The 57671-nt window shown below is 71.2% G+C and carries 46 protein-coding genes and 1 pseudogene (2 of these 47 running past the window's edge); 28 read left to right on the top strand and 19 right to left on the bottom strand.

The genetic code is table 11. The features are described 5' to 3' along the window. Nucleotides 1-1210: the 3' portion of a glycosyltransferase family 2 protein gene (locus ACFY10_RS28625; RefSeq protein ID WP_390668076.1), read on the top strand. Its footprint begins 749 nt before the window's first position; the window shows 1210 of its 1959 coding nt (coding positions 750-1959); its start codon lies off the left edge, out of view; its stop codon occupies nucleotides 1208-1210. A 4-nt stretch (nucleotides 1211-1214) separates the two neighbouring features. Next, a complete protein-coding gene (locus ACFY10_RS28620; protein WP_390668075.1) occupies nucleotides 1215-1823 on the top strand; it encodes a dTDP-4-dehydrorhamnose 3,5-epimerase family protein in 609 nt (202 codons plus the stop codon). Here ACFY10_RS28620 and ACFY10_RS28615 read toward each other — a convergent pair. From ACFY10_RS28615 to ACFY10_RS28595, 5 genes are all read right to left on the bottom strand, one after another. After that, a complete protein-coding gene (locus ACFY10_RS28615) occupies nucleotides 1813-2616 on the bottom strand; it encodes a class I SAM-dependent methyltransferase (RefSeq protein ID WP_390668074.1) in 804 nt (267 codons plus the stop codon). The genes ACFY10_RS28620 and ACFY10_RS28615 overlap by 11 nt on opposite strands. Next, nucleotides 2613-3485 carry a dTDP-4-dehydrorhamnose reductase gene (gene rfbD / locus ACFY10_RS28610; protein WP_390668073.1) on the bottom strand — a complete coding sequence of 291 codons (873 nt, stop codon included), beginning with the start codon at nucleotides 3483-3485 and terminating at the stop codon, nucleotides 2613-2615. Before rfbD ends, ACFY10_RS28615 begins: the two co-directional genes overlap by 4 nt. Beyond that, nucleotides 3482-4450 (bottom strand): dTDP-glucose 4,6-dehydratase, encoded by a 969-nt coding sequence (gene rfbB / locus ACFY10_RS28605; RefSeq protein ID WP_390668072.1) that lies wholly within the window; start codon nucleotides 4448-4450, stop codon nucleotides 3482-3484. The genes rfbD and rfbB overlap by 4 nt, the downstream gene beginning before the upstream one ends. Next, nucleotides 4447-5514, bottom strand: a complete 1068-nt coding sequence (locus ACFY10_RS28600; protein WP_390668071.1) for a glucose-1-phosphate thymidylyltransferase — start codon at nucleotides 5512-5514, stop codon at nucleotides 4447-4449. The genes rfbB and ACFY10_RS28600 overlap by 4 nt, the downstream gene beginning before the upstream one ends. A gap of 314 nt (nucleotides 5515-5828) precedes the next feature. Further along, nucleotides 5829-6797, bottom strand: a complete 969-nt coding sequence (locus tag ACFY10_RS28595; protein ID WP_390668070.1) for an alpha/beta hydrolase — start codon at nucleotides 6795-6797, stop codon at nucleotides 5829-5831. 173 nt (nucleotides 6798-6970) lie between these two features. Between ACFY10_RS28595 and ACFY10_RS28590 the strand changes: the two genes are divergently transcribed. Next, nucleotides 6971-7423 carry a MarR family winged helix-turn-helix transcriptional regulator gene (locus tag ACFY10_RS28590; RefSeq protein WP_390668069.1) on the top strand — a complete coding sequence of 151 codons (453 nt, stop codon included), beginning with the start codon at nucleotides 6971-6973 and terminating at the stop codon, nucleotides 7421-7423. Here ACFY10_RS28590 and ACFY10_RS28585 read toward each other — a convergent pair. Continuing rightward, complete coding sequence (locus tag ACFY10_RS28585) at nucleotides 7413-9863, bottom strand: SpoIIE family protein phosphatase (protein ID WP_390668068.1); 2451 nt, start codon at nucleotides 9861-9863, stop codon at nucleotides 7413-7415. The genes ACFY10_RS28590 and ACFY10_RS28585 overlap by 11 nt on opposite strands. A gap of 196 nt (nucleotides 9864-10059) precedes the next feature. Between ACFY10_RS28585 and lanKC the strand changes: the two genes are divergently transcribed. From lanKC to ACFY10_RS28565, 4 genes and pseudogenes are all read left to right on the top strand, one after another. Further along, a complete protein-coding gene (gene lanKC, locus ACFY10_RS28580) occupies nucleotides 10060-12624 on the top strand; it encodes a class III lanthionine synthetase LanKC (protein ID WP_390668067.1) in 2565 nt (854 codons plus the stop codon). A 76-nt stretch (nucleotides 12625-12700) separates the two neighbouring features. Further along, complete coding sequence (locus tag ACFY10_RS28575; RefSeq protein ID WP_275780652.1) at nucleotides 12701-12820, top strand: SapB/AmfS family lanthipeptide; 120 nt, start codon at nucleotides 12701-12703, stop codon at nucleotides 12818-12820. A gap of 99 nt (nucleotides 12821-12919) precedes the next feature. Then, a complete protein-coding gene (locus ACFY10_RS28570) occupies nucleotides 12920-14626 on the top strand; it encodes an ABC transporter ATP-binding protein (RefSeq protein WP_390668066.1) in 1707 nt (568 codons plus the stop codon). Between the two features lie 416 nt (nucleotides 14627-15042). After that, nucleotides 15043-16212 (top strand): annotated as a pseudogene (locus ACFY10_RS28565) (ATP-binding cassette domain-containing protein); the annotation flags it as partial. A gap of 231 nt (nucleotides 16213-16443) precedes the next feature. On the opposite strand, the gene ACFY10_RS28560 reads toward ACFY10_RS28565, so the two are convergent. Then, nucleotides 16444-17052, bottom strand: a complete 609-nt coding sequence (locus tag ACFY10_RS28560; protein ID WP_390668065.1) for a LuxR C-terminal-related transcriptional regulator — start codon at nucleotides 17050-17052, stop codon at nucleotides 16444-16446. Between the two features lie 327 nt (nucleotides 17053-17379). On the opposite strand from ACFY10_RS28560, the gene ACFY10_RS28555 reads away from it, so the two are divergent. Next, nucleotides 17380-19533 (top strand): PP2C family protein-serine/threonine phosphatase, encoded by a 2154-nt coding sequence (locus ACFY10_RS28555; protein ID WP_390668064.1) that lies wholly within the window; start codon nucleotides 17380-17382, stop codon nucleotides 19531-19533. A 162-nt stretch (nucleotides 19534-19695) separates the two neighbouring features. On the opposite strand, the gene ACFY10_RS28550 is transcribed toward ACFY10_RS28555, so the two are convergent. Further along, the gene (locus ACFY10_RS28550) at nucleotides 19696-21144 is read right to left on the bottom strand and encodes a S1 family peptidase (protein ID WP_390668063.1); all 1449 of its coding nucleotides are present in this window, start codon (nucleotides 21142-21144) and stop codon (nucleotides 19696-19698) included. A 190-nt stretch (nucleotides 21145-21334) separates the two neighbouring features. Between ACFY10_RS28550 and ACFY10_RS28545 the strand changes: the two genes are divergently transcribed. The 5 genes from ACFY10_RS28545 (at nucleotide 21335) to ACFY10_RS28525 (ending at nucleotide 28402) form a co-directional block, all read left to right on the top strand. Beyond that, nucleotides 21335-21748, top strand: a complete 414-nt coding sequence (locus ACFY10_RS28545) for a PaaI family thioesterase (protein ID WP_390668062.1) — start codon at nucleotides 21335-21337, stop codon at nucleotides 21746-21748. 470 nt (nucleotides 21749-22218) lie between these two features. After that, nucleotides 22219-22434: a type A2 lantipeptide gene (locus ACFY10_RS28540; protein WP_390668061.1), complete on the top strand. Its 216-nt coding sequence runs from the start codon at nucleotides 22219-22221 to the stop codon at nucleotides 22432-22434. Nucleotides 22435-22555: 121 nt separating this feature from the next. After that, entirely contained in the window at nucleotides 22556-23362 is an 807-nt protein-coding gene (locus ACFY10_RS28535) for an HlyD family efflux transporter periplasmic adaptor subunit (protein ID WP_390668060.1), read from the top strand. Next, nucleotides 23359-25581: an NHLP family bacteriocin export ABC transporter peptidase/permease/ATPase subunit gene (locus ACFY10_RS28530; RefSeq protein ID WP_390668059.1), complete on the top strand. Its 2223-nt coding sequence runs from the start codon at nucleotides 23359-23361 to the stop codon at nucleotides 25579-25581. The genes ACFY10_RS28535 and ACFY10_RS28530 overlap by 4 nt, the downstream gene beginning before the upstream one ends. A gap of 1 nt (nucleotide 25582) precedes the next feature. Further along, on the top strand, nucleotides 25583-28402 hold the full coding sequence (locus ACFY10_RS28525; RefSeq protein ID WP_390668058.1) for an NHLP bacteriocin export ABC transporter permease/ATPase subunit: 2820 nt from the start codon (nucleotides 25583-25585) through the stop codon (nucleotides 28400-28402). 4 nt (nucleotides 28403-28406) lie between these two features. Here ACFY10_RS28525 and ACFY10_RS28520 read toward each other — a convergent pair whose 3' ends face one another. Further along, nucleotides 28407-28934, bottom strand: coding sequence for an SRPBCC family protein (locus ACFY10_RS28520; RefSeq protein ID WP_390668057.1), 528 nt, complete (start codon nucleotides 28932-28934; stop codon nucleotides 28407-28409). Between the two features lie 6 nt (nucleotides 28935-28940). Then, the gene (locus ACFY10_RS28515; protein ID WP_390668056.1) at nucleotides 28941-29285 is read right to left on the bottom strand and encodes an ArsR/SmtB family transcription factor; all 345 of its coding nucleotides are present in this window, start codon (nucleotides 29283-29285) and stop codon (nucleotides 28941-28943) included. Nucleotides 29286-29446: 161 nt separating this feature from the next. Between ACFY10_RS28515 and ACFY10_RS28510 the strand changes: the two genes are divergently transcribed. From ACFY10_RS28510 to ACFY10_RS28495, 4 genes are all read left to right on the top strand, one after another. Beyond that, nucleotides 29447-30949, top strand: a complete 1503-nt coding sequence (locus tag ACFY10_RS28510) for an MFS transporter (RefSeq protein ID WP_390668055.1) — start codon at nucleotides 29447-29449, stop codon at nucleotides 30947-30949. 82 nt (nucleotides 30950-31031) lie between these two features. Then, on the top strand, nucleotides 31032-31526 hold the full coding sequence (locus ACFY10_RS28505) for a methyltransferase family protein (RefSeq protein ID WP_390668054.1): 495 nt from the start codon (nucleotides 31032-31034) through the stop codon (nucleotides 31524-31526). A gap of 39 nt (nucleotides 31527-31565) precedes the next feature. After that, nucleotides 31566-32573: a Ppx/GppA family phosphatase gene (locus ACFY10_RS28500; RefSeq protein ID WP_390668053.1), complete on the top strand. Its 1008-nt coding sequence runs from the start codon at nucleotides 31566-31568 to the stop codon at nucleotides 32571-32573. A 168-nt stretch (nucleotides 32574-32741) separates the two neighbouring features. Beyond that, a complete protein-coding gene (locus ACFY10_RS28495; RefSeq protein ID WP_390668052.1) occupies nucleotides 32742-33119 on the top strand; it encodes an STAS domain-containing protein in 378 nt (125 codons plus the stop codon). A 139-nt stretch (nucleotides 33120-33258) separates the two neighbouring features. Here the strand turns inward: ACFY10_RS28495 and ACFY10_RS28490 are convergent, their stop codons facing one another. Then, complete coding sequence (locus ACFY10_RS28490; RefSeq protein ID WP_390668051.1) at nucleotides 33259-33693, bottom strand: protease inhibitor; 435 nt, start codon at nucleotides 33691-33693, stop codon at nucleotides 33259-33261. A 325-nt stretch (nucleotides 33694-34018) separates the two neighbouring features. On the opposite strand from ACFY10_RS28490, the gene ACFY10_RS28485 reads away from it, so the two are divergent. The 5 genes from ACFY10_RS28485 (at nucleotide 34019) to ACFY10_RS28465 (ending at nucleotide 39281) form a co-directional block, all read left to right on the top strand. Beyond that, a complete protein-coding gene (locus ACFY10_RS28485; protein WP_390668050.1) occupies nucleotides 34019-34597 on the top strand; it encodes a hypothetical protein in 579 nt (192 codons plus the stop codon). A gap of 194 nt (nucleotides 34598-34791) precedes the next feature. Further along, nucleotides 34792-36369, top strand: a complete 1578-nt coding sequence (locus tag ACFY10_RS28480; protein ID WP_390668049.1) for a purine-cytosine permease family protein — start codon at nucleotides 34792-34794, stop codon at nucleotides 36367-36369. Further along, nucleotides 36366-37061, top strand: coding sequence for an alpha/beta fold hydrolase (locus tag ACFY10_RS28475; RefSeq protein WP_390668048.1), 696 nt, complete (start codon nucleotides 36366-36368; stop codon nucleotides 37059-37061). The genes ACFY10_RS28480 and ACFY10_RS28475 overlap by 4 nt, the downstream gene beginning before the upstream one ends. A 73-nt stretch (nucleotides 37062-37134) precedes the next feature. After that, nucleotides 37135-38304, top strand: coding sequence for a lactate 2-monooxygenase (locus ACFY10_RS28470; RefSeq protein ID WP_390668244.1), 1170 nt, complete (start codon nucleotides 37135-37137; stop codon nucleotides 38302-38304). Next, a complete protein-coding gene (locus ACFY10_RS28465; RefSeq protein WP_390668047.1) occupies nucleotides 38301-39281 on the top strand; it encodes a 2-hydroxyacid dehydrogenase in 981 nt (326 codons plus the stop codon). The genes ACFY10_RS28470 and ACFY10_RS28465 overlap by 4 nt, the downstream gene beginning before the upstream one ends. Nucleotides 39282-39331: 50 nt before the next feature. Here ACFY10_RS28465 and ACFY10_RS28460 read toward each other — a convergent pair whose 3' ends face one another. From ACFY10_RS28460 to ACFY10_RS28450, 3 genes are all read right to left on the bottom strand, one after another. Then, nucleotides 39332-40939, bottom strand: a complete 1608-nt coding sequence (locus ACFY10_RS28460) for an RICIN domain-containing protein (protein ID WP_390668046.1) — start codon at nucleotides 40937-40939, stop codon at nucleotides 39332-39334. 446 nt (nucleotides 40940-41385) lie between these two features. Further along, on the bottom strand, nucleotides 41386-41763 hold the full coding sequence (locus tag ACFY10_RS28455; protein WP_390668045.1) for a toxin Doc: 378 nt from the start codon (nucleotides 41761-41763) through the stop codon (nucleotides 41386-41388). A 3-nt stretch (nucleotides 41764-41766) separates the two neighbouring features. After that, nucleotides 41767-42012, bottom strand: coding sequence for a hypothetical protein (locus tag ACFY10_RS28450; protein ID WP_030937710.1), 246 nt, complete (start codon nucleotides 42010-42012; stop codon nucleotides 41767-41769). Nucleotides 42013-42158: 146 nt separating this feature from the next. Between ACFY10_RS28450 and ACFY10_RS28445 the strand changes: the two genes are divergently transcribed. Further along, nucleotides 42159-42650, top strand: a complete 492-nt coding sequence (locus ACFY10_RS28445; protein WP_390668044.1) for a methylated-DNA--[protein]-cysteine S-methyltransferase — start codon at nucleotides 42159-42161, stop codon at nucleotides 42648-42650. A gap of 14 nt (nucleotides 42651-42664) precedes the next feature. Further along, complete coding sequence (locus ACFY10_RS28440) at nucleotides 42665-43384, top strand: 2OG-Fe(II) oxygenase (protein WP_390668043.1); 720 nt, start codon at nucleotides 42665-42667, stop codon at nucleotides 43382-43384. Nucleotides 43385-43518: 134 nt separating this feature from the next. On the opposite strand, the gene ACFY10_RS28435 is transcribed toward ACFY10_RS28440, so the two are convergent. Both ACFY10_RS28435 and ACFY10_RS28430 read right to left on the bottom strand, forming a co-directional pair. Continuing rightward, on the bottom strand, nucleotides 43519-44130 hold the full coding sequence (locus ACFY10_RS28435; RefSeq protein ID WP_390668042.1) for a hemerythrin domain-containing protein: 612 nt from the start codon (nucleotides 44128-44130) through the stop codon (nucleotides 43519-43521). Then, complete coding sequence (locus tag ACFY10_RS28430) at nucleotides 44127-45740, bottom strand: DHA2 family efflux MFS transporter permease subunit (protein WP_390668041.1); 1614 nt, start codon at nucleotides 45738-45740, stop codon at nucleotides 44127-44129. Before ACFY10_RS28430 ends, ACFY10_RS28435 begins: the two co-directional genes overlap by 4 nt. A 191-nt stretch (nucleotides 45741-45931) precedes the next feature. Here ACFY10_RS28430 and sigJ point away from each other — a divergent pair, with 191 nt between their 5' ends. Continuing rightward, nucleotides 45932-46861, top strand: a complete 930-nt coding sequence (gene sigJ / locus ACFY10_RS28425) for an RNA polymerase sigma factor SigJ (RefSeq protein ID WP_390668040.1) — start codon at nucleotides 45932-45934, stop codon at nucleotides 46859-46861. Next, on the top strand, nucleotides 46858-48330 hold the full coding sequence (locus tag ACFY10_RS28420) for a cytochrome bc complex cytochrome b subunit (protein ID WP_390668039.1): 1473 nt from the start codon (nucleotides 46858-46860) through the stop codon (nucleotides 48328-48330). Before sigJ ends, ACFY10_RS28420 begins: the two co-directional genes overlap by 4 nt. Here ACFY10_RS28420 and ACFY10_RS28415 read toward each other — a convergent pair. Beyond that, nucleotides 48321-50564: a glycoside hydrolase family 9 protein gene (locus tag ACFY10_RS28415; RefSeq protein WP_390668038.1), complete on the bottom strand. Its 2244-nt coding sequence runs from the start codon at nucleotides 50562-50564 to the stop codon at nucleotides 48321-48323. The genes ACFY10_RS28420 and ACFY10_RS28415 overlap by 10 nt on opposite strands. 157 nt (nucleotides 50565-50721) lie before the next feature. Next, complete coding sequence (locus ACFY10_RS28410; protein ID WP_390668037.1) at nucleotides 50722-53817, bottom strand: glycoside hydrolase family 2 TIM barrel-domain containing protein; 3096 nt, start codon at nucleotides 53815-53817, stop codon at nucleotides 50722-50724. 256 nt (nucleotides 53818-54073) lie between these two features. Here ACFY10_RS28410 and ACFY10_RS28405 point away from each other — a divergent pair, with 256 nt between their 5' ends. Further along, complete coding sequence (locus ACFY10_RS28405) at nucleotides 54074-56446, top strand: SpoIIE family protein phosphatase (RefSeq protein WP_390668036.1); 2373 nt, start codon at nucleotides 54074-54076, stop codon at nucleotides 56444-56446. Between the two features lie 105 nt (nucleotides 56447-56551). Here the strand turns inward: ACFY10_RS28405 and ACFY10_RS28400 are convergent, their stop codons facing one another. Continuing rightward, nucleotides 56552-57121 carry an RNA polymerase sigma factor gene (locus ACFY10_RS28400; RefSeq protein ID WP_390668035.1) on the bottom strand — a complete coding sequence of 190 codons (570 nt, stop codon included), beginning with the start codon at nucleotides 57119-57121 and terminating at the stop codon, nucleotides 56552-56554. Nucleotides 57122-57140: 19 nt separating this feature from the next. Between ACFY10_RS28400 and ACFY10_RS28395 the strand changes: the two genes are divergently transcribed. Beyond that, nucleotides 57141-57671: the 5' end (the start) of a serine/threonine-protein kinase gene (locus tag ACFY10_RS28395; protein WP_390668034.1), read on the top strand. It continues 834 nt past the right edge of the window; the window shows 531 of its 1365 coding nt (coding positions 1-531); it begins with the start codon at nucleotides 57141-57143; the stop codon falls past the right edge of the window.

Below are 57671 nucleotides of genomic sequence, written 5' to 3'. Positions count from 1 at the left end.
CTGGCTGCGCGTGGAGATGGTGGAGCGGCTGCGCGGTCGGCGCTTCCTCGCCAAACCGGACGACTACCGGCGCAAGCAGTTCGAGGAGATCCACCAGGTCGTCGCCGAACGCTTCGGCCCCGGTGTCGCCGCCGGGCTGCAGCCGACGCAGCAGGTCGTGGCCGCACTGGTCACCGCCGACCGGTACGACGACGTGGTGGCCTTCGCCGAGTGGGAGGCCGGGCTCGCCCTGTCGGCCCGGCCGGAAGCCGTCGAGTGGCGGGACGGCAGGGTGCGGGTCGACATCGTCGCCGAGTTCATGGCGGGCGGCACGCCGCTGACGTTCCCCGGCGGCGGGGTCCGCACCCCGCTGGACGGCCCGCCCGGGGACATCGCCGAGGCGGTCGCCTGGGTGGGCGCCGACACCGTCGCCCGGTTCGGACAGGCCACCCTGGACCTGCTGGTACGCGAACGCTCCAGCGCCGCCCAGTACTTCCAGCCCGTCGAGGTCACCCGGGAGATCGTGCCGGTCGAGGACAGCGGACAGGTACGGCTGGTGCTGCGTGCGACGGCCGCCGTCGACCCCGCCGGCGCGGTGGACGGCACACCGCTGCGCGCCGGGCTGTGGGACACATACGCCCGCATCAGGCTGGGCGGCTGGAGCAAGGAGTCCCGCATCGGCCCGGGCCCGCGCAAGGCGCGCGCCGCCACGTCGGCGGGCGTCGTGGGCGGGCGGGTGGTCCTGCCGTACTGGACCGACCAGCACGGCAATCTCTCCCTGGACGTCGACCGGGCGAGCAAGCGCCTGGGCCTCGACCGCCTCGACCCCCAGGCCGTGAGCGTCTCCGGGAACCGGCTGCGCGCGCCCCTGCCGCTGCACGTCCCGGCCGAGACTGCCGTACTGCTGCGGCTGACCTCGTCCGACAGGTCGGTGGAAGTGCCCGGCACGCTGTCCCCGGCCGGGGACGGAGCTCTCCTGGAGGCCGCCCTCGCCGTCGCCGACCTCAGCGGCGCGACCTGGCGGACGGCCCTGTGCGCGGCCCCCGACGCCAAGGAGCCGCGCTTCCTCCCGCTGCCGTTCACGCTGCGCGCGGACCCGAACTCGATCAAGGTGGTACGGACTCCGAGGCCCTCGGCGGCACGGCGGCTGGCCCGCAGGGCGAAGCGTGCGCTCGCCGCGGTCCTCAAACGCCGTACGGCATCCCGGGCGGCCAAGGCCGGAAAGGTGTGAAAGCGTGCGATCTCTGGGCATAGCGGGCGCGTGGGCGCTGGAACCGAAGATCTTCCCCGACGAGCGGGGCAGCTTCCACGAGTGGTACCGCGGCGAGGAGTTCCGCGAGGCCACCGGGTACGACCTGTCGCTCGCGCAGGCCAACTGCTCGGTCTCCCGCTGGGGTGTGCTGCGCGGCGTGCACTTCGCGGATGTGCCGCCCGGGCAGGCCAAGTACATCACCTGTGTGCGCGGCGCGATCCTCGACGTGGTGGTCGATCTGCGCGTCGGCTCGCCCACCTTCGCGGAGTGGGAGGCGGTGCGCCTCGACGAGGACACCCGGCACGCCGTGTTCCTCTCGGAGGGCCTCGGGCACGCCTTCATGGCACTGACCGACGACGCCACCGTGGTCTACCTGTGCTCGACGGGGTACGCGCCCGGGCGTGAGCACGGCGTGCACCCCCTGGACCCGGATCTGGGCATCGCCTGGCCCGAAGGCATCACTCCGGTGCTGTCACCGAAGGACGCGCAGGCGCCGTCGCTGGCAGAGGCCCGGCGGACCGGGCTGCTGCCGTCGTACGAAGCCTGCACCGCCCGTTACGAGGAGTTGCGCGGCCGGCCGTTCAGCGGCTGACCGCGAGGCCTTCCAGGGCCGAGCGCAGCGGTTCCCAGCCGCGGGAGCGGCTGAGGCTGCGGCCCCGCGCGCGGACCAGCGGGCGCCAGAAGTCGGCTTCCAGCAGGGTCTCCGGCTTGACCGCCTTCACCCGCTCCAGGACCGCCTCGGGCACCTTCTGCGGGTCGGGCACCTTGAACTCGGCGATGATCTCGTCGTACTTGTCCTTCAGCACGGTGTTCTTGTGGTCGGCGCCGAAGACGACGAGCTGGCCGGTGGGCTGGGTGTCGACGAGGACGGTCACGAGATCGGGCCGGTAGCGGCCCAGGATCTCGATGATCTTGTAGACGTCGCCGGTCCAGGCGTTGGTGTGCCGGTCGCGGGCCGCCTCGTCGATGCTGCGCGGCAGCATGTCGTCGAAGACGATCACGCTCGACCAGTCGGAGTGCTTCTCGATGTTGATGAAGTCCCGCAGCGCGTACTCGAACAGGTGCATGCCGTCGATGAACGCCAGGTCGAGGGTGGTGCGCCGCCAGTAGCCGAACGGCGCGCGGCCCCGGCGCAGGTTGCGCAGGGGGTGGCGGCCGCCCTTGAGGTGGGCGAGGGGGTTGTCGCGGGCGAAGAAGTCGTCGCTGGTGGCCTTCACCAGGTGGACGTCGCACCGGATCTCCGTGACCACCTTGAACGCGGGGTCGACCGCGATGCTGGGGACGCGGGACAGCTTGAGACTGCGGCCGTCGTTGACTCCGATCTCCAGGTAGTTGCGGTTGGCGGTGGCCTTGTGCAGACCCCGCAGGAACTCATGGCGTTTCACGAAGGGGACTCCTTGCGGATCAGGGGAAGTGCTTCGTGCAGGGCGGATCGCCAGTCGCGCAGCGGCGGCAGATCCAGCTCCTGCCAACGACCGTGGGCGAGGGCACTGTACGCGGGGCGGGGCGCGGGCCGCGGGAAGGCCTCGCTGCCGACGGGCCGCACCCGGTCGGGGTCCGCGCCGAGGCCGGTGAAGACCTCTCGGGCCAGCTCGTACCAGGAGGCCTCGCCGGAGCTGGTGGCATGGAAGACACCGCTCGCGCCCCGGACCAGGTGCGGGCCGAGGTCGGCGAGACGTGCGGCGACGTCCGCGCTCCACGTGGGCTGCCCGCGCTGGTCGTCGACGACGTCGAGTGTGTCGCGGCGGGACTCCAGGTCGATCATCGTGCGGACGAAACTACGCCCGTGGACGCCGTAGAGCCAAGCCGTTCGCACGATTGCGCTCGATGTGGGAAGCTCCCGCGCCACGGCACGCTCGCCCGCGAGCTTGGTGCGGCCGTAGGCGGTGTGCGGGGCGGGGGGATGGTCCTCCGGATACGGGGTACGGGTGTCGCCTGCGAAGACGTAGTCGGTGGAGAGGTGGATCAGGCGTGCGCCGTGTGTCGCGCAGGCGCGGGCGAGGTGGCGGGGCCCGTCGCCGTTGATCCGCAGGGCCCGCTCCTCGTCGGTCTCGGCGTCGTCGACGGCTGTGTACGCGGCACAGTTCACGACCAGGTCGGGGCGGTGGTCCGCCAACGCCCCCTGGACGGCTTCCTGTTGGGTGATGTCGAGGGACGTGTGGTCCAGCCCCACCACGTCCGCGCCGCGCCGCGCCAGTTCATCGACGGTGTCCCGGCCGAGCATGCCTCCGGCCCCTGTGATCAGCCACCTCATGCCGACCGCCGCTTGAGGGGCTCCCACCAGGCGCGGTTGTCCCGATACCAGGCGACGGTGTCGGCGAGGCCGGTGGTGAAGTCGTGGCGCGGCCGGTAGCCGAGCTCGTCGCGAGCCTTGCTCCAGTCGACCGAGTAGCGCAGGTCGTGGCCCTTGCGGTCCTCGACGTACTCGACCCTGTCCCAGTCGGCCCCGCAGGCCTGAAGCAGCAGGCCGGTGAGATCCTTGTTGCTCAGCTCGGTGCCGCCGCCGATGTTGTACACCTCCCCCGGGCGGCCCTGGGTGCGTACGAGGTCGATGCCCTGGCAGTGGTCCTCGACGTGCAACCAGTCGCGGACGTTGAGGCCCTCGCCGTAGAGCGGGACCTTCTTGCCGTCCAGGAGGTTGGTGACGAACAGCGGGATGACCTTCTCGGGGTACTGGTGCGGGCCGTAGTTGTTGGAGCAGCGGGTGACGCGGACGTCCAGGCCGTGGGTGCGGTGGTAGGCGAGGGCGAGCAGGTCGGAGGAGGCCTTGGAGGCGGAGTACGGCGAGTTGGGCTGCAGCGGGTGGTCCTCGGGCCAGGAGCCGGACTCGATGGAGCCGTAGACCTCGTCGGTGGAGACGTGCACGAAGGGCTCCACCCGGAAGCGCAGGGCGGCGTCGAGGAGGGTCTGGGTGCCCACCACATTGGTCAGGACGAAGTCCGACGCCCCCGTGATCGAACGGTCCACGTGGGACTCGGCGGCGAAGTGCAGCACCTGGTCCGCCTCGGTCATGAGCTTGTCGACGAGCTCGACGTCACGGATGTCGCCCTGGACGAACTCCAGCCGGGGATGGTCGAGATCGAGGTTGTCGAGATTGCCGGCGTAGGTGAGCTTGTCCAGCACGGTGACCCGGAGCGCGTCGGACGCGTCGGAGGCCAGCAGGGTGCGGACGTAGCAGGAGCCGATGAATCCGGCGGCGCCGGTGACAAGAAGGTTCATGTATGGATCTGCACCTTGCTGTGGTCTCCGAGGACGAGGCGGTGGGCGCTGGGGACATTCGGGGCCGGCGTCACCTCGACGTGCCGGCCGATCAGGGAGCTCTCGATCCGGCCCACCCCGAGGATCGAGGAGTCGCGCAGCACGATGGAGAACTCGAGTTCGCTGTCGATGATCCGGCAGTTCTCCGCGACGGAGGTGAACGGGCCCACGTAGGAGTCCTCGACGACGGTGCCGGCGCCGATCACGACGGGGCCGACGATGCGCGAGTTCACGACGCGCGCGCCCTCCTCCACGACCACGCGCCCGATCGTCTCGGAGCCCTCGTCCACCTCGCCGTCGATCCGGCGGTCGAGGACCTCCAGGACGGTCCGGTTGACCTCCAGCATGTCGACGACGTTCCCGGTGTCCTTCCAGTAGCCCTTGATGACGGTGCAGCGCACGTCGGCGCGGCTGTCGATCAGGTGCTGGATGGCGTGGGTGATCTCCAGTTCGCCGCGCCAGGACGGCCGGATCGCGCGCACCGCCTCGTGGATCAGGGGCGTGAACAGGTAGACACCCACCAGGGCGAGGTCGCTCTTGGGGTTCTCCGGTTTCTCCTCCAGGCCCACGACCTGGCCGGAGGCGTCGAGTTCGGCGACGCCGAAGGCGCGGGGGTCCGCCACCTTGGTGAGCAGGATCTGGGCGTCGGGGCGGTGGGTGCGGAACTCGTCGACGAGGGTGCTGATGCCCCCGACGATGAAGTTGTCGCCCAGGTACATCACGAAGTCGTCGTCGCCGAGCCAGTCCCGCGCGATCAGCACCGCGTGGGCCAGCCCGAGGGGCCGCTCCTGGGGAATATAGGTGATCTCCAGACCGAACTTGGATCCGTCGCCGACCGCTTCCTGGATTTCGGGAGCGGTGTCTCCGACGATGACGCCGACCTCGGTGATGCCGGCCGCTGCAATGGATTCCAACCCGTAGAAGAGGACCGGCTTGTTGGCCACGGGAACGAGCTGTTTGGCCGATGTGTGCGTGATCGGCCTCAGTCGGGTACCGGCGCCGCCGGACAGCACGAGAGCCTTCATCTGCTTCACCCTAGCGTCGATCACCGTAAAGCGACCGTTGGCATGGTGGCTTCTTGGTTACGACCGTACTGCCTCTTGGGGTCGGCCGAGCGGCCTGGAGGTCCTCGCCCCGCGCGGTGTTCCGCTCCAGGCGCGCTGCTCCGCATGGGTGATCCTCCCGTCCAGGACGACCGGCATGCGGGTGCTGCCGCGCCGAAAGACGACGTCCGACCATCAGGTGATCGGACGCCGTAGCTGCTCACGGAGTTGTGCCGGTTGAACTGACCCGCCTCGGGCGGCAGTTCGTACGCCGGGGCGGGTCGGGGAGGCGGCTGTCAGGCGGTGCCCAGCGCCCCGCGAAGAGTGCGGATCGCCTGGCTGATGGCGGCCTCCGCGGCATGGGTCTCGCGCAGGGCGTTGAGCATCACGAAGTCGTGGATGATGCCCTGGTAGCGGACCGCGGTGACCGGGACGCCCGCCTCGCGCAGCTTGTTCGCGTAGGCCTCGCCCTCGTCGCGCAGGACGTCGGCCTCGCCGGTGATGACGAGGGCCGGCGGCAGACCGGCGAGCTGCTCGGTGGAGGCTCGCAGCGGGGACGCGGTGATCTGGGCGCGCTCGGCCTCGTCGGTCGTGTACTGGTCCCAGAACCACTGCATGGCGTCCCGGCGCAGGAAGTACCCTTCGGCGAACTGGTGGTAGGAGCCGGTGTCGAAGGCGGCGTCGGTGACCGGGTAGAAGAGCACCTGCGCCGCGAGCGGGATGCCGCCGCGCTGCTTGGCCATCAGGGTCAGGGCGGCGGTCATGTTGCCGCCGACGGAGTCGCCCGCCACCGCGATGCGGGAGCCGTCCAGGTCCTTGGCCGCGCCCTGCTCGACGACCCACTTCGCCACCGTGAAGTTCTGCTCGATGGCGACCGGGTAGCGGGCCTCGGGCGAGAGGTCGTACTCGGGGAAGACGACGGCGGCGCCGGTGCCGACGGCCAGTTCGCGCACCAGCCGGTCGTGGGTGTGGGCGTTGCCGAAGACCCAGCCCGCGCCGTGGATGTAGACGATCACCGGGAGCGTGCCGGTGGCACCGGCCGGGCGGACGATGCGGGCGCGGACCTGGCCGGTGGGGCCGCCGGGCACGGTGATCCACTCCTCGTCGACCGCGGGCCCCGTGATCCCGCCGGACTGCACCTCGTCGACGGCCTTGCGGCCCTCGGCCGGGCCGAGGTCGAACAGGTAGGGCGGGTTGGCGGTGGCCTCGGCGAAGGCCTGGGCGGCGGGTTCGAGGACGGGGCGGGGTGCGGTGCTGCCGGTCATGACGGCCTCCTCGGATCGGGTGCCGCCGAGTGCGGCACACCATGGACAGTAGCGCGCTATTAAGTCGTGCACAACTAATGCGTGCAGTATTTATTGGAGCTCGATAGAATCGAACGGACCCGAACGATAGGCTGGTGATGGTCGTGAACAGGACAGCAACCGGGAGCCACACCGTGAGCCCAGCCGCAGCGGAACCGAGCGAGGGGTCGCTTCTCCTCGACGACCAGCTCTGCTTCGCCCTGTACGCCGCCTCCCGCGCCGTCACCGCGCGCTACCGCCCGCTGCTGGACGAACTCGGCCTGACCTACCCGCAGTACCTGGTCATGCTCGTGCTCTGGGAGCAGGACTCGATCTCCGTACGGGACCTGGGGACCGCGCTCCAACTGGAGTCCAGCACCCTGTCTCCGCTGCTGAAGCGGCTGGAGGCGAACGGGCTGCTGCGCCGCGAACGCCGCGTCGAGGACGAGCGGTCGGTCGCCCTCCGCCTCACCGAGACCGGCGCCCAACTCCGGGAACGGGCGGGCCGGGTGCCCCTCGCCATCGGCGACGCCATGGGCCTGACCCCCGAGCAGGACGCCCTGGCCAAACAGCTCCTCCGCCTGATCACGGCCAACGTCACGGACTGAGACTGAGCACCAGCTCCGCCCACACCTGTTTGCCGCCGCTGACCGGCACGGTCCCCCACGCCTCCGACATGGCCTCCACGAGGAGGATGCCGCGGCCGCCGGTCGCCTCCCAGCCGATGCTGGTCGGCTTCACGGGAGTGCGGGGCGAGGAGTCGGCGACCGAGACACGCAGCCGGTTGTCCAGGAGGGTGAGGTCGAGGCGGACCCGGCCGTCGGTGTGCACCAGGGCGTTGGTGACGAGTTCGGAGACGACGAGGAGTACGGCGTCCGTGTCGTCCCGGGGCACGCCCCACGAGCGCAGGGTGCGCCGGGTGAAGCGGCGGGTGTGTCCGACGGCCTCGGGGACCCGCCAGACCGTCCAGCTCTCGCGCAGCGGACGCAGCGCCATGCCGTCGTAGCGCAGCAGGAGCAGGGCGACGTCGTCGCTGCGCCGGGCGTTGCCGAGGAGGGCGTCGGCGACCTGGCCGAGGTGGGCGGGGTCGGCGAGGGACAGTTCGTCGGCGAACCGCTGCATGCCGTCGTCGATGTCGGCCTCGGCGGACTCCACCAGGCCGTCCGTGGTGAGTGCGACGACCGTGCCGGGCTGCAGGCGGAGCGCGCTCATCGGGAAGTCGGCCTGCGCGACCACGCCGAGCGGCGGTCCGCCGTCCGTGTCCGGCACCTCCGTGCTGCCGTCCGGCCGGCGCAGCACCGGTGGCAGGTGTCCGGCGCGGACGTACCAGGCGGAGCCCTCCTCCATGTCGACGTCGACGTAGCAGCAGGTGGCGAAGAGGTCGCTCTCCATGTCCACCAGGAGCCGGTTGGCGTGGGAGACGACCACGTCCGGCGGGTGACCCTCGACGGCGTAGGCGCGCAGGGCGGTGCGCATCTGGCCCATGAGGGTGGCGGCGCTCGCGTTGTGGCCCTGGACGTCGCCGATGACGAGGGCGACGTGGTTGTCGGGCAGCGGGATCACGTCGTACCAGTCGCCGCCGACCTCCAGGCCGGCCGTGGTGGGCAGGTAGCGGGCGACGGCGACCGCGCCGGGCAGTTTGGGCAGGCGGCGCGGCAGCAGCTGGCGCTGGAGCATGCCGACGAGTTCGTGTTCGGCGTCGAAGGCGTGGGCGCGCATCAGGGCCTGGCCCGCGAGTCCTGCGGAGGCGGTGAGCAGGGCACGTTCGTCGGGGCCGAAGTCGTGCGGGGTGTCCCAGCCGATCAGGCAGGCGCCGGCCATGCGGTTGCCGGCGGGCAGCGGCAGGACGGCGAGTCCGCCGGGGCCGACCTCGGCGAGGGCAGGTTCCAGGGGGGTGCCGGCGGGCCAGATGTGCGCGCGGCCCTCGCGCAGGGCGGCGGCCAGGGTGGGCATGGCGCGCACCGGGGCGTCGGGCCACTCGCTGCGCCACTCCAGGCGCCACAGCTCGGGCCAGGACTCCGGTTCGGGCGGGTCGAGGACCGTGACGACGAGCCGGTCGCCCTCCAGTTCGGCGAGCGCGATCCGGTCGGCCTGCAGCGGCTTGCGCAGGGCGGAGACCACGGCCTGGCTGACGTCGCGGACGGTGCCGGCGGTGGCGAGCATGGCGGCGAGGCGCTGGACGCGCGCCACGTCGGTGACCTCGGAGCGCAGCTTGGAGGCGTCGCCGACCGTGCCGACGAGCGTGGCGGGCCGGCCCTCGCCGCCGGACAGCAGACGCCCGCGCAGCCGGAGCCACTTGGGCGGGCCGGAGGGCTGCAGGACCCGGAACTCCAGCTCGCGGTCGCCGATGGACATGTGGTCGGCCTCGACCACGGACATCAGCGAGGGCAGGTCCTCCGGCACCGTCAGGCCCAGCAGGGTCTCGACCTTGCCGTCGAACTCGGCGCGGGTGAGGGCGAACAGCTTCAGGATGTCGTCGCCGACCTCGACGCGGCCGCTGTCCATGGCGAGGCTGAACGCGTTGGCCGGCAGCTCGCGGCCCTCGGTGGAGCGGGCGGGGGCCGGGCAGCCGACGGCGTCGGCGATCAGCTCCAGGCACTTGCGGTCCTCGGTGCCGAAGCCGTCGGGCCGCTCGCTGACGGCCAGCAGACTCCCGCCGCCGTCCCCGCGCGCGGGGAGCACAGCCAGGTGGAAGTCCCGCGGAGGCGTCCGCCGCGCCTCGGCGTTCGCTGACAGCTCCTCGGGCCCGAGCCACACGGGGCTCCCGGAGCGGTGGCTGTCGGCCACGGGCGAGCTGCCGGAGCGCGGATAGCTGTCGCGCAGTCCGAACAGCGTCCTCGGTACACCCGCCGACTCGACCAGGCACAGCAGGTCCCCGTCCTCCTCCGGCGTGTACACAGCGACGAAGGCCGCCCCGGCGAAAACGAGCGCCTGCTCCAGGACCCGACGCACCCGTTCCGGTGAGGCCGGACCGGACGTGAGCGCTTTCAGGGCACCTTCGGCGCGCAGAGTTCTCGTTCTGCGTGCCTCGGCGCCCTCACTGACCACGTCCGCAATTACAGCGCGTATCGGTCGCCCGCGCAGCCCCTGTGAGCATTCCGTGGAGGTCATCGCGGGTGCCAAGTCGAAACTCGCCGAACATGTCTTAACGCGTGCGTATCGCACGGTGATCTCGTGACAGGCGTGACTGTCCGGGCCCCTCGGCCGGCTGGAAGTGTCGGTGCCGGGCCACGGAGGGGGATCCATGGACAAGCGGTACGAGGTGTACGCACTGGCGGACAGACACTTCTACGAGACGCCCGACCGGCTCTCCGCTGCCGGACAGCAGACGGCGCCGCTCTTCGAGACCGCCCGTCGTGAGGTGCCCGAGGGCTGGGATGCGGCGCGGATCGGCGACTGGCTGACGCTGACGCCGCTCGACGCGGACGGCAGCGCGTTACCGGGCCCGGCACAGGGCTGGAAGGTCCACGCCTCGGCCATCCGGGCGAACGCGGAACGGATCGCGGCGATCGTGTGGGACTACTGCGTACCGCGCCGGATCCCGTTCAAGTTCGTGCCGGGACCGCATCTGCTGCACCTGCGCAACACCAAGTACGCGGCCCGCGACACCAGCGGCAAGTTCGTCACCGTCTACCCGGCCGACGAGGAGCAGCTCCACCAGGTGCTGCGCGAACTGGGCCGGTTGCTGGAGGGTTTCGAGGGGCCGTACATCCTCACCGATCTGCGCTGGCACGACGGTCCGCTCTACGTCCGCTACGGCGCTTTCGCGCGCATGTTCGTCGTCGACGAGCGAGGCTCGCTCGTGCCGGCGGTGCGGGACGGCGCGGGGACGCTGGTGCCGGACCGGCGTGCGCCGTCCTTCCAGGTGCCGGAGTGGGTGCCGCTGCCCGCGTTCCTGGAGCCGCATCTGGCGGCCCGTAACACCACGACGGTGGGCGAGTTGCCGTATCGCATCGAGAAGGCGCTGCACTTCTCCAACGGCGGCGGGGTGTACGCGGGCACCGACACCCGCAACGGGCGCAAGGTCGTCCTCAAGGAGGGGCGGCCGCACGCGGGCCTGGCTTCCGACGGTGCGGACGCGATCGCCCGGCTGGAGCGCGAGAAGCAGGCGCTGGAGCAGGTGGCGGGGACCGGTGTGGTGCCGGAGGTGCGGGACTGGTTCACGCTGGGCGACCACCGGTTCCTGGTCATGGACTTCCTGGAGGGGCGCCCGCTCAACTCCTTCTTCGCCGAACGGCATCCGCTGCTCACCCCGGACCCGGATCCGGAGGCCGTCGCGCGCTACACGGCGTGGGCGGTGCGCATCCACGGGGCAGTGGAGCGTGCGGTTCGGGCGGTTCACACGCGCGGGATCGTCTTCAACGACCTGCACGTCTTCAACATCATGGTCGCGCCTGACGAGGAGTCGGTGTTCCTTCTCGACTTCGAGGCGGCGGCACCGGTGGCTACGAGCGGCCGTCAGGTCGTCGCGCACCCCGGCTTCTTCGCCCCGCCCGACCGCAGGGGCACCGATGTGGACCGCTATGCGCTGGCGTGCCTCAGACTCGCCCTGTTCCTGCCCGTGACCACGATGTTCGTCGTCGACCGGGGCAAGGCGGCGCATCTGGCCGAGGTGATCGCCGAGCAATTCCCGGAAGTACCGCGGGAGTTCCTGGACGAGGCGGTCGCGGAGATCACGCGGGATTCCGGTCTGGGCGCCCCGGCCCTGGTGCGGCCCGGCGACTGGCCGCACAGCCGTGACTCGATGGTCAAGGCGATCCTCGCCTCGGCCACCCCGGAGCGGGACGACAGGCTCTTCCCCGGCGACATCGCCCAGTTCTCCGACGGCGGCGGGCTCGGGCTCGCCCACGGCGCGGCCGGCGTGCTGTACGCGCTGGCCGAGACCGGCGCCGAACGGTACGAGGAGGGCGAACGCTGGCTCCTCGACCGTACGACCCCGCCGCCCGCCGGCACACCGCTCGGCCTCTACGACGGACTCGCGGGCGTCGCCCACGTCCTGGACCGGCTCGGCCACCGGCAGCGGGCCCTGGACCTGGTCGAGGGCATCCTCGCCGAGAAGTGGCAGAACCTCTCCTCCACCCTGCACGGCGGCCTGGCCGGTCTCGGCCTGGTCCTCGGCCAACTGGCAAGCGCCACCGGCGAGTCGGAGCTGCGCGAGCGGGCCGCCGAGGCCGCGGACATCCTCGTACGACGACTCGCCGAGCCGCGCCCCGACACGCCCCGGCGGCGGGCCGGGCTGCTGCGGGGTGCGAGCGGGCCCGCGCTGTTCCTGCTGCGGCAGTACGAGTGGACCGGCGACGCGGGGCTGTTGGAGGCGGCCGCGGTGGCGCTGCGCCGGGACCTGGAGTGCTGCGTCGTCCAGAAGAGCGGCGGCAGCCTGGAGGTCGACGAGGGCTGGCGGACCCTGCCCTACCTGGGCGACGGCAGTGCGGGCCTGGGCATGGTCCTCGACGACTATCTCGCGCATGCCGCCGACGCGGAGTTCGACAAGGCGCGCTCCGGCATCCTCACCGCCGCCACCTCCCGTTTCTACGCGCAGCCCGGCCTCTTCCAGGGCCGCGCCGGGATGATCCTGCACCTCGGCCGCACCACGGAGCCGGGCGCGACGGACCGTCACCTGGCCGAGCAGATCGCCGGGCTCGGCTGGTATGCGATGGCGTACGAGGGCCAACTGGCCTTCCCCGGGCACCAGATGATGCGGCTGTCCATGGACCTCGCCACCGGAACGGCAGGGTGTCTGCTCGCGCTCGCGGCGGCCACCGGTGGCAGCGCTCACCTGCCGTTCCTCCCGCCGCTGCGGCGGCCCTGAAGACGCGGCTCCGCGACCTGACGGAGTCGTGACCAAACCCCGTCCCCACGGGTGGACATCGATGAAAGGACACGAGATGGCACTGCTCGACCTGCAGACGATGGAGTCCGAGGAACACACCGACGGCGGCGGTGGCGCAAGCACCGTGAGCCTGCTCTCCTGCATCAGCGCGGCGAGCATTCTGCTCTGTCTCTGACGGCACCGTGCACCCACGGCTCCGGGCGGTCCGCTCCCGCGAGGGAGGGGCCGCCCGGGGTCCTGCGCCCCCCGACCCCGGATGCGAGGCCGCAGCCGTATGACGACTCGTGCCGACGCCGCACACCCCGCTGCGTTGCTGAACTCCGCCACCCGGCACAGCGGAGCGCGCTGCATCGCCCTCTGCCTGATGAGCACGGCGTCCACCGGTGCCGGGCTCCTCCTGCCGGCCGCGCTCGGCCGCACCCTCGACCTCCTCCTGGCCCACTCCCCTGCGACCCGCTGGGTGCTGTACTGCGCGGGAATCGTGCTGCTGCTCGCCCTGCTCGAGGCCTGCGAGACCGTGCTGGGCGGCACCGTCGACGCCCGGACGACGGCGTGGCTGCGGCGGCGGCTGACGGGGCATGTGCTGGCCGTCGGCCCGCGTGCCGCCGCCCGCTTCGGGCCCGGCGATCTCGTCGCCCGCGTCGTCGGCAACGCGGCCCAGGCGGGCACGGCTCCGGCCGCCCGCGCCGCACTGCTCGCCGCGCTGGCCGGTCCCGTCGGGGGCATCGTGGCGCTCGGCCTGATCGACCCGTGGCTGGCCGCCGTGTTCCTGGCCGGAGGCCCCCTTCTGACACTCCTGTTGCGCGCCTTCGCCCGTCACACGACACGCTGTGTGGCGGACTACCAGAAGGTGCAGGGGCGGATCGCGGGCGCGCTGGCGGAGGCGGTGGCGGGCCGTCGCACCATCGACGCGGCGGGTACGGCGGACAAGGAGGCGGCGCGGATCCTGCGGCCCCTGCCCGAACTCTCCCGCGCGGGCCACCGCATGTGGCGGGTGCAGGGGCGGGCTGCGGCGCAGGCGAGTGCCGTGGCGCCGCTGCTGCAGCTGGGCGTCGTCGCCGTGGCCGGACTTCTTCTCACCCGGCACCGGCTGTCGGTCGGCGAGGTGCTCGCGGCCTCCCGGTACGCGGTCCTCGCGACCGGCGTCGGCGTGCTGGTCGGCCAGTTCGCGAGCCTGGCCCGGGCCAAGGCTGCGGCCGGGCGCCTCGACGAGGTCCTGACAGAACCGGCCGCTGGCTACGGCGATCGCCAACTGCCGCCCGGCCCCGGCCACTTGGAGCTGCGCGGTGTGACGGCCCGGCGCGGCGAACGCACCGTCCTCGACGGCGTCGACCTCGTCGTCCCCGGCGGCTCGACGCTCGCCGTGGTCGGCCGTTCCGGCACGGGCAAGTCGCTGCTCGCCGCACTCGCCGGGCGCCTGGCCGACCCGGACGCCGGAGAAATCCTGCTCGACGGCGTCCCCCTCCGCGGCCTGACCCACAGCGCCCTGCGCCGATCCGTCGGCTACGCCTTCGAACGCCCCGCCCTCCTGGGCACCACGATCGAGGACGCGCTGATGCTCGGCCTGCAGCCCCCCTCCCCCGCACGTATCCGCGAGGCGACCCGCCTGGCGCGTGCCGACGACTTCGTACGCCGCCTGCCGAAGGGCTACGCCACCCCTTGCGCCGAGGCGCCCCGCTCCGGCGGAGAGTCCCAACGCCTGGGCCTGGCCAGGGCCTTCGCCCACGACGGCCGTCTGCTCATCCTCGACGACGCCCTCTCCAGCCTCGACACGGTGACGGAAGCACAGATCACAGAGTCCCTGCTGGCCCACGGCTCTGACACCACCCGAGTCCTCATCGCCCACCGGGCGGCCACGGCGGCCCGGGCGGATGCGGTGGCGTGGCTGGACGGGGGGCGGGTGCGGGCGGTGGGGACGCATGCGGAGTTGTGGCGGATGCCCGGGTATCGGGCCGTGTTCGGGGATGGGGGGCAGGCGTGAACGGCCCGGTCGGCGTGAGCCGAGGCCCGGTCACGGCCGGGGGGATCCCTGTCCGTGGCCTGCGTTTCCTGCGGGACCGTTGGCGGGTCGTGGTTCGGCTCGGGGGGTGGTCCGTGCTGGAGACGGGTCAGACCTTCGTCACCGGGTACGCCCCGGCGCGGGCGCTCGACGCGGGGTTCCTGGCCGGGCGGGCCGAGGTCGGGCTCGCCTGGCTCGGTGTGGCCGGGCTCGGAGTCGTCGTGGGCGCGTACGGGACCGGGCGGGTCTACGCGGCCGTCGCCGCGCTGGTCGAACCCCTCCGGGACCGGCTCGTCGAGGGCGTGGTCGGGCGCGGGGTGCGGGAGGCCGACGGCGGGGCGCTGTCGGGGCTCACCCAGCAGGTGGAGATCGCACGGGACACCTTCGCCGGGCTCGTGATGGTGTCGCGGTCGTTCGTGTTCACCGCGGTGGGAGCGTTTTTCGGGCTGTTCTCGCTCGCCCCGCTGCTCCTGCTGGTCGTGGGGCCGCCGCTGGTGGCCGGGGTGGCCCTGTTCGCGGCGTCGCTGCGGCCGTTGGCCCGCCGGCAGGAGGCGTTCCTCGTCGCCGACGAGGCCCTGGCCGAGCGCCTGGGTGCCGTCTGCCCGGGGCTGCGGGACATCACGGCCACCGGAGCCGAGGAGCGGATCGCCGCCGACACGGGGGAACTCGTCGACGCCGAACTTCGGGCCGCCCGCTCCCTCGCCCGCTGGGGCGTCCTCCGCGTCGCGTCGCTGGTGATCGGCGGCCAGCTCCCGGTCGTGCTGCTGCTCGCCGCCGCTCCCTGGCTGCTGTCCCGGGGCGTCACCACGGGCTCCCTCGTCGGCGCCCTCTCCTACATCACCCAGTCCCTCCTTCCGGCCCTCCGCAACCTGGTCCACGGCCTGGGCACGAGCGGCTCACGCCTGAGGGTGGTTCTGCGGCGGCTGACCCGGCCCCACAGGCCCACCAGCGACCGACCACGGCCGAAACCGACCGCGGCATGCAGTCGAGGCGGACACCCGGCACTGCCCCAGCCGCGGCTGACACCCGACGACACCCTCAATTCCCCAGCGGTCCCAAGGCAGTCGGCGCCTGCCGACACTCCCAACACCCCGGTCCTCTCCCTCACCTCCGTCACCTTCGCCTACAGCCCCACCGCCACCCCCGTCATCGAGGACCTCGACCTGACGCTTGCGCCCGGCTCCCACCTGGCCGTCGTCGGCCCCAGCGGCATCGGGAAGTCCACGCTCACCGCGCTCGTCGCGGGACTGTTGGAGCCGCGTCGCGGGGCGATCCGGGTGGGTGGGGAATCGGTGCCCTCGGCCGCAGCCGCTCGGCAGCGTGTGCTCATTCCCCAGGAGGCGTACGTCTTCACCGGCACCGTCGCCGACAACCTCACCCACTTCCGGCGGGACCCCGTGCCCGAGGCGGAACTGCTCGCGGCGGCCGCCGCCGTCGGGCTCGGTCCGCTGGTCGACGCGCTCGGCGGGCCCGGCGCCCGGATCGACCCCGCGGCGCTCTCCGCGGGCGAACGGCAGCTGATCGCGCTGGCCCGGGCCTATCTGTCGCACGCCCCGCTCGCCCTGCTCGACGAGGCGACCTGTCATCTCGATCCGCGGGCCGAGGAACGCGCCGAGCGTGCCTTCGCACAGCGGCCGGGCGGCACCCTCGTCGTCGTCGCGCACCGCATCAGCTCGGCCAGGCGCGCCGATCGTGTGCTGGTCATGGACGGGCGGGGCACGGCGTGCGGGACCCACCACGAGCTGCTGGAGACCTCGCCGCTGTACCGGGAGCTCGTCGGCGGCTGGACGCCCGTGCCGTCACAGCCAGCCCTCCCCCTGCGAGATACGGATCGCGTCGATGCGGTTGCGGGCCCCGGTCTTGCGGGTGATGGCCGCCATGTAGTTGCGCACGGTCCCGTGGGACAGGTGGAGGCTCCCGGCGATCTCCGCGACGGAGGCGCCCTCGGCGGCCAGGGATAACACGCTCAGCTCCCGCCGGGTCAGCGGCATCTCGGCGGCCTTGAGGAAGCCGAAGCCCAGCGAATCGTTGACGAAACGTTCCCCCTCCGCGACCCGTCGGATCCCGCGCACGAGATGGTCCGGCGAGGCCTCCTTGTCGACGTAGCCGAGCGCCCCCGCCTCGAGCGCCCGTTTCAGCAGGCCGGGCCTGTTCGCACTGGCAAGCACGAGAAGTCTCGGCGGTGCCACGCCCGGGCCCCTGGGGCACAGCTCGCCGAGCGGCGGGATGCCGTACGCGTCCGCGCACTCCAGGTCCGCCGCGCAGACATCGGGCCGCAGGGACCTCACCCGGCCGGGTGCGCCGCGCCACGGCGTGTCCTCCACTGCGAGGTCGGGTTCCCGGCGCAGCCAGTCCGCCAGCACCGATCGCACCAGACATTCGTCATGCACCAGAAGTACCCGGATCACTGCCGCCCCTCAGTTTTCCGTCTGCGGTCGCATTGGTGTTGAACCGCGTGCCCATTGTTGGCGCCTGTGACCGTTCATGGGCGCGAAGAACCGGCCAACAGGGGGCGCGGGGGCGCACGGATGGCGCCCGCACGCTGCCTCGCGCATCAACTGAGGGGGCATGCTCCGGGGGCGATGGGGTACGCGGGGATTCTTCACCTTGCCGGGGGCCGTCGTGTGCCCGTACGTGGGGCGGGCGGCGCCGTCCCGGCCGCCGCTCGCCGTGCGCGACCGGCCGCCAAGGGGCAGATTTAGTCCCTGGGACCCGTCGCCCGGCCGTGCGAGGAGGTGGTCGGCGTGTCCGACGGGCAGACGTCCGCACAGGCGCCGGCGGCCGCGAGGACGCGGGTGGGCCGGCCGCTGCTGTCCCTGGCACTGGCGTCGATGATGGACGAGGTCCACGCGCACTCGGGCGCGGTGTATCTGCTGTCGCCCGCCGAGCCCGTGCTGGAGATGGCCGTGATGGCAGGCCTGCCCCGGGCCTTCGCCGCGCCCTGGGAGCGGGTGGGGCTGAGCGCGCCGATCCCGGTCGCCGAGGCGGTGCGTGAGCGGCGGCTGGTCTGGGTGGGCGGCGAGGAGGAGATGGCGGCCCGCTATCCGCGCATCGCCGTGGTGCTGCCCTATCCCTTCGCGCTGGCGGCGGTACCGGTGGCGACCGGCTCGACGGCGTACGGCGCGGTCTTCGTGACCTGGCCCGGCTCGCATCCGCCTGAGCTGTCGGACCGGGAGCGGGACCATCTGACCGCGGCCTGCGACCGGCTCGCGAAGCGGCTGGAGCGTGCCCACGAGGAGAGCCGTCCGCTGCTGCCCGAGCCCGATCTGCTCGGCGTTCCTCCGGTGGGCGGCGCGGCCGGCACGCTCGGCACGGTGGAGGCGGCGCGGATGGTGGCACGGCTGCCGTACGGCCTGTGCTCGCTGGATCTGCACGGCCGGATCGCCTTCGCGAACGCGGCGGCGGCCGAGCTGATCGGGCTTCCGGTCAGCAGGCTGCTGGGCACCCAGCTGTGGGCGTCGGTGCCCTGGCTCAACGACCCCGTGTACGAGGACCGCTACCGGGCCGCGCTGATGAGCCAGCACACCACCTCGTTCGTGGCGCTGCGCCCGCCCGGGGACTGGCTGTCGTTCCGGATGTATCCCAGTACGACCGGGCTCAGTGTCCGCGTCACCCGGGCGCGGGCGGTGGCGGAGATGAACCGGGCAGGGCCGCAGCCCGGCGACGCCCCGTCCCGGCTGGTCACCATCTCCCAGGTGCTCACGCTGGCCGGTGCGCTGACCGAGGCGGTGGGGGTGCAGGACGTGGTGCAGCTGGTCGCGGACGAGATCGCACCGGCCGTGGGCAGCCAGGCACTGGTGGTCCTCGGTTCCCGGGCGGGCCGGCTGCATGTGCTGGGGCACCGCGGGTATCCGGACGCACACGTCGTGGAGCGGTTCGACGGGCTGCCGCTGGCGGAGCCGACGCCGGGCACGCATGCCCTCAACACCGGGGTTCCGGCGTTCTTCGAGTCCCGGGAGCAGCTGGAGCGCCTCTATCCGTCGCGGCACGCCACCCCGGACGGCTTCGCGGCCTGGGCCTATCTGCCGTTGATCGCCTCGGGACGCCCGGTGGGCACCTGTGTGCTCGCCTACGCCGAACCCCATCCGTTCCCCGCGGACGAGCGGGCGGTGCTGACGAGCCTGGGCGGACTGATCGCGCAGGCCCTGGAGCGCGCCCTGCTCTACGACGCCAAGCACCAGCTGGCGCACGGCCTGCAGGCGGCCCTGCTGCCGCACTCGCTGCCGCGGCTGCCCGGCTTCGACGCGGCCTCCCGCTATCTGCCCGCCACGCACGGCATGGAGATCGGTGGCGACTTCTACGACCTGGTGCCGACGCGGGGCGGGGCGGCGGCGGTGATCGGGGACGTGCAGGGCCACAATGTGACCGCGGCCGGGCTGATGGGGCAGATCCGCACCGCGGTCCGCGCCTACACGACCGTCGGGCAGGCCCCCGAGGAGGTCATGGGCAGCACCAACCGGCTGCTGATCGACCTCGGCGCCGACCTGTTCGCCAGCTGCCTGTATCTGCGGCTCGATCCCGCGCGCGGACAGGCCGTGATGGCCCGGGCGGGCCATCCGCCGCCGCTGCTGCGCCGCCCCGACGGGCGGGTACGGGTACTCGACCTCGCCGGTGGCCCGCTGCTCGGCATCGACGGCCGTGCCGTCTACCCGACGACCGAGGTCGACCTCGCTCCCGGCTCCGTACTGGCCCTCTACACGGACGGGTTGATCGAGTCCCCCGGCGTCGACATCGAGGACGCTCTCGCCGGCCTCGGTGAGCGCCTCACCGAAGCGGGCGAGCTGCCCCTGGACGAGCTCGCCGACCATCTCGTACGACACAGCCCGGCCGCGCGGGAACGGCTGGACGACGTGGCGTTGTTGCTGCTCCGGGCCCGTGAACAGGCCTGAAGGAGTGTGAAGGGGAAGGCGCTGACACGACGCGGTCCGGCCCTCCCGCCGGAGGGCCGGACCGTCCACCGTCGACCGGAACCGTTGCTGGAGGCCGAGCAGTGGGTCTCCATCAGCGGATCGGCGCTCGAACAGTGCGCTCGATCAGTGAGTGGGGCTCGATCACTGGGAACCGGTGAGGGATGACGAACCGTCGTCCGCGCCGGTGCCGCTCTGATCGCCCGTACCGGTGCCGGACTGGTCGCCTGCGCCCGCCCCGGACTGGTCGCCTACGCCAGTGCCGGACTGGTCGCCGGTCCCGGCGCCGTCACTGGCCGTCGCGGACGGGTCTGCGGTGCCGGCCTGGTCGCCGCCGCCGACCGCGTCGCCGCCGCCCGCCTGGTCGCCGGCCGAGGCCGAGGCCGAGGGGTCAGCAGTGCCTGCCTGGTCACCCGCGCCCGCACCCGCGCCCGCACCCGCGCCGCCGTCGCCCAGCGTGGCGCCCGTGGCCTGCAGGGCCGCGGTCACCGGCTGGAAGAAGGTCTCGCCGCCGGCGGTGCAGTCGCCGCTGCCTCCGGAGGTCATGCCGACCGCGCTGCCGTCCTGAGTGAACAAGGAGCCGCCGCTGTCGCCGGCCTCGGCGCAGACGTTGGTCTGGATGAGGCCGGTGACGGTGTCGACGCCGTTCGGGTCGGTCTCGCTCTGGAAGTTGACCGTGGCGTCGAGGCCGGTGACCTGGCCGTCGTGCAGGCCGGTGGTGCTGCCCATCCGGAAGACCGTCTCGCCGACGGTGGCGTCCGCGGCCTGGGTGATCTGGACGGTCTTTCCGTCGCCGGTGTTGACCTCGCTCGCCGCCTGGGTGTTCGGGTCGTCGTACTTGACCAGGGAGAAGTCGCCGTTGCCGGGGAAGGTGGCCTGGTCGACGGTGGCGATGGGCTGCCCGGTCTCGGAGTCGGACCACTGCTTGGCCGCCACACCGCAGTGGCCGGCGGTCAGGAAGGCCGGAGAGCCGTCGCTGGCCTTGACGTTGAAGCCGAGGGAGCAGCGCACGGTGCCGCCCTCCGCCTGGGCGAAGATGGCGTCACCGCCCGACACCTTCGTCTTGAAGGTGCCGGAGGACTTCTTCACGGTGGCCATGTCCGCGCCGAGGCTCTTGACCGTCGACGTCAGTCTGTCCCACTTGGCGCCGGTGACCGTGGAGTCGGCGGTGACGGCGAGCTTGTTGGTCTTCGGGTCGATCGCCCAGGCCGTGCCCGGGATGGTCGCATCGGCCTTCAGGGTCTGCGCGCCCGCCTTCAGCGCGGCGAGGCTGTTCTTGACCTCGCGGACCTTCGCACCGGCCTTCTCCGCCTGGACGACCACATTGTTCTTGTCGCCCGGTATGACGTTGACGACGAGCTGCTGTGTGCCGGAGTCGTAGTACGAACCGGCGAAGGCGTCGCCGAGCAGGTTCTGGAGTTGCGAGGCGAGATTCGAGGCGTCGGTCGCCTTCAGGGTCTTGGGGGCGGCAGTCGTCGACGAGCCGTCCTGCGACGCGTTGGCGTTCGGCAGCAGAATGGCGGCTGCGCCGAGCGCCGCGACGCTGCCTGCCGCGATCGCGGCCTTGCGCTTCGGAATTCGCTTGTGACTCAAACTTCTCGACCTCCTGGGGGACCGGAGTCTGTGCCGCCGTTCGGCAGCTGTTCTGTTCGGGGCGCCTGGATGGCTGTTGGTACGCACGGGTCGCACGGTGCGTTCAATTCCGTTTGCCAACTCGCTTTGCACAATGGCGAATCGGCCATGACCCGAGTCCGACGAACCGGCGCGGGGAACAATCGCCAATATGACGATGACCACCGCCGAAGCCGACAAGATCCTCTCCGCCAACTTCGCCCCTTGGGTCCTCGAGCTGGGCCTGACGGTCGAGGCGTTGGCCGACGACCGGGCGACACTGCGACTTCCCTGGTCGGACCAGCTGTCACGGGAGGGCGGCGGGCTGTCGGGGCAGGCGCTGATGGCCGCGGCCGACACCGCCACCGTGATCGCGGTCTCGGCCGCCCGCGGGGCCTATGGGCCCATGACGACGGTTCAGCAGTCGACGTCGTTCCAGCGCGCGGTGACGGGTTCGGATGTCTTGATCGAAGCGGTGCTCACCAAACTGGGCCGCCGTATGGCGTTCGCGGACATCACGATGACCGCCGAGGCGTCGGGTGAACTCGCGGCGCGTGCGAGCACCGTCTATGCACTGCTCGGCTGAGCACTTCCGGGCTGACACGGTCCGCAGTCGATCGACAACGGTCTGTTCAGAACGTTGATCGGAAAACAAGCTTCAGCGAATCTGCACATCCAATACCCAACCAAGTCACCGGGCGCGGGGGATCTGCACACGACGGCAGGGCCCACCACGCCATTGGGACGGGAGTGTCGGATTCGTCGCGGAGGCCGCAAGCCCGTGGACGAACCGATGCCGTGACGCATGTGAAGAAGTCGCCATCGAGCCGTGCGCAAGCCTGCACGGATGGGTACCCCTGGGGCTCAAGTTGCCTGGTGAGGCCCTTGGTTGATTGGAAGCGCGTGCCCGCAGCGTGCTTTGATCCATCGCACCGCAGGAGCCACGAAGGGTTCCTGGAAACGGGCGCCTGGTGCCTGCGGTCGCGGCCGTCGCTCTGTCCCCAGAGGGGAAGCCGCTCCCCCTTATGAAATACCCATACGAAGGGAAGTTCCATCATGAACTCCACCCCCCGTGTTGAGACCGTTGAGATCTCGGACGCCGAGCTCGACAACGTCTCCGGCGGCCTGTCGATCAACGCTGTCAACTCCGTCACCGGTGCGCTGGACGGCATTGCTCCCGTTTCCAGCACGGTCGACACGGTCGTCGGCACCGTCGAGGGTGTCACCGGCCTGAACACCGCCCCGATCACGGGCCTGGTTGCCGGTCTCTGATCGCGCCTTTTGTGATCGTTGAGTCCCGGAGCCGCGTCCTGGCTCCGGGGCCTTCGGTTGCCTCAAACCAGCCGGCTCGTGCCAGCCGGTCCTCTCTCGTTTTCAGGTGAGGGAAAGTTCCGTGCAGTTCCGCCAGCAGGCCCTCGCCAAGCTCCAGTCGCCGGAGGAGCTCGATCTTCCGGTGCGTTTCGCCCGCCCTCAGGGCTGGCTCGTCCTGTCGGTGACGGTGGTCGCGATGGCGGCCGCCTCCGTGTGGGCGGTGACCGGCTCGGTGACCTCCACAGTGGGCGCGCCCGCCATCCTCACGCACGGTGAGGGCAGTTACATCCTGCAGAGCCCCGTCGCGGGCCAGGTCACGGCGGTGCTCGCCAAGCAGGGCGAGCGGCTGCCGGCCGGCTCCCCGGTGCTGAAGGTCCGCACGGCTCAGGGCGACACCGTCGTCCGTACCGTCGCCGCAGGCCGGATCACCGGACTCGCCGCGACCATCGGCCAGATCATCCAAACCGGCGCGAACGTCGCCGCCGTGGAGAAGGTCGCCCACGCCGGCGATCCGCTGTACGCCACGGTGTACGTCCCCGCCGAGAACGCGGCCTCCATCCCCGCGAACGCCGCCGTGGACCTGACCGTCTCGTCGGTGCCGACCCAGACGTACGGCGTGCTGCGCGGTCATGTGAAGTCGGTGGACCGCTCGGCGCAGTCGTCCCAGGAGATCGCCGCGTTCCTCGGGGACAGCCAGCTGGGCGAGCAGTTCACCAAGAAGGGCCGCCCGGTGGCCGTACTGGTCAAGCTCGACAAGTCGTCGGGCACGAAGAGCGGCTACAAGTGGTCGTCCGCGGACGGGCCGCCCTTCAGCCTCACCTCCATGACCCTGGCCTCGGGTTCGATCCGGCTGGCCGATCAGCGTCCCGTCGATTGGCTGCTGCCGTGAGCACCGCACAGGAGACGCGGAGCAGGCGCCGAGCCGCTCCGCCCAAGCGACCCGTCCCCAAGGGCAGGGCGAAGACGGTCCGCACGCCCACAGTCCTCCAGATGGAGGCCGTGGAGTGCGGCGCCGCCTCCCTCGCGATGGTGCTGGGCCACTACGGCAAGCACGTCCCGCTGGAGGAGCTGCGCATCGCGTGCGGTGTCTCCCGCGACGGCTCACGCGCCAGCAACCTGCTGAAGGCGGCGCGCAGTTACGGCCTCACGGCCAAGGGCATGCAGATGGACACGGCCGCCCTCGCCGAGGTGAAGACGCCGGCCGTCCTGTTCTGGGAGTTCAACCACTACGTCGTCTACGACGGCATGGGGCGCCGCTTCGGCCGCCGCGGCGTGTACATCAACGACCCCGGCAAGGGCCGCCGCTTTGTGCCGATGGAGGACTTCGACGGCAGCTTCACCGGTGTCGTGCTGGTCATGGAGCCCGGCGAGGGCTTCACCAAGGGCGGTCGCAAGCCCGGCATTCTGGGCGCGATGCCGGCCCGGCTGCGCGGCACCGCGGGCACCATGCCCGCCGCGGTGCTGGCGAGCCTGCTGCTGGTCGCGGTCGGCGCGGCGGTGCCCGCGCTCAGCCGGACGTACATCGACGAGTTCCTGATCGGCCAGAAGACCTCGCTGCTGGGCGTGCTGTTCGCGTCGATGGGCGCGTCCGTGCTGCTCACGGTCGTGCTGACCTGGCTGCAGCAGGCGAACCTGCTGCGCGGCCGCATCATCTCCTCCACCCTGTCCAGCGCCCGCTTCCTCAGGCATCTGCTGCGGCTGCCGGTGACGTTCTTCGCCCAGCGCAGCCCGGCCGACCTGGTGCAGCGGCTGCAGTCCAACGACCAGGTGGCCGAGACCCTGGCCCGCGACCTCGCGGCGGCGGGCGTGGACGCCGTGGTCGTCGTGCTCTACGCCGTCCTGCTCTACACCTACGACCCGCAGCTGACATTCCTCGGCATCGGCGTCGCAGTGCTGAACATCGTCGCCATGCGGGTCGTCATCCGCCTGCGCGCCACCCGCACGGCGAAGCTGCGCGCCGACAGCGCCCGGCTCACCAACACCGCCTACACCGGTCTGCAGCTGATCGAGACGATGAAGGCGACCGGCGGCGAGGACGGCTACTTCCGCAAGTGGGCCGGGCAGCACGCCACCACGCTGGAGGAGCAGCAGCGGCTCGGCGTGCCGAGCGCCTGGCTGGGTGTGGTCGCGCCGACGCTGGCCTCCCTGAACAGCGCGCTGATCCTGTGGATCGGCGGCCTGCGCGCGGTCGAGGGCGGCATCTCGGTCGGCCTGCTGGTCGCCTTCCAGGCACTGGTCACCCGCTTCACCGCTCCGATCACCCGCCTGAACGGCGTCGCGGGCCGCATCCAGGACTTCGCCGCCGACGTGGCCCGCCTCAAGGACGTCGAGAACTTCCAGGCCGACCCGCTCTACGGCCGCCCCGGTGCCGGCGACTCCACGCGCCGGCTGCACGGCCACGTCGAGCTGCAGAACATCACCTTCGGCTACAACCCGCTCGACAAGCCCCTGCTCACCGGCTTCGACCTGACGGTCGGTCCCGGCCAGCAGGTCGCCCTGGTCGGCGGCTCGGGCAGCGGCAAGTCCACGGTCTCCCGCCTGATCTCGGGCCTGTACACCCCCTGGGAGGGCGTGATCCGCATCGACGGACAGCGCCTGGACGACATCCCGCGCGGCGCCCTGGCCGCCTCGGTCTCCTTCGTCGACCAGGAGGTCTTCCTCTTCGAGGGCTCGGTACGCGACAACGTGGCCCTGTGGGATCCGTCGATCCCGGACGAAGCGGTCGTCGACGCACTGCGGGACGCCGCGCTCTACGACGTCGTGACGCGCCGCCCCGGCGGCATCCACAGCAAGGTCGAGCAGGACGGCCGCAACTTCTCGGGCGGGCAGCGCCAGCGCCTGGAGATCGCCCGGGCGCTGGTGCGCAGGCCCAGCATTCTGGTGCTGGACGAGGTGACGAGCGCCCTGGACGCGGAGACCGAGCAGGTCGTGATGGACAACCTGCGCCGGCGCGGCTGCGCCTGTGTGGTGATCGCACACCGGCTCAGCACGGTGCGCGACAGCGACGAGATCGTCGTACTCCAGCACGGCACGATCGTGGAACGCGGGCGGCACGAGGACCTGGTGACACGCGGCGGCGCGTACGCGGCGCTGGTCAGGGAGCGATGAGATGACGACCGCACAACACGAAGGCGACGTGGTTCTCGGCGCCCTCGGCGCCATGGGCACACTGGTCGACTGCTCGGGCCTGACCCGGCTCGACCTGGAAGGCCCGCAGGTGCTGTGGCTGGTCGCGGCCGGCAGCCTGGACCTGTTCGCGGTGGACGCCGTGCAGCAGGGCCACTGGCACCACCTCGGCCGTCTGGAGGCGGGCTCGCTGATCCTGGGCCCGGTCCCCGGCCCCCAGCACACCCTGGTCGCCCGCCCCTTGCGCGACTGCGTGGTGCACCGCATCGCCCTGCGCGAGCTGTACCAGACGGCCGACACCCAGACCTGGTCCTACGACGAGTACGGCAACGCCCAGTACGTCCCGCCGACGACCAGCCCGCTCGAATACGCCCTCGCCCTCGGCGTCGGCCGCAGCCTGACCGTCCTCTTCCAGGCACCGATGGCCACCGAGCGGGCTGCCGAGGTGAACGACGACGATGTCTTCTGGATGCAGGTGCCGCCGGGCAGCGTCCAGTACGGCTCGCTGTACGGCGCCGAGGCCGCCGCCGACCTGCTGATGGACCCCGCGGTCTGGCAGAGCATGGTCGACCAGCAGTACCGGCTGCTGACCACGCTGGACCGCTGGATCGAGCAGCTGGAGCGCACCCACGAGAACCGGACAGCGGCCGGCATCAAGGCCGGTGAGGCCGTCCGTGCCCAGGCCGACCGCACGCTGCTCGCCTCCATCGGCAAGTCCTCCGGCAAACGCACCACCGCCGCCGACGCGGACGCCTCGTACGCGGCGTGCAAGCTGGTCGCCGAGGCGGCCGGGATCCAGCTTGCCGAACCCGCGCAGAGCGGAACGGAGAGCGACCGCCTCGACCCGGTGGAGCTGGTGGCCATCGCCTCCCGCGTCCGCACCCGGGCCGTACGCCTGGACGGCAGCTGGTGGCGGGACAACGTCGGCCCGCTGATCGGCCACCGGGCCCTGTCGGGTGCGCCGGTCGCGCTGCTGTGGCGGCGCGGCGGCTACGTCGCCGTACATCCGTCGACCGGACGCGAGACACCGATCGAGAAGGCCAACGCGGAGGAGTTCGAGCCGCGCGCGGTGATGTTCTACCGTCCGCTGCCCGAACGGACGCTGAGCCCGCTGCGGCTGCTGCGGTTCAGCATGCGCGGCACCGGAAGCGACCTGTCCGGCCTGCTGCTCAGCGGTCTGGTGACGGTGGCGATCGGCGCGCTCGTGCCGATCGCCACCGGCAAGGTGCTGGGCGAGTTCGTCCCGAAGGCGCAGACGGGCCTGATCGTGCAGGTCTGTCTGGCCGTGATGCTCACCAGCGTCGTGGCGGCGGCCTTCATGCTGCTGGAGAACCTCACCATCCTCCGTCTGGAGGGCCGGATCGAGGCCACGCTCCAGCCGGCCGTCTGGGACCGGCTGCTCAGGCTCCCGACCAAGTTCTTCACCGAGCGCTCCACCGGCGAGCTGGCCAGCGCGGCCATGGGCATCAGCTCGATCCGCCGCCTGATGGCCGGAGTCGGGCCTGTCGTCGCCCAGTCGGTGACCGTCGGCGCGATGAACCTGGGGCTGCTGTTCTGGTACAGCCCGTCGATGGCGCTGGCGGCGATCGGCATGCTCGTCGTCATCGCGGCCGTGTTCCTCGGGCTCGGCCTGTGGCAGGTGCGCTGGCAGCGCAAACTGGTCGTGCTGAGCAACAAGCTGAACAACCAGGCCTTCCAGACCCTGCGCGGGCTGCCGAAGCTGCGGGTGGCGGCGGCCGAGAACTACGCCTACGCGGCCTGGGCCTCGGAGTTCGCGCACAGCCGTGAACTGCAGCAGAAGGTCGGCCGTATCAAGAACCTCACCACGGTGCTGGGCGCGGTCTATCTGCCGCTGTGCACCCTGCTGATGTTCATGCTGCTGGCAGGCCCGGCGCGCGGGGTGATGTCGGCGGCCGCGTTCCTGACCTTCAACACCTCGGTGACGATGGTGCTGACCTCGGTCACCTCGCTGACCAGTGCGTTCGTCTCGGCGGTGGCCGCGCTGCCGCTGTTCGAGGAGATCAAGCCGGTGCTGGAGGCCACGCCGGAGGTGCGCACGGCGAGCACCCGGCCGGGCCCGCTGTCCGGTGCGATCGAGACGCGGCGGCTCTCCTTCCGGTACACGGACGACGGTCCCCTGGTCCTGGACGACGTGTCGTTCGACATTCGCCCGGGCGAGTTCGTGGCGATCGTCGGCCCCAGCGGCTGCGGCAAGTCGACGCTGCTCAGGCTGCTGATCGGCTTCGACAAGCCGGTCTCGGGCAGTGTCCTGTACGACGGCCAGGACCTGGGCGCGCTCGACCAGTCGGCCGTGCGCCGGCAGTGCGGTGTCGTGCTGCAGCACGCGCAGCCGTTCACCGGTTCCATCCTGGACGTCATCTGCGGCACCGAGCCGTACACGCCGGAGGAGGCGATGGCGGCCGCCGAGATGGCCGGTCTCGCCGAGGACATCAAGCGGATGCCGATGGGCCTGCACACGATCGTCCAGGGCAGCGGTGCCGTCTCCGGCGGCCAGCGTCAACGCCTCATGATCGCGCAGGCGTTGATCCGCCGGCCGCGCATCCTCTTCTTCGACGAGGCGACCAGCGCCCTCGACAACGAGACGCAGCGCACGGTCATTGAGTCCACCAAGGCCCTCAACGCCACCCGCATCGTCATCGCGCACCGTCTGTCCACGGTCCTGGACGCGGACCGCGTGATCGTGATGGAGGACGGCAAGGTCGCCCAGCAGGGCCCGCCCGCGCAGCTGCTCGCGGACACGGGCGGGCGACTGCACGAGCTGGTGCGGCGGCAGATGGCGTGACGGGTCAGTCCATCCCCGGTACCGGCGCTCCGGAGGGGATCCCGGCGTCGATGTACGCCTGGTAGATCTCCTTCCAGGGCGCCTCGGCCCCGGCGTGCGGCCCCTCGGAGCGCTCGCCTCGGGCCTTCGCGTCGAGGGCGGCCAGGCACACCTCCCAACCGGCGCCGTTGCGGGCAGCGGTGTCGGCGGCCTGCAGGACGTTGGTGAGCGTGAAGCGGGTGCGCTTGTCGTCCAACTCCTCCAAGTCGAAGTGCAGCTCGTCGCCGCCCCACTCGAAGGACAGGTGCCGGGGCTCGTCGACGGCGATCACCCGGCCCGTCGACTTGGGCATGTTCGGGTCGCCGCTGAAGGCGATCGTGCCGCCGGGGCGCAGGTCGATGTCGGCGCGGGACGGGAACCACTGGGCGAGTTCATCGGCGTCGGTCACGAACTGCCAGACGCGCTCGACGGGATGGTCGTAGGTACGGCTGAAGCGGACGGCCGGGCGGCCGTCGTCCAGGGTCAGGTAGGTGCCGGTGAGATCAGCGGCCATGGTGGATCAGTCCTTCGGGGCGGGTTCCTCGGGATCGTCCGACGCCGTCTCGTCGAGGCGGCGGCCGAGCGCGTCCAGGCTGCGGTTCCACAGCCTGCGGTACGGGGCGAGCCACGCGTCGAGCTCGGCGATCGGCGCCGGGTCGAGCGCGTAGACGCGACGCTGCGCGTCCTGCCGTACCCGTACCAGGCCCGCTTCCCGCAGCACCTTCAGATGCTTGGAGGTGCTCGGCTGACTCAGACCGCACGCCTCCACGATCTCTCCCACGGGCCGCGGCCGCTCCAGGAGCAGCGCGACGATGGCCCGCCGGTGGGGATCGGCGAGGGCGGTCCAGAGCGCGGCGTCGGACATGGTTCCAATATGCCCCCACAGTTATATTCCGGTCAAGGAATATGAGACCGAGACCACACCTAGCGAAACGTTGCCGTTTCGCTCACGGAGGGTCTAGGCTACCGCTGTACGAAACCGTTTCGTTCCCGGTTTTCCGAACGACTTCCCTGGAGTGGTTCTCCATGCCCCAGAAGACCTTGACCGACAGCGCCCAGCAGGGTGCAGTCGAGGCGGCGCCCGCCGCCTCCGCGAAACGGTGGTGGATCCTCGCGGTCGTCGCCGTCGCGCAGCTGATGGTGGTCCTCGACGCCACCATCGTGAACATCGCGCTGCCGTCGGCCCAGGCCGACCTCGGGTTCTCCGACGGCAACCGGCAGTGGATCGTCACCGCCTACGCGCTGGCCTTCGCCTCCCTGCTCCTGCTCGGCGGCCGTATCGCCGACCTCTTCGGCCGCAAGACGGCCTTCCTCATAGGCGTCGTCGGCTTCGCCGGCGTCTCCGCGCTCGGCGGTGCCGCGAACGGCTTCGGCATGCTGGTCACCGCACGTGCCCTGCAGGGTGCCTTCGGCGCACTGCTCGCACCGGCCGCGCTCTCCCTGCTCAACACGACCTTCACCGACGCCCGGGAGCGCGCCAGGGCGTTCAGCGTCTACGGCGCCATCGCCGGTGCCGGCGGTGCGGTGGGCCTGCTGCTCGGCGGCGTGCTGACCGACGCGTTCGACTGGCGCTGGACGCTGTATGTGAACGTCGCGATCGCCGTCGTCGCCTTCGTGGGCGGCTGGCTGCTGCTGACCAACCACCGCGACGCCGGGAACTCCAAGCTGGACGTGCCGGGCACGGTGCTGGTCGCGGCCGGCCTGTTCTCTCTGGTCTACGGCTTCTCCAACGCCGAGACGCACGACTGGGGTTCGGCCCTGACCTGGGGCTTCCTGATCGCCGGCGGTGTGCTGCTGGCGGCCTTCGCCTGGTGGCAGACCAAGGCCGCGCATCCGCTGCTGCCGCTGCGCATCCTGCTGGACCGCAACCGGGCGGCCTCGTTCCTGGCCGTGCTGATCTCCGGCGGCGGCATGTTCGGCGTGTTCCTCTTCCTCACCTACTACCTGCAGCTGAACCTGGGCTTCAGCCCGACGAAGACCGGCATGGCCTTCCTTCCGATGGTCGGTGCCCTGATGGTGGCGGCCCAGCTCGGCACCACGGTCCTGGTGCCGCGGGTCGGACCGAAGGTGGCCGTCCCCCTGGGCTTCGCGGTCGCCGCGGCCGGTATGGCCTGGCTGACCGGGATCGGCGTCGGTTCGAGCTACGTCAGCGCGGTGCTGCCGCAGCTGATCGTGACCGGTGCCGGCCTCGGCCTCGTGATGCCGGCGGCCATGCAGCTGGCCACCGGCGGGGTGGCGGCCGAGGACGCGGGCGTCGCCTCCGCCACCGTCAACGCGATGCAGCAGGTGGGCGGTTCGATCGGCACGGCCCTGCTGAACACCCTTGCCGCGAGCGCCGCCACCGACTACCTGGCGGGCAAGGACGCGACCAGCAAGCTGGTGCAGGCCCAGGCGACGATCGAGAGCTACACCACCGCCTTCTGGTGGTCGGCGGGCCTGTTCGCCGCCGGCGCGGTGATCGCCTTCCTGCTCTTCCGCCGCGGGGTGCCGGAGCAGGACGCGGACGCCGCACCGGTCGTCCACATGTGATCGATCCGACCTGAGCCGTATGGGTCCGGGGGCTGCCGTCCGCAGGGAGACGGTGGCCCCTCTTCGCTGCCATGGTGGCCGTATGCGGAAAACGGCGGCGGCACTCGGGACCACGGTCTTCCTGTTCCTCGCGCCCGGCACCGTGGTCGTCCTGCTGCCGTGGTGGCTGACCGGCTGGCGGGCGGGCGACTGGTGGCCGCCCGTGCGCGGGCTCGGCCTGCTCCCGCTGGCCGCGGGGTCGGTCGTCCTGCTGTCGGCCTACATCCGCTTCGTGGCCGAGGGGTTGGGCACACCGGCGCCGGTCGCGCCGCCCGCGCATCTGGTGGTGGGCGGGCTGTACCGGTATGTGCGCAATCCGATGTACGTCGCGGTGGTCGCGGCGATCGGCGGCCAGGGCCTGCTGCTCGCCCGGCCGGTCCTGTTCGGATACGGCGCCTGCGCCGGCGCGGCGATGTGGGCGTTCGCAAAGTGGTACGAGGAGCCCGCGCTGGCCCGCCGGTTCGGCGCCGACTACACCCGTTACCGGCGGGCGGTGCCCGGCTGGTGGCCGCGGCTGACGCCCTGGCGCGGCGAGTGACGGGCGTTGAACCGACCGTAATTGGGTACCCACGGGCTCATGCGAATCAGCGTGGTGGATGTGGGGTCGAACACCGTCCGACTGGTTGTGGCGGATGCGGAGGGCGGGGTGCCGCTGCCGGTCCACACCGCCAAGTGGCGCCTGAGGCTGTCCGAACACGTGACGCCGGGGAGCAGCATTCCCGAGGCGGACATCGACCGGATCGCCGGGGCGGTCGCCGAGGCGAGCCGGACCGCGACCCGGTGGGGTGCGACCGGCCCCGCGGCCTTCGCGACGGCCGTGGTACGTGCCGCTCCGAACCGCCGGGAGGTACTGCGCACCGTCCGCACGCGGACCGGGGTCGGTCTGTGCACGCTGCCCGGCGAGGTCGAGGCCGAGCTGACATTCCTCGGGGCGCGGCGCTGGATGGGCTGGCGGTCGGGACCCCTCGCGCTGCTGGACATCGGCGGCGGTTCGCTCGAAGTGGCCTTCGGGCGCGGCCGGTTGCCGGACTTCGTGGCCTCGCTGCCGCTGGGCGCGGGACGGCTGACCCATGAGTTCCTCCAGGGGCAGGATCCACCGCCGCAGGAGCAGGTGCGGGCGCTGCGCCGCAAGGTCCGGCACCAGCTGCGGGACGTCGCCGCGCGGATCCGCTGGGAGGGACCGCGCACGGCGGTGGTCACCTCGCGCACGTTCCAGCAGCTGGGACGGCTGTGCGGAGCGCCGCCCGGGCGCCACGGCCCGTTCGTGGAACGGCAGTTGGAGCGCTCGGACCTACGTCGTGCCGTCGACCGCCTGGCCGCCCTGCCCGCCGCCGAACGCGCCCGGCTTCCCGGCATCTCCGCGCCGCGCGCCGAGCAGAGCCTGGCCGGCGCGGTGGTCGCCCACACCGCGATGAAGCTGACCGGCCTCAGAGTGGTCACGATCTGTCCCTGGGCGATCCGCGAGGGAGTCCTGCTGCGCCAGATCGAGGACGGCTCGTCCTGGTGGGCGAAGATGAACCGTCTCGACGAGGCGCCCCCTCCCCCGGATCCGGTGCCCCTGCGCATCGCGGCCGCGACACACTGAGGGAAGAAGCCCGCCGTCAGCCGTTGCACGCGCGAAATGTCAAGTGCTTCCATTCCAATTCACCAGGTCGAGTGAACCAGATCTTGCGCTCGGCGTGTCAGGGATGTTCTCCCGCACGCCGGGGAAACTACCGAGATCGAATGCGCCCTACGCCTAGGTGGAGCGGACATGACGCCGCATGCGGACGACCGCGCTTCCGAACCGCCCGCGGCGAACCCACATGCCCGCACTCGGGCCGGCAGTCGGTTCACCGTGGTGGAGGTCGCGGGTGAGATCGATCTGGCGACCGCGGGGTTCCTCCTGGAACACCTGGACGCCGCGACCGCATGGCCGGTCCCGGATGTGCTGGTCGACCTGCGGCAGGTCGAGTTCTTCGACTGCTCGGGCCTGCGCGTGCTGTGCCGGGCCGAGTCGCGGGCCCGGGAGCGCGGTGGCCGGCTGCGCATCGTCTCCGACACACCCGGCATCCGCCGGCTGCTGAGCGGTGCGGGACTGCTGGGACGCTTTCCGCCCCTCCCCGCGATCCCCGGGGAGGGGCGGAACTGATGCCAGGAGTCGGCGGGCGGCCCCACTCCGCCCGGCCGACCCCTGGTGCGAGATCAACGGGTACCCCGCGACAAGGGACTCGCACTCCCCACAAGCGCGCCTCTTCAGATGTGCGCGAGGACTCCGCGATCCCGGTCTCTCAGAACGTGAAGACGCTGGTCCCGTAGGAGTTCTTCACGCACTCGTTGGCGAAGGTCCGTTCGTAGGAGACGCGCTTGCCCTGCCAGACGCCGTCGACCGTGACAACGACCGGGTCGTACAGCTTCGTGCACATGACGTCGCCTCTCACCCCCAGGGCGTCGAAGTCGCCGCCGGCGCCGCGTAGTTCGGCGCAGGCGACGGCTGCGGCCGGGTGGGTGCCGGAGGCCGTCGGGGCGCAGGTCAGGGTGACGGCCCGCAGCGGGGTCGCTTCGGCCGCGCTGTTGCCGTGGCCGACGGTGAGCACCAGGGCCGAGGGGGCGTAGAGCGAGGCGGGGGCGGCGGCCGGGGTGGCGAGGGCGGCCCCGGTCAGGGGTCCGCAGACGGCGGTGGCCGTAAGGGCGAGGGTGGCTGCCCAGCGCGCGGTGTTCCGCATTGTGTGCATCCTTCCGCAGGATTCGAGGGTGTGCCGGCCCGTTCTGGGTTGGTGCCGGACCGGCGAGCGCGAGTCTGCCGAGTCCGCGGCGGAAACACACCTCGACCCCACGCGTTTCAGTAACCTTGCGTGTTGAATCAGTGGCGTGAAGTCACGGAATTCGAACGTTCAAACCCCGGAACTGAGCGGTTCTTGATCGCCCGAAGCAGCCAAGTGGCTGGTTTCCTGCGCTTCGTTAATAGGCCTGAAACATTCCGGTTGAGCCGTCCGCGGACTCCCCCCGCGGTCCCTTGCATTCATGGACGCATCGAGTAATCGTGATTACATGATTACGACAGAGCAACGAGAGAAGCTGCGCGGCTGGTTCGCCGGCCGTCTGCCCGACGACCTCTTCGAGGAGCTGGCCGAGATCACGGTCGACCGCGAGGAGATCACCGTGATCGGCCGCATCCCCGAACCCCGGCTCGCCGAGGGCGCCTCGGCCGCCGAGCGGGAGGCCGCGACCGAGAGCCGGATCCAGGAGTTCCGGGAGCGCACCCGGGAGGCCCGGATCGAGGTGGCCCGCGAGGCCGAGCACCGCTTCCGCCGGAAGGTCTCCTGGGGTGTGGAGTGCGGCGGCGAGCGCGCCCTGTTCACACACGTGGCCGCGCCCGTGATGACCCGGCTGCGCCAGCCCGAGCGCCAGGTCCTCGACACCCTGATCGCCGGCGGGGTCGCCCGCAGCCGCAGCGACGCCCTCGCCTGGTGCGTGCGCCTGGTCCAGCGCCACACCGACGACTGGCTCACCGAGCTGCGGGAATCCCTCGAACACGTCCAGCGGGTGCGGGCACAGGGCCCGGACACGGAGCCGGAGGACGCGCCGACGGACACCCCGGCCGACGCCCCGGCGGCGGACGACGAGTGATGGAGGATCCGTACACTCCCAGCCCGAAAGATGGATGAACCGTCCTCTGGCACGGGTTCCGCCCACCGCCGTACGGTCGGCAGACCGCCGAGAGGACGGCCGCCATGCCCGCCGCACACCCCTGCGCCGGCGACCGGCCGTCCATCCCGCCGCGCCACCACGCGCTCCACCGACCCGCCCCCGCTGGAGCCCCCTTGTCCCCGCAATCGTCCGACTCCCCCGGCACGCCGCCGTCCCTCACCGAGGTCGAGGCGCACGGCGTCGAGCGCATCCCCGACGCGGACCGCACCGCGACCCCGCTCGACCTGTTCCGGCTCGCCTTCGGCGGCGCCAACACCTTCTCCACCTGTGTCCTGGGCGCCTTCCCGATCCTTTTCGGCCTCTCCTTCTGGCAGGGCCTCGCGGCCACGCTCCTCGGCGTCCTCGCGGGCGCGCTGATCCTTTGCCCGATGGCCGTGTTCGGCCCGGTCAACGGCACCAACAACGCTGTCTCCTCCTCCGCGCACCTGGGCGTGCACGGCCGCGTGGTCGGCTCGTTCCTGTCGCTGCTGACCGCGATCGCGTTCTTCTCGATCTCGGTGTGGAGCTCCGGGGATGCCCTGGTCGGCGGCGCGCACCGGCTCTTCGGCCTGCAGCGCAGCAACCTGTCGTACGTCGTCGCGTATGCGCTGTTCGCCGCTCTGGTCCTCGCGGTCTGCGTGTACGGCTTCCGGTTCATGCTGTTCGTCAACAAGGTCGCCGTGGCCTCGGCGACCGTGCTGTTCCTGCTCGGCGCCATCGCCTTCGCCGGCGACTTCGACCCGTCATACGCCGGTGTCTTCACGGACTCGGCGGACGCGGCGACCAAGTCCCTGTTCTGGCCGTCGTTCATCGGTGCGGCGCTGATCGTGCTGTCCAACCCCGTGTCGTTCGGGGCGTTCCTCGGCGACTGGTCGCGCTACATCCCGGCGAGCACCCCGCGCCGCCGGGTGATCGGTGCCGCGTTCCTGTCGCAGATCGCGACGCTGCTGCCGTTCGTCTTCGGCCTGGCGACCGCGAGCATCATCGCGGCGAAGGCCCCGAAGTACGTCGACCCGGCGGCCCCCGACTTCGTCGGCGGGCTGCTCGCCATCTCACCGACCTGGTACTTCCTGCCGGTGTGCCTGCTCGCCCTGATCGGCGGCATGTCGACGGGCACGACCTCGCTCTACGGCACCGGGCTCGACTTCTCCTCCGTGTTCCCGCGGCTGTCGCGGGTGCAGGCGACGGTGCTGGTGGGTGTGCTGTCGATCGCGTTCATCTTCATCGGCCGCTTCGGGCTCGATCTCGTCCAGTCCATCTCCACCTTCGCCACGATGATCATCACGTGCACCACGCCGTGGATGGTCGTCATGATGCTGGGCTTCTTCACCCGCCGCGGCTGGTACGACCCGGACGCCCTCCAGGTCTTCAACCGCCGTCAGCGCGGCGGCCGTTACTGGTTCGCGCACGGCTGGAACTGGCGGGGCATGACCGCGTGGTGGGTGTCCGCGCTCATCGGCGTCCTGTTCACCAACATCCCGGGGCAGTTCGTCGGCCCGCTGGGCGACCTCGCGAACGGCATCGACATCAGTCTGCCGCTGTCGCTGGTCGTGGCCGCGGTGCTGTACCTGGCGCTGCTGCGGCTGTTCCCCGAGCCGCGAGCGGCGTACGGGCCGGAGGGGGCGCGGTTTGCCCGCATGGTCGAGGTGCCGGTGCCGTCGATCACGGGGCCGCAGGCGTCGTCAGTGCCTTCGGCTACGTTGCTGCCATGACTGAATTCGTTCTGGTGGCGGGTGCCAAGCTGGGGGCGTGGGCTTGGGACGAGGTGGTGGCCGAGCTGCGGGCGGCCGGGCACGGGGCCCATGCGCTGACGCTGTCCGGGCTCGCCGAGAAGCGGGGCATGCCGGCCGGGCAGCAGACGCATGTGCAGGACATCGTCGACGCGGTGGAGCAGCTCGATCTGCGGGACGTGGTGCTGGTCGGGCACAGCTACTCGGGAATACCCGTGGGGCAGGCGGCTGAGCGGATCGGCGACCGGCTGGCGCGGGTGGTGTACGTCGACGCGAGTGTCCCCGCGGACGGCAAGTCGTTCCTGTGGGGCTGGGACAGCGACGGGGTGCGGGCGGCGATCGCGGAGAACGGCGGCTTCTGGCAGGCCTTCTCGGCGGAGGACCTTCAGGGGCAGGGCCTCACGGAGGAGCAGATCGACCGCATCGTGCGCGGCGCGACCGCCCATCCGGGCGCCTCGCTCACCGAACCGGCCGTGCTGACCCGCTCCCCTGCCGAACTGCCGGCGACCTACGTCAAGTGCCTGCTGGACTGGCCCGAGCCGAGCGACGAGGTGGCCGAGCTCCTCAAGAGCGAAACGTGGAACCTGGTCGAGTTGGACACCGGTCACTGGCCGATGTTCTCGCAGCCACGCGAACTGGCCCGCATCCTGCGCGAATCGGCCGTCGCCCCCTGAGTCTCCAGCCAACCTACCCGCCGGTATCGTCAGCGTGCAGCGCGTTCTCAGCGACGAGAGGCGGGACCACCCCATGGCCAAGCACTGGGCGGACTTCCAGTACGAGATCTATCTCAACGGGATGTCGGGCGCCGTACCGAGGCTGCCCACCGATCTGACCCGCCTGGAGGAGCTGACCGAGCAGCGGCTCGGCCCCGGGCCCGTCGGCTATGTCGCCGGCAGTGCGGGCGACGGCAGTACGGCGCGGGCGAACCGGGCGGCTCTCCAGCGCCGGCGGATCGTCCCGCGCATGCTGCGGGACGTCCACGAACGCGATCTGTCCGTCGAGGTGTTGGGCCGCGCCCTGCCCGCCCCGCTGGCGCTGGCGCCGGTCGGCGTGCTGTCGATCATGCACCCGGACGCCGAGTCCGCGGCCGCCCGGGCCGCCGCCGCGCAGGGCGTGCCGTACATCCTGTCCTCGGCCTCCAGCACGCCGATGGAGCAGGTCGCCGACGCGATGGGCGACGCGGAGCGCTGGTTCCAGCTGTACTGGGCCAAGGACCCCGAGGTGACACGGAGTTTCCTGAACCGGGCGAAGGCGGCCGGGTTCACCGCGCTGGTCGTCACCCTCGACACGCCGCTGCTGGCCTGGCGCCCGCGCGACCTCGACCAGGCCTATCTCCCGTTCCTGCACGGCGTCGGCACCGCCAACTACTTCTCCGACCCGGCTTTCCAGGCGGGCCTGGCGAAACCGGTGCTCGAGGACCCGAACGCTGCCGTGCTGCACTTCGTGGGCATGTTCGCGGACCCCGGCAAGACGTGGCCGGACCTGGCGTTCCTGCGGGAGAACTGGGACGGCCCGATCGTCCTCAAGGGCATCCTGCACCCGGACGACGCCCGGCTCGCCGCCGACGCCGGGATGGACGGCGTGGTCGTCTCCAACCACGGCGGCCGCCAGGTGGCCGGCTCCGTGGCCGCCGCCGACGCGCTGCCCCGGGTCGCCGAGGCGGTCGGCGACCGGCTGACCGTCCTGTTCGACAGCGGCGTCCGCACCGGAGACGACGTCTTCAAGGCACTCGCGCTCGGCGCTCAGGCGGTGCTGCTGGGGCGGCCGTACGTGTACGGGCTCGGGCTCGACGGACAGGCGGGCGTCGAGCATGTGATCCGCTGTCTGCTCGCCGAGTTCGACCTCACTCTCGCCCTGTCCGGACACGCCACGCCCGCCACGATCGGCTCCGCCGACCTCATCGAGGAATCCGTATGACCACCGCTCCGAAAAACGTTCTCGCCGTCGTCGCCCCGCACGTCGGGGGCCGCGCCGCCGGCGCCGGACTCGCCACGCTCTTTCCCGGCGAGGCGAACGTCACGGTCGTCGAGGCGACCGACGAGGACCCGGCCGCCCTCCGCGCAGCACACGTGATCATCACAGCGCTCTCCCCCGTGACCGCCGAACATCTCGCCGCCGCACCGGACTTGGAGCTGGTGCAGTGTGCGAGCCACGGCTTCGAGTACGTCGACGTGGACGCGGCGCGCGCCCGGGACGTACTCGTGTGCAACATCGGCTCCAGCGGCGCCGAGTCGCAGAACGTGGCCGAGCAGACCTTCGCTCTCATGCTCGCGCTGGCCAAGCAGCTGATCCCCGCGCACACGGCGCTCGTCGAGGCGGACTGGGCGCTGCCCCGCCTGCAGCGCTCCCTCACCGAACTCTGCGGCAAGACGCTCGGCATCGTCGGACTCGGTGGCATCGGGCAGGAAGTCGCCCGCCGTGCGGTCGCGTTCGACATGACCATCGTGTATGCCGGTCGCCGCAGGCTGCCTCAGGAGACGGAGGCCCGGCTCGGCGGGGCCCGCCACGTCCCGCTCGACGAGCTGCTGCGCACGGCCGACTACGTCTCCCTGCACGCGCCGCTCACCGACCGGACCCGGCATCTGCTCGACGCCGAGCGGCTCGCCCTGCTCAAGCCGACGGCGTTCGTGATCAACACGGCGCGGGGCGCCCTCATCGACCAGGACGCCCTCGCGGACGCGCTGGAGAAGGGCGCCCTGGCCGGGGCGGGCATCGACGTCTTCGACCCCGAACCGCCCACCCCGGCCCTGCGCCTGCTCAAGTCGCCGAACGTGGTGCTCTCGCCGCACGTCGGCGGGGTGACCCGCGAAACCCTGGTCCGCATCGCGCTGGCCGCCGTGCAGAACGTGGCCGACTTCCTGACGGGCGGGGAAGCGCGGGACGTTGTCGGCTAGCGGTCACCCCAGAGAACCGACAGCCGCCACGATCCCGCACCCCCGAGCGACTAGGCGCTCTTCTCGGACAACTCCGCCGGCCGAGACGCAGGCGTCTCCGTCCCGGTGATCGACAGCGAGCCCGGGGTCGCCGTCGACGTCGGGTCGGCCAGCCAGCGTTGCGCCCGGGAGCCGTCGCGGACCTTGACGACGATGTCCGCGCCCGGCTCCTCGGCGGTGGCGGCCAGGGCCAGCTGCTCGTCCCAGCGGGGCAGCAACTCCCCCTGCACGGTGAGGTCGTAGCGCACGTCGTCGCCCCGCTTGTCCTTCTCGGCGGCGCACGTGCCGAGGACGGCCACGCCCGCGTCCACGTGCGAGTCCAGGCACAGGTCGGGGTCCGCCGCGCTGCGCAGCAGGCCGTCCTTGGCGAACGACCACTGCTGGGTGTCTGCGTCCGAGCACGCCGCCAGCTGGGTCCCGGCGCCGGCCTTCACCTTGCCCGTGATGTCGAGGCAGAGGTCGGCGCCGGCGTTGCGCAGTCTCGACTGCCCCGGAACCGTGGGGAGTTGGGCGGTTCCGGGTGACGACTGGGAGCCGACGCCCGGTGCCGTGCCTCCGCCGGCGCTGGTGGAGGCGGCCGGGTCGACGCCGTCGTCGTGCGACCACAGGCCGCCCGCGAACAGCGTGGCGAGCAGCCCGGCGGAGGCGACGCCCACCCCGGTCAGCAGCGCCCGCGAGTTCCGGGGCGCCCCCGGCGGCCGCCGACCAGGCAGCGGAATACGGGGCAGGATGCGCGGGCGTCCTCCGCCGTGCCGCCCGGAGCCGCTCGTGCGCGCGCCCTGCCCCGCACGGCCGGGGCGGGAGTCGAGGTAGCGGCGGGCACCCCAGCCGAGCACCGCCTCGGCGAGAAGGACCCCCAACCCGCCCTCGAAATGGCTCAGTTGCTCGGCGGCAAAACGGCAGTAGCGGCATTCCGCCAGATGCTGCTGGACATCCGGCAGCAGGGCCCCGCCCCGGCGAATCGGAACATCGAGGAGGCGGTTGTAGAACCGGCAATCCTTGCTCGGCGCGAGTTCCCGATGGGCATGTACACAACCTTCACGGAATTTTTCACGCGCCTGTTCGAGTGCCGCCGACGCGGTGTCGGTATCCATGCCGAGCAGACCGGCGGGAACGGATATGGACTCCGCTTCGACCTCGGTGTGCCAGAGCAGACACCGGGAGAGTCCGGGAAGGGCCTGGAATGAACGCTCGGCGAGCTTGCGGTTTTCGGGCGTCATGGACTTCGTCGTACGCATACCGCGGCCGCCGGAGGCTTTCTGCAGCTCCGGCAGAACACTGGATATCCGGTCCGCGGCGGACCACACCCCGACCGTGTCCCGTACGGCCAACAGAAGCCGGGGGCGCACCGCGAGCGCGGGCTCACCCAGCGCCAGCCGGTCGAGGACCTGGTGGAAGGCGGCCGCCGTCACGATGGAGGCGAGGTCGGCCGGGGAGGCGAGGCAGATGGCCGCGTAGTCGCGGGCGGGCTGCCAGTGCCGTGCCATCAGCAGCGCGACGGATTGGGCGACCTCGCCGTCGGGACGGCCCCTGAGCCGGGTGGCCAGGTTCTCGTCGGATTCTCCGGGAGCCCCGCCGGGCGGCGGGTAAGGGGGACGAGGTGGGTGGGGGGTGGACACTGAGCGGATTCCTTCCCACGCGCATGGAACACACAGGAGGGCGTGAATTCAGGTATGTCCGTCCGGCCCGGTTTCCGATTGGCCGATCGACACCCGGCCATTACACCCCCCGCACGAGTAGTTCACCCTTGCACAACACACTCATGACCAACAAGGCACTTGGGCAACATCCGCCTCTTTGAAAGTTGGTCAGAAACGGCGACAACTCGCCTCACCCGCATGAGCTTTCGTCATTCCATGCGCCCCGTGTGAAACAGGCGCCCGCGCCGGAGCACCGCGCACGCTCCCGGCGCGCACCACCCCGTAGTGCACTGGGTACCGGCCCTTCTCGGAGGCCCTGCGCAGGACGGCGGCTCTCCTGCGCCGCACGGGCCGCCGACCTTGTTCCTCCCGCCCTCGGTCGGCGGCCCCGGGGGCGGGTCGTATCGGCTACGGCCGGGCGGCCCTCAGATCTGCCAGGAGCGCAGCCGGTCGGCCGCGCTGTAGACGTCGGCCTTGCCGGAGATCAGATCGCGGGCGAGGTCGACGAGGGCGCCGTACGGCGGGTCGATGCCGACGCCGCTGACGAACATGTACGCCACGGCGGTCGCGCAGGCGAAGCGGGCGTTGGCCGACGGCAGGGGCTTGAGCAGGGCGAGGGTGTGCAGCAGGGCGGCGGCCCGCCAGGCCGGGTCCGAGTCCACGCCGAGGCGGGGCGGGTCCACACGGTGGCGGGCGACGGCGGCGACCAGGGCGGAGAAGTCGTTGACGGTGGGCTGGTCCGGGAGGACCTCTTCGTGGCGCTGCAGCAGCCAGGGCACGTCGATATGGATGACGGGTGCCATCGGTCAGGCGACCCGCCCCTCGCCGGCGTGGGCGGGTTCGTCGTCGGGGAAGGCGGCGGCGAACTCGTCGGCATGGGACGCGAAGAAGCGCCGGAACGCCTCCGCGCCCTCCTGCAGCGCACGGTGCCGGGCTATGTCCGCCGCAGCGGCCTCGCGCACGAGCGCCTTCATGGACGTACCGCGCTCCTTGGCGATCTGCCGCAGGTCCTCAAGTTCGCGGTCGCTGAACTCGACATTCAGGGCTGGCATGCCTTCACGGTACCGCCGGGGTACTTACTCGTAAATAGTTGCTGGTCACAGCACCTTTACTGCGGTACCTCCAGGCGCCCGCACCGGCTGAGGACCATGTCCGTTTCCCGCCGGTTCCAGGCAGCACGGCGCAGCAGACTGGAGCCATGACGACGTATACGAAGATCGACAGTCCGGTGGGTGAACTGCTTCTGGTGGGCGAGGGTACGGCCCTCACCTCGCTGTCCCTGCCGGGGCAGCGCGGCGCGCCCGTCGTCCGTGCCGACTGGCGGCGTGACGACGAGGCGTTCGGGGAAGCCGCCCGGCAGCTCTCCGCCTACTTCGCGGGCCGGCTCACCCGCTTCGAGCTGAACCTGGCCCCCGAGGGGACGGAGTTCCAGCAGCGGGTGTGGCGGGCGCTCGAGGAGATCCCGTTCGGCGCCACGACGACGTACGGGGAACTGGCCGCGCGGCTCGGTGTGCCGCGGGCCGAGATCCGGGCCGTGGGTGCCGCGGTCGGCGCCAACCCGCTGCTGATCGTCCGCCCCTGCCACCGCGTGATCGGTGCCGACGGTTCGATGCGCGGGTACGCGGGCGGCGTCGAGCGCAAGGTGCGGCTGCTCACCCACGAGGGTGCGCTGCAGCCGATGCTGGGGTGACGGGAGGAGATGTCGTGACTCTCACCGAGACGCAGGCCCGCAGGCGGGTCGCCGGCACCGAATGGGCGGCCCTCGCAGCCGAGTTGGACGTCCACGGCAGCGCGCCGACGGGGCCGCTGCTGACGCCCGCCGAGTGCCGTGACCTGGCCGCGCTCTATGAGAAGCCGGAGCTGTTCCGGACCACCGTCGACATGGCGCGCCACCGCTTCGGATCCGGCGAGTACCGGTACTTCACGCACGATCTTCCGGCCCCGGTGGCCGCCCTGCGTGCCGCGCTGTACCCGCGTCTGCTGCCGATCGCGCGGGACTGGGCGGCTCGGCTGGGCCGTCCGGCGCCCTGGCCGGATTCCCTTCGGGAGTGGCTGGAGGCCTGCCACGCGGCGGGGCAGGACCGGTCGGCGCAGATCCTGCTGCGTTACGCGGAGGGCGACTGGAACGCCCTGCACCGCGACGTGTTCGGCGACATGCTCTTTCCGCTCCAGGTGGTCGTCGGCCTCGACGAGTACGGCAGCGACTACACCGGCGGCGAGTTCCTGATGGTCGAGCAGCGGCCGCGGGCCCAGTCACGGGGCACCGCGACCGCGCTGCGGCAGGGCCACGGGCTGGTCTTCACCACCCGGGACCGGCCGGTGCGCACCAAGCGCGGCTGGTCGGCCGGAGCGATGCGGCACGGTGTGAGCACCGTCCGCTCCGGCCGGCGGCACGCACTGGGCATCGTCTTCCACGATGCGTGAGCGCTCCGCTGGTTGTGCCGATGTGCGGCTCCACCGCGGGGCCGCGATCTGCCGTCTGTCGTCTGCGGCACCGTCGTGGCTGGTCGCGCAGTTCCCCGCGCCCCTTGCGGGGCGCGTCAAGGCCGCCCAGCGCCTCAGGCTCCGGACCACAGCCCCTTGCGGCGGTAACTTCCCTGCCAGAACAGCCGGTTGAGGACTCGTACCGGTGGCGGCATGGCGCCGAGGAAGCGGTCGCGGTCCGCGGGCGGGGCGCCGTCGATGATCCACGGGACGAACACCGAGGCGCCGCGCAGGCCCTGGGTCTCGCGGATGCGGCCGGTGAAGGCGGCCCAGTCGGCGGCCGTCAGGACGTCCTGCATGAGCGGCAGCGCGCTGTCCTCCTCGTGCTTGAGATGGTCGTCGAGGGTGGCCGTCAACGCCCGTACGAGATCGGGCAGTTCGGGTGCCTGGTCGTCCAGTGCGGTGTCGACCGCGGCGAGCAGCGGGTCGATGCGGGAGTGTTCCGCCTCCATGTCGTCCAGCAGGGCGAGTTCACGCGGACGTCCCGCGACGCGCTCGCGCACACGCGGCCACAGGTCGCTGTCCTCGGCGGTGTGGTGGATGTGCAGCTGGTGGGTGAAGTTCTCCCAGCCGGCGCGCACGCCGGGGGTGTGCGCGCGGCCGTCGGCGACGGCCTGCGCCAGGCGCTCCAGGTCGCGTCGGAAGGCGTCGTGGGAGGCGTACATGGCGGTGAAGTCGATACTCATCGGGCGGCTTCCTCCAGTTCGGTCTCGTTGATCGGCAGGGCGTGCGGGTTGGCGGACGGGCCGCGGTGGCGTCGTACGGCGAGACAGGCGAGCACTCCGGCCAGCAGCACGGCGGCGGACACGTACACGGCCGGGCCCATCGCGTCGACGAAGCCATGGCCGAAGACCTGTCCGCCGAGGGCGCGCATGTGCTCGGCGACGTCCTGCGGCACTCCGTGCGGCGCGCCGCCCTGCTGCCGCGCGCTGACGTCGGACTCGGTCTTGGAGAAGGCGGCGACGAAGGAGTCCCGGTACGCGGCGGGCAGCCGGCCCGCGCTCTGACGGGCCCGGTCCGTGAGCGCGGAGGCGAGCTGGTTCTGCAGCACCGCGCCGACGACGGCGCCCGCGAGCACCGAGCCGACCTGCCGCAGCGCGTTGGTGACGCCGGACGCCGCTCCGGCCAGCCGGGCCGGAACACCGCGCATGACCTCGGTGGCGAAGGGCGCGAAGGTGCAGCCGACCCCGAGGCCGGTGAGGAAGAGCGGCAGCGCGATGGTCAGCCATCCCGAGCCGACGTCGGCGACGGTCACGACCCAGGTCAGCCCGCCGGCCCAGGCGAGCAGCCCGCTCATCAGGATGTACTTGCCGCCGACCTTGTCGGACATTGCTCCGGCGGGCCCCGCCGTCACGAACGAGCCGAGTGCCACGGGCAGCAGCACCAGACCGGACTTGAGGGCGCTGAAGCCGAGGACGGACTGCAGGTAGATCGTCAGCGGCAGGAACATGCCGACGATGCCGAAGGCCACCGTGACGCCGACGAGGTTGACCAGGGTGAAGTTACGGTCCCGGAAGAGCGCGAACGGAACGAGGGGTTCGTTCGCCTGCTGGCCGCGCTCGTGCAGCAGGAAGGCTGCGAACAGGACGGCCGCCAGGGTGAACAGGCTCCAGATCCAGCGGTTCCAGTCGTAGCGCTGGCCCTCGGTGAGCCCGAAGGCCAGGCAGAACAGGGCAGTGGAGGCGAGCAGGACGCCGAGGGTGTCGAAGCGGTGCCGGACGGTGCGCTTCGCACCGGGGATGATCGCGAAGGTCATCAGCAGCACGACGGCCCCGATCGGCAGGTTGACGTAGAAGATCCACCGCCAGCTGAGGTGGGTGATCAGCGCCCCGCCGAGGATCGGGCCGAGCGCGCCGGACACGCCCGCGACCGTGCCCCACACACCCATCGCCACTCCGCGCCGGTCGGCCGGGAACACCTCGGCGATGATCGACAGGGTCTGCGGCATCAGCAGCGCCGCGCCCAGGCCCTGCACCGCCCGGAACGCGATGAGCTGGGCGGGGTCCCGGGCGAGGCCGCAGGCGAGGCTCGCGAGGGTGAACAGGGCGACTCCGGCGGCGAACAGGTTGCGTTTGCCGCGCAGGTCGCCGAGGCGCCCGCCGGTGATCAGCAGGACGGCCAGCGCCAGGGTGTAGGCGTTGACGACCCACAGGATCTCGTCGAGGGACGCGTTCAGATCCTCGCCCAGTTGCGGGATCGCGATGTTCACGATCGTCAGGTCGAGGAGGGTCATGAAGAACCCGAGGGAGAGGGTGATGAGAATCGCCCACGGGTTGCCGTGCCATTTCTTGAACACGATGTCGGTCTCCTTGCGGTCGGACTCATGCCGGACTCGTGTCGGACTCGCGTTCAAGAGGGCGGGACTGCGGGCGGGTGTGACATGGCGCGAATTTGCTGAGATGTAGGTCACATTTCGCCGCTTCTATGTCACATTCATCCCCCTCCCGGCCCTCGAAGTGGTGAGCGCGGCAGCGGGGAGGCCCACACATGACGCACAGCACCGGAAGTCCTGTCACCGACGAGGCGACCGATGTCTTCATGAACCATCGGGAGCTGTTGTTCGGCCTCGTCTACAACATGCTGGGGAGCGTCGCCGACACCGAGGACGTGCTGCAGGAGACCTGGCTGGCGTGGTCGGGCCGGGGCGCGGACGGGATCGCCAATCCGCGCGCCTACCTGGTCCGGATCGCCGTCAACCAGGCGTTGCAGCGGCAGGCCGTGATCATCCGCCGCCGCGAGACGTACGTCGGCCCGTGGCTGCCCGAGCCGCTGGTCGCCGACGACGAGAGCGCCGACGACCCGGTCCTGCGGGGCGAGTCCGTGTCCCTGGCGATGCTGGTGGTCCTGGAGTCGCTGACCCCGCTCGAACGCGCCGTGTTCGTCCTCAACGAGGTGTTCGGGTACGCCCACACCGAGATCGCGGACATCATCGACCGCACCCCGGCGGCCGTACGGCAGCTGGCGCATCGCGCACGGGATCATGTGCTCGCCCGCCGGCCGCGCTACCGGGCGCACCCGCGCGTCCGGCAGGAGGCGACCGAGCGGTTCGTGCGGGCCGCGCTCGGCGGGGACATCTCCGAGCTGATGGAGATCCTGGCGCCGGACGTCACCGTGTGGACGGACGGTGGCGGCAACCGCAAGCCGGCGGGCCTGCGCCCGGTGCACGGCCGGGACAAGGCGGTCCGCCTCATCACCTCGTACGCGGCCCGGCGCGGCCCCCAGGAACTCGACCTTCGCTACCGCCGGGTCAACGGCGACGACGCCGCGGTGCTGTTCCAGGGCGAGGCCCCGTACGCCGTGATGGTCATGGATCTCACGCCCGAGGGCGACCGGGTCAACGGCGTCTACATCGTCACCAACCCCGACAAGCTCACGCACGTGCACAAGGACCAGGACGAGGACGAGGAGGACCAGTGACCGCCACGGAGACATCCGGCAGGGGCGAGCGCGTCGCCGACTGGCTCGACGGCCGTCTCGGCATCCACTCGCTGGGCAGGAAGTACCTGCGCAAGGTGTTCCCGGACCACTGGTCGTTCCTGCTCGGCGAGATCTGCCTGTACAGCTTCGTCGTGCTGATCCTGACCGGCGTGTATCTCACCCTCTTCTTCCATCCGTCGATGAACGAGGTGACGTACCACGGCAGTTATGTCCCGCTCAACGGCATCCGGATGTCCGAGGCGTACGCCTCCACGCTGCACATCAGCTTCGACGTGCGCGGCGGGCTGCTGATCCGGCAGCTGCACCACTGGGCGGCGCTGGTCTTCGTCGCCGGGATGCTGACGCACATGATGCGGCACTTCTTCACGGGTTCGTTCCGCAAGCCCCGTGAGATCAACTGGCTGTTCGGCTGGACCTTGCTGTTTCTCGGCCTGTTCGAGGGGCTGTTCGGCTACTCACTGCCGGACGACCTGCTCTCGGGCACGGGCCTGCGCTTCGTCAACGGCGCCCTGCTGTCGGTGCCGATCGTCGGAACGTATCTCTCGATGTTCCTGTTCGGCGGCGAGTTCCCCGGTCACGACATCGTGGCGCGCTTCTACTCGCTGCACATCCTGCTGATCCCCGGCATCATGGCGGCCCTCGTCGTGGCGCACCTCGTCCTGGTCGTGTACCACAAGCACACGCAGTTCGCGGGTCCCGGACGGACCGAACGCAACGTCATAGGAACGCCGTTCATGCCGGTGTATCTGGCGAAGGCGGGCGGCTTCTTCTTCCTGGTCTTCGGCGCGCTGACAATGATCGCGGCCGTGGCGACGATCAACCCGGTCTGGGTCTACGGCCCCTTCCGCCCCGACCAGGTCTCCACCGGCGCCCAGCCCGACTGGTACCTGGGCTTCGCCGAGGGCCTGGTCCGGGTCATGCCGGGCTGGGAGATCACGCTGTGGGGTCACACCCTGGTGCTCGGCGTGCTGATCCCGATCGTGGTCTTCCCGCTCCTCCTCGTCTTCATCGGGGTCTATCCCTTCCTGGAGGCCCGGGTGACCGGCGACAAACGCGAACACCATCTCCTCGACCGCCCGCGCAATCGCCCCGTCCGGACCGCGATCGGCGCGGCCTGGATCAGCCTCTACCTGATCCTGCTGGCGGGCGGCGGCAACGACATCGTGGCGACCCGCCTGCACCTGTCCATCAACACGGTCACCTGGACGGTCCGCGTCGCGGTGTTCGTCCTCCCGACGGTCGTGTTCATCGTCACCCGACGCATCTGCCTGGGCCTCCAACTCCGGGACCGGGACCTGGTGTTGCACGGCCGGGAGACCGGCTTGATCAAGCGGCTGCCGCACGGCGAGTACGTCGAGGTGCACCAGCCGCTCGATCAGGCCGAGCTGCACACCCTGACTGCCCACAAGCAGCCGGGTGAGCTCGTGGAGCGAGAACCTCAGCCCTGATCCGCCACGAAGGACGCCATCCGGGCCAGGGCCGCGTTCCAGTTGATCGCCGTCTCGTTCGTCGACCAGGACTGGATGTCGTCGATGTAGCAGAACTGGCCGACGCAGCCCTGCAGTTTGCTCTGCGCGTAGGGATCCTGGATGGACGAGTTCGGCCCGCCCGCCAGGGTTCCGTGCGGCGGGTTCGGCAGGTTCGGGTCGAGCTCGTGGGCGTACCAACGGCTGTGCTGGTTGTGGGAGTTGACCTCGCCGTAGCCGGTGACGTACGAGATGTTCAGCGCGTTGCGGCCGAGGATGTAGTCCATGCTCTGGACCGCGCCGTCCCGGTACTTCGATCCACCCGTGATGTCGTACGCCGTCGCCAGGACGACCGCGTTGTTGAGGATCTGGTGGCTGGAGCCCCAGTCGTAGACGTTGCCGTCGGGTGCGTACGGCATGCCGTACGGCTGTGACTTCAGGGTGGCGAGGTAGCGCTCGGCGCCCTTGACGACGGACTGGCGCACCTTGTCCCGGCCGGGCAGCTTGCTGGGTACGGTGGCGAGGTCCAGGCGTCCTGCGGCGGCCGTCCTGCCCCAGTCGAAGCCCAAGGGGCCGAAGATGTCGGCAGTGTTCACCGGCGAGTTGAGGACGTAGTCCGCGAACTGCTTCTCCCCGGTGGTGAGATACAGCTCCGCCGCCGCCCAGTAGAACTCGTCGGTGGCGTTGGTGTCGTCATAGGTGCCGCCTCCGGTGCCGTCGCTCGCAGAGGCGTACATCGCGGGATGCGCGAGCGCCGCCGACCAGGCCTTGCGGGCGGCCGTCAGTGCCTTCGCCGCAAAGGCGCGGTCGTAGGGCAGGTACAGGCGGGCCGCCTGGGCAGCCGTCGCCGCCAGGTTGAGGGTCGCCTGGGTGGACGGCGGGTGCAGTTCGCGCTTCTGCGGGTCGGCGCTGGGCAGCAGGGGCAGGCCGGTCCACTTCTCGTCGTGGATCTTGTGATGGGCCATTCCGGCGAGCGGCTGCCCGTCGGGCACCTGCATCTTCAGGAGGAACTCCAGCTCCCAGCGGGCCTCGTCGAGAATGTCGGGCACCTTGTTCCCGCTCTCCGGGACGGCGAGGGTGCCGTCCCGCAGCTTCTCCGACTTCCCCGTACGGGCGAGGAGTTCGCGTTCGTACGTGCTCAGCAGCTCCCAGGTGGCGATGCCGCCGTTGACGACGTACTTGCCGTGGTCGCCCGCGTCGTACCAGCCGCCGGTGACGTCGAGCGTGTAGTCGCACACGCCCGGCTGGCAGGGGACCTTGCCATCCCCCTGGTTGGGCGCGACGTCGAGATGGCCGGCCGCCCTGCCGTACCCCGGGCGCAGGTCGTCGCGGATCGCGATGCCGCTGCGCTGCGTGTAGTAGTACTTCACCGAGTCGAGCCGCAGTTGCTCGTAGGCGCTGGTGCCGATGTCGAACGGGCGGCTGGTCTCCCCGTCCGCAACCAGCGTGAAGCCCTTGCCCTGCCTGCGATAGTCACCGAAGTCGATCGAGTGGACGTTCTGCCCGGAGGAGACGTCGACGCCGCGTGGCACGGTCCAGCCCTGGGCGACGGTCGTACCGCCGGCGTCCTTCAGCTGCCAGGGCAGTTTCGCGGTCGCGTCGGTGACGAGGGTGGCGTTCTTGGGACCGGAGGGCAGATAGGCGACCTGGTTGACGCGTACCCGCGGTCCGGTGTCCGGCTGGTACACCTCGGGCGGGACACCGCCGAGCAGCGATATGTCGTCCATGCAGAACCGCCAGGCGTCCGCGCTGCCGCCGGCCTGGAAGGCGACCTGGCCCTGGGTGGTGTCGACGGGCGAGGTGAAGGTGTAGGAGTAGGTGTTGCCGGAGACGCTCAGCTGCGGGCTCACCTCGAAGTAGGTGTCGTAGGGCGCCACTTGGAGCCCCACGACCGCCCGCACCACGTGCGCCTCGGGCGAACCGGTCGCAGTGAAGCTGAACTTGTACGACTCCCCCTTCACCAGGGTGACGTCGTTCTGGCCGACCGCGGCGTCCCAGCGGTTGGCGGTGCCGCCCGGCACATCCGCGCAGAGCTTGCCGCCGGACAGGCCGGCGCTGATGTTGGTGGTCGTCCACCAGGGGTCGATCGCGGTGTCGAAGGTCCCGTTCTTGAGCTGCTCGACCTCGTCGGCGGCGGCCGGACCGGCCGGCACTCCGGTCAGCGCCGTCCCCAACATGGCCGTCAAGATCAGCAGAATGGTTCTGCGTCGTTTCACGTCTGGGCTCCTCGGGCTGAGGTACGGGTGACGCTCGCCGAACCACAACGTGGTGGGAGCGCTCCCAGATGCGGACGCAGCTCATGCTTGTTCGCGCCATGACATCCCGTCAACGGTCCGGACGGGACTGGTTTCCCGTCCGGACCGCAACGGCTGGTCAGCCGCCCGGCGCCACCAACTTGCTGATCCGTACTGCCCCGAGGACTTCGCCCGGGTGAGCGCTGGTCAGCGTGAGCCGCAGCTGGGAGCCGCGCGCCGCGTCGAAGGTGAGGACCGTCGGCGCGTCCGAGGCGGTGGCCCAGTCGACCGCAACTCCGGTGACGGGCGCATACCGGTGGCCGTCCCACACGGCCGCCTCCACCGACGCGGGCAGGCTGTGTGTCGCGTCAACGGTGAAGGAGACCTCCACCCGGTCGAAGGTCCGGGTCCGCCCGTAGTCCACCGACACCCAGTCCGTTGTCCGCGCGCCGTTGAAGGCGGGCAGCAGGGCCGTTGCCGACTTGGCGAAGGCGTTGGACCAGCCGGTGGCCGCGTCACCGTCGAGCATCGCGGCGGGGAGGGTGTCCGGGCGACCGGAGTAACTGGCGTCCGCGTACGGGTAGTTCGGGGGCGCCGGGTGGTCCGGTCCGAAGGCGGTGGGCGGGGTGGTCGCGGCGGACCGGGCGGGCGTGGTGCGCATGGTCGCCGTGCCTGCCCGCAGTCCCTCCACCCGTGCGGTCACCTTCAGGGTGCCGGCCTTGGTGCCGGAGCGCACGATGGCAAGGGCCTTGCCGTGGAAGGCGGTGCGGGTGGTGGCCTGGTAGCGCTCGGCGCTCTCCTCCCGGCCGTTGTCGAGCCCGGCGAGGGATCCGCCCGTCACCTCGAAGGTGATCAGGTGCCCGGCGTCGGGCACCACCACTCCACGGGCGTCGACGACGTCCGCGGTCACGAAGGCCAGCGAACGCCCGTCCGCGGCAAGGGACTTGCGGTCGGCCGTGAGCCGTACGGCATGCGGTTCGCCCGCCGTGCGCAGCACGTCGGTGGCGACCGCCTTGCCGCCGCTGCGGGCCACCGCCTTCAACTCGCCCGGTTCGTACGGCACTTTCCATATCAGGTGCAGCTTGCCCGCGCTGCCGTTCGGGCTGGTGTAACTGCCGGGGTAGGGGCCGGTGGTGAAGGTCTTGTCGTCGCCGGTGGCCTCCGTGGTCTCCAGATACGTACGGCCGTCCGTGGTCTTCTTCGTGTCGAAGGTGCGCGTGCCGAGGGACTTTCCGTTGAGGAACAGCTCGACGGTGTCGACGTTGGAGTAGGCCCACACCTCGACTGTGTCGCCCTGCTCGTGGTTCCAGCTCATGGGCAGCAGATGGACCGTGGGCTCGCTGATCCACTGGCTCTGAAAAAGGTAGTACATGTCCTTGGGGAATCCGGCCGTGTCGACCGCGCCGAAGAAGGACGCCTTGACCGGGAAGACGTCGTACGGCGTCGGTTCGCCGATGTAGTCGATGCCGGACCACAGGAACTGTCCGGCGAACCACTTGCGGTCCCGGTCCTTCTTGTGGCCGTACTCGCCGCTCATGGTCCAGGAGGCGAGGTTGTTGTCGTAGGAGGAGACCTCGCGTCTGCCGGGCGTGTGGTTCTCGCCGGTGTTGAGGTGCTCGGGCTCCTGGTAGGAGCCGCGGGTCGAGGTCTCCGACGACGACTCCGACTCGAAGAGGAACAGCTTGGGGTATTTGGCGTGCAGGGCGTCGACCGACTTGGCGGTGTTGTAGTTGAGGCCGAGGCCGTCCAGCTTGGCGAGCATGAGGTCGGCCGCGGAGCCGGTGGCGGGCACACCGTGGTACTTGTTCGAGCCGATGACGACCGGCCGGGTGTCGTCCGCCGCCTTGATGGCAGCAATGATCCGGTCCGCCATGGCCAGCCCGGCGGTGGAGGTGGAGTCGGGTATCTCGTTGCCGATGGACCACAGGACGACGGCGGGCGAGTTGCGGGCCGCGAGGACCATCTCGGTGGCGTCCTTCTCGCACCACTCGTCGAAGAAGCGGCCGTAGTCGTACTTCGTCTTGCCGGTCCGCCAGCAGTCGAAGGCCTCCACCATCATCACGATGCCCAGCTCCTCGCAGACTTCGATGATCTGCGGCGAGGGCGGGTTGTGGGAGGTGCGGAAGGCGTTGACGCCCATCGACTTCATGATGGTCATCTGTCTGCGCACGGCGTCGATGCTGATCGCCGCGCCGAGGGCGCCCTGGTCATGGTGCAGGTCGACGCCCTTGATCTTGGTGTGGGTGCCGTTGAGCCGGAAGCCCTCGTCGGGGTCGAAGCGGTAGGTGCGGATGCCGAAGGTGGTGCGGTAGGTGTCGACGGCCTTGCCGCCGACGCGCAGTTCGGTCTCCAGGGTGTAGCGGTGCGGGGCTGCAAGGTCCCACAACTCGGGCTTGGGGACGGTGAGTTCGTGGGTCTCGGCCGTCTTGTCGGTGAGGGCGACCGTGGTGGCGGCGCGGGCCACCGTCCGGCCGCCCGGGTCCTTGACCGTCGAGCGGATCTCGACCTGGCTCGCGGTGGCGGACGCGTTCACCACCGAGGTCCGTACGCGGACGACGGCCCGCTCGTCGGTGATGTCCGGCGTGGTGACGTAGGTGCCCCAGCGTTCGACGTGCACCGGCTCGGTGACGACCAGGCGGGCCTCGCGATAGATGCCGCTGCCCGAGTACCAGCGGCTGCTGGGGAGTTGGTTCTGCACTTTGACGGCGATCACGTTCTCGGTGGTGCCGTCGGTGTGCAGCAGGTCGGTGAGGTCGAAGGCGAAGCCGGTGTAGCCGTAGGGGTGCCGGCCGGCCTGGGTGCCGTTGCAGTAGACGTAGGAGTCCATGTAGACGCCGTCGAACTCCACCGAGATCCGCTTGCCCGCGAAGGCGGGCGGCAGGGTGAAGGCGAGGCGGTACCAGCCGAGGCCACCGGGGAAGAAGCCGGTGCCGCTGGTGGTGCCGTGCTCGATGGTGGGGGTCTGCTCGATGCTCCAGTCGTGCGGGACCGCGACCTCGCGCCAGGCCGAGTCGTCGTAGCCGGGGTCGGCGGCCTGTCCGTAGGCGCCGGTCGGGTCGGTGATCCCGTCCGGGTTGACCAGCGCAAAGCGCCAGCCGTCGCGCAGGGCGACGGTGCGGCGGCCGGTTCCGTTTGCTGCGGCCTCGGCGGCCCGCGCCACCGGGGTGCCGAGAAGCGCTCCGGCCGCGGGTGCGGCGGCGGAAGCGATCAGGACCGATCTTCGAGTCACTGTCATGGCGGCTCCCCCTCATCAGGGCCCAGAAGTACTCACAACTGATCGTGAACAAACAGATTCTGACGCGGCGCCACACAGGGCCGTCAAGGGTGCGGGGGCGTCCTTCTGTCCCACGGGTCACAACGGCCGGAATTGCCCCTTGACCGGCCCACCGCGCGCCCGAGGGGGTTCCCGTCCGTGCGGCTCGCCGACGGACTAGGCTGGAACTCAAGTGACCCGGCGGTTCACTGTGAGTGTTCGCGATGGAGTGGCGACGATGAGCCCGGAGTATCCGTTCGACGATGCCGCGACGGCGCGGGCTGTCATCGATGAATCCGGCACTCTTGTCGAGTGGAACGCCGGCGCGGAGCGGCTGCTGGGCTGGCCGGTCGCCGATGTCGTGGGCCACCCCGGCCGGAACCTGCTGGTCGACACGGAGCTCCTCGCGCCCGCCGGGCCCCGCTGGGACGGCACCGTCGCCCTGCGCCACCGCGACGGCCACGAGGTGTCCGTCTGGCTGCTCGCCCACCACCGTCCGTCGCGGGACGACGCTCCGGGCCGGTGGCTCCTGTTCACCCCGCTGGACGGCGCCGCCCCGCACTCCCCCGACGACCCGCTGGCCAGGGCGGTGCTCACCCAGTCGCCCTGCGCGGTCGCGGTGTACGACGAGCGGCTGCGGCTGAGACGGGTCAACGACGCCATGGCCGAGGTGATCGGACTGCCCGAGGAGCGCGTGCGGGGGCTGCGCCTGTCCGAGATAGGCGGCAAGCCGCAGAGCGAGGAGCTCGAGGCACACATGGTGCAGGTGCTCACCTCGGGGCGCCCGCAGGACGTGCAGACGTACATGCGCACCGGCGGCGAGGACCGCGCGCACGCCTGGCTGGCCCGGATGGCCCCGGTCACGGACGCCGAGGGGCGGGTGCGGGGCGTCTGCCTGGCCGCGCACGACTTCACCGACAACTACCTCGCCCGGGAGCGGCTTCAGCTGGTGAACGAGGCGAGTGTGCGCATCGGCTCCACGCTCGACGTCACCCGTACGGCGCAGGAGCTCGCGGACGTGCTCGTGCCCGCGATGGCCGACTTCGTCAGTGTCGACCTGCTGGATCTGCAGGAGCACGGCGGTGAACCCCCGCTGCGGCTGACCGCCCCGATCGGGCTGCGCCGCGCCGCGCACCTCTCGGTCAATCCCGGCACGCCCGAGGCCGTCCTCAAGCCCGGCCAGCTGGAGCAGTACCCCGCCGGCTCGCCCCAGACCGACTCGCTGGTGGCGGGCCGTACGATCGTCGCCTCTATCTCCTCGGGCGCGCTCGACCAGTGGCTCAGCTGGCACAAGGCGCGCGCCGAGCGGGTCAAGGAGTACGGCATCCACTCCACGATGTCCGTGCCGATCCAGGCCCGCGGACTGACCCTCGGGGTGGCGGTCCTCACCCGGTTCCGGCGGCCGGACCCGTTCTCGGCGGACGACGTCCTGCTGGCCGAGGAGATCACCGCCCGGGCCGCCGTGTGCATCGACAACGCCCGCCGCTTTTCCCGCGAGCGGGAGACCGCTCTCGCCCTGCAGCGCAGTCTGCTGCCCCGCTCGCTGCCACGCACGGCCGCGGTTGACGCCGCCTCGCGCTATCTGCCGGCGGCGCGGGCGGACGTGGGCGGCGACTGGTTCGACGTGATCCCGCTGTCCGGGATGCGGGTGGCCATGGTCGTCGGGGACGTCGTCGGGCACGGCATCCAGGCCTCGGCCACCATGGGCCGGCTGCGCACCGCCGTGCGCACCCTCGCCGACATCGACCTGGCCCCCGACGAACTGCTGACCCACCTCGACGACCTGGTGGTCCGGCTGTCCGCGGAGGCCGGCAGCGACGGCAGCCCCGGCGAGGTGGGCGCCACCTGCCTGTACGCGGTGTACGACCCGGTGTCGCGGCGCTGCACACTGGCCCGGGCCGGGCATCCGCCGCCGGTCGTGGTCCCGCCCGGGGGTGAACCGCAGCAGGTCGACCTGCCGGCCGGGCCGCCGCTGGGCCTGGGCGGGCTGCCGTTCGAGTCGGCCGAGCTGGAACTGCGCGAGGGCAGCGTGCTGTCGTTCTACACGGACGGCCTGATCGAGACACGCGAGCGGGACGTCGACGCCAGCCACCGGATGCTGTGCGACGCGCTCGCGACGTACTCCGACTCGCTGGACGAGACCTGCGACCGGGTACTGCACGCCCTGCTGCCGCCCGGCGGTGCCGCCGACGACGTGGCCCTGCTGCTGGCCCGCACCCTGGGGCTGCCCGCGTCCCAGGTCGCCACCTGGCACATTCCCGCCGACCCGGCGCTCGTCGCCCCGATCCGCAAGCAGGTCGTCGAGCAGCTGGACACCTGGGGACTGCAGGAGGCCGCGTTCACCGCCGAGCTGGTCGTGAGCGAGCTCGTCACGAACGCGATCCGGTACGGCGCGCACCCCATCCGGCTGCGTCTGATCCACGACGATGCCACCCTGATCTGCGAGGTGTCGGACACCAGCCACACGGCTCCGCATCTGCGCCGCGCGAAGACGTGGGACGAGGGCGGCCGCGGTCTGCTCCTGGTCGCCCAGCTCACCCAGCGCTGGGGCAGCCGGCACACGGCGGACGGCAAGACGATCTGGGCGGAGATCGGGCTGCTGGAGGAGTAGCGCTCCGCGGGCTGTGCGGTCAAAGGTCGTCTTGAGTCTGCGGCATCGTCGTGGCTGGTCGCGCCCACGCGGCGGAGCCGCAAATCGATGCAGCCCCGCGCCCCTTCAGGGCGCTTCCGCCAGCCACGGCCTGACCTGTTTGCGTGCCTCGTGCAGCCGTGACTTGAAGGTGCCGAGCGGGATGCCGGCGCGCTCGGCCGCCTCGGCGTACTCGAGCTGGCAGATGTCGCGGTACACCAGGGGCTCGACGAGCTGCGGATGCTCGCGCTCCAGCCGGTCCAGCGCCTCCAGCAGGTCGAGGCGGGAGCCGGCGATGACGCTGGTCGTGCGCGGGTCGACGTGCCGTTCCGCCTCGATCGGGGCCGGCTGTTCGACCGAGCGCCGCTTGAGTTCGCGGTACTTCTGGCGGCAGCAGTTGGCGACGACCGTGTAGAGCCAGGTGCTGAAGCGGCTGCGGCCCTGGAAGGTGGAGATCTTCCGGGCGACCTGGAGCAGGACGTCCTGCGCGGCCTCCTCCGCGTCCTCGCGGCAGGGCAGGAACCGGCCGCAGCGGCGGACGACCTCGGGCCGGATCGCATGGAGCAGCTCGTCCAGCGCCGCCGGGTCGCCCGCCGCCGCGCCGCGGGCCAGGTCCTCGGTCGGTGCGACCTGGGGCTCTCCTCGGGAACGATCCACGCCCAGGCATGATAGTCGTATGCATTCCGTCGAGCGGATCGGGCGCTACCGCCTCGAACGGCGTCTGGGCACGGGCGCGTTCGGCACGGTCTGGCTGGCCCACGACGACGAGCTCGACGCGCCGGTGGCGGTCAAGGTCCTCGCCGACAACTGGTCCCACCGGCTCGATGTCCGCGAGCGGTTCCTGGCCGAGGCCCGGATGCTGCGCCGGGCGGGTTCGGACCGGGTGGTGCAGGTCTACGACATCGGTGAACTCCCGGACGGCAGGCCGTACTTCGTGATGGAGTACGCCGACGGCGGCACCCTCGCCGACCTGCTGGCCGCCGGTCCGCTGCCGGTCTCCGAGGCGCTGCGGCTGACGGCGCTGGCCGCCCGCGGCGCGGCCGCGCTGCATACGGCGGGAATCGTGCACCGGGACATCAAGCCGAGCAACGTGCTGCTGTGCTCCTCCCCCGACGGCGGGTCGCGGGTGCTGCTCGCCGATCTCGGGCTGGCCAAGAGCCTGGCGCAGGCGTCCGGGCTCACACAGGCCGCCGGTTCGGCGGGATAC

This window comes from Streptomyces sp. NPDC001401 (genome assembly GCF_042895385.1).
Classification (GTDB): domain Bacteria; phylum Actinomycetota; class Actinomycetes; order Streptomycetales; family Streptomycetaceae; genus Streptomyces.
This window is presented reverse-complemented; position numbering and strand designations above follow the sequence as displayed.

Excerpts from the sequence above, each read along its gene's own strand:
- rfbD (WP_390668073.1), bottom strand. The coding sequence starts at position 3,485 with ATGAGGTGGCTGATCACAGGGGCCGGAGGCATGCTCGGCCGGGACACC.
- rfbB (WP_390668072.1), bottom strand. The coding sequence starts at position 4,450 with ATGAACCTTCTTGTCACCGGCGCCGCCGGATTCATCGGCTCCTGCTAC.
- ACFY10_RS28600 (WP_390668071.1), bottom strand. The coding sequence starts at position 5,514 with ATGAAGGCTCTCGTGCTGTCCGGCGGCGCCGGTACCCGACTGAGGCCG.
- ACFY10_RS28595 (WP_390668070.1), bottom strand. The coding sequence starts at position 6,797 with ATGACCGGCAGCACCGCACCCCGCCCCGTCCTCGAACCCGCCGCCCAG.
- lanKC (WP_390668067.1), top strand. The coding sequence starts at position 10,060 with ATGGACAAGCGGTACGAGGTGTACGCACTGGCGGACAGACACTTCTAC.
- ACFY10_RS28575 (WP_275780652.1), top strand. The coding sequence starts at position 12,701 with ATGGCACTGCTCGACCTGCAGACGATGGAGTCCGAGGAACACACCGAC.
- ACFY10_RS28570 (WP_390668066.1), top strand. The coding sequence starts at position 12,920 with ATGACGACTCGTGCCGACGCCGCACACCCCGCTGCGTTGCTGAACTCC.
- ACFY10_RS28545 (WP_390668062.1), top strand. The coding sequence starts at position 21,335 with ATGACGATGACCACCGCCGAAGCCGACAAGATCCTCTCCGCCAACTTC.
- ACFY10_RS28540 (WP_390668061.1), top strand. The coding sequence starts at position 22,219 with ATGAACTCCACCCCCCGTGTTGAGACCGTTGAGATCTCGGACGCCGAG.
- ACFY10_RS28525 (WP_390668058.1), top strand. The coding sequence starts at position 25,583 with ATGACGACCGCACAACACGAAGGCGACGTGGTTCTCGGCGCCCTCGGC.
- ACFY10_RS28520 (WP_390668057.1), bottom strand. The coding sequence starts at position 28,934 with ATGGCCGCTGATCTCACCGGCACCTACCTGACCCTGGACGACGGCCGC.
- ACFY10_RS28515 (WP_390668056.1), bottom strand. The coding sequence starts at position 29,285 with ATGTCCGACGCCGCGCTCTGGACCGCCCTCGCCGATCCCCACCGGCGG.
- ACFY10_RS28510 (WP_390668055.1), top strand. The coding sequence starts at position 29,447 with ATGCCCCAGAAGACCTTGACCGACAGCGCCCAGCAGGGTGCAGTCGAG.
- ACFY10_RS28505 (WP_390668054.1), top strand. The coding sequence starts at position 31,032 with ATGCGGAAAACGGCGGCGGCACTCGGGACCACGGTCTTCCTGTTCCTC.
- ACFY10_RS28500 (WP_390668053.1), top strand. The coding sequence starts at position 31,566 with ATGCGAATCAGCGTGGTGGATGTGGGGTCGAACACCGTCCGACTGGTT.
- ACFY10_RS28495 (WP_390668052.1), top strand. The coding sequence starts at position 32,742 with ATGACGCCGCATGCGGACGACCGCGCTTCCGAACCGCCCGCGGCGAAC.
- ACFY10_RS28490 (WP_390668051.1), bottom strand. The coding sequence starts at position 33,693 with ATGCGGAACACCGCGCGCTGGGCAGCCACCCTCGCCCTTACGGCCACC.
- ACFY10_RS28485 (WP_390668050.1), top strand. The coding sequence starts at position 34,019 with ATGATTACGACAGAGCAACGAGAGAAGCTGCGCGGCTGGTTCGCCGGC.
- ACFY10_RS28475 (WP_390668048.1), top strand. The coding sequence starts at position 36,366 with ATGACTGAATTCGTTCTGGTGGCGGGTGCCAAGCTGGGGGCGTGGGCT.
- ACFY10_RS28470 (WP_390668244.1), top strand. The coding sequence starts at position 37,135 with ATGGCCAAGCACTGGGCGGACTTCCAGTACGAGATCTATCTCAACGGG.
- ACFY10_RS28465 (WP_390668047.1), top strand. The coding sequence starts at position 38,301 with ATGACCACCGCTCCGAAAAACGTTCTCGCCGTCGTCGCCCCGCACGTC.
- ACFY10_RS28455 (WP_390668045.1), bottom strand. The coding sequence starts at position 41,763 with ATGGCACCCGTCATCCATATCGACGTGCCCTGGCTGCTGCAGCGCCAC.
- ACFY10_RS28450 (WP_030937710.1), bottom strand. The coding sequence starts at position 42,012 with ATGCCAGCCCTGAATGTCGAGTTCAGCGACCGCGAACTTGAGGACCTG.
- ACFY10_RS28445 (WP_390668044.1), top strand. The coding sequence starts at position 42,159 with ATGACGACGTATACGAAGATCGACAGTCCGGTGGGTGAACTGCTTCTG.
- ACFY10_RS28435 (WP_390668042.1), bottom strand. The coding sequence starts at position 44,130 with ATGAGTATCGACTTCACCGCCATGTACGCCTCCCACGACGCCTTCCGA.
- sigJ (WP_390668040.1), top strand. The coding sequence starts at position 45,932 with ATGACGCACAGCACCGGAAGTCCTGTCACCGACGAGGCGACCGATGTC.
- ACFY10_RS28410 (WP_390668037.1), bottom strand. The coding sequence starts at position 53,817 with ATGACAGTGACTCGAAGATCGGTCCTGATCGCTTCCGCCGCCGCACCC.
- ACFY10_RS28405 (WP_390668036.1), top strand. The coding sequence starts at position 54,074 with ATGAGCCCGGAGTATCCGTTCGACGATGCCGCGACGGCGCGGGCTGTC.